This is a genomic window from Amycolatopsis stemonae (assembly GCF_054781455.1).
The window spans coordinates 342,392-398,098 of sequence record NZ_BAAGUJ010000003.1 but is presented as its reverse complement, the minus strand read 5'-3'; the positions used below and the strand labels follow the sequence as shown (position 1 = coordinate 398,098).

Sequence of the window (55,707 nt, the reverse complement as noted above, 5' to 3'; positions counted from 1 at the left end):
GCCCACGATGCCCTCGGCGGTCGCGGCCAGGTCGACGTCCGGGAAGACCAGCAAGGGCGCATTGCCGCCCAGCTCCAGGTGGGTGCGCTTGAGGTCGGCCGCCGCCACGGTCGCGACGTCGATGCCCGCGCGCGTCGAGCCGGTGATCGAGACGAGGTCCGTGATCGGGTGCTTGACCAGCGCGCGGCCGGTGTCGCGGTCGCCGGTCAGCACGGTGAACGCGCCCTCCGGCAGGAACTCCGCCGCGACCTCGGCCAGCAGCACGGCCGTGGACGGCGTCGTCTCGGCCGGCTTGAGCACCACGGTGTTGCCCGCCGCCAAGGCCGGCGCGATCTTCCAGACGGCCATCATCAGCGGGTAGTTCCACGGCGCGATCTGCGCGCAGACACCGACCGGCTCACGGCGGATCACCGACGTGTGGCCCGCCGTGTACTCCCCGGCCGCCGTGCCCTCCAGCTGTCGCGCGGCGCCCGCGAAGAACCGCAGAGCGCTGACGCACTCCGGGATTTCCTCCTCCAGGACGACTGCGCGGATCTTGCCGGTCTCGCGCACTTCCAGGTCGGCGAACTCGGCCGCCCGTGCTTCGAGCGCGTCGGCGATCTTCAGCAGGGCCAGCTGTCGCTGGGCGGGGGTGCTGCGCCGCCAGACGTCGAACGCCTTCGCGGCCGCTTCGAGCGCGGTGTCCACGTCGGCCTGCGAAGCGATTTCACTGGTGCCGAACACTTCGCCGGTCGAGGGGTCGGTCAGGTCGAGCGTGCGGGTCATGCCTTCTCCAGGTGGGTCGGCGCGAACAGCTTCAACAGGGCGGGCAGGACGACCACGGACGGGCCCGGCGTGCGCAGTGCTTCGGCGAGGTCCGCGCCTACCGTGTCCAAAGTGGACAAGACTGCGGGGACGCCGAATGAGGACGCCAAAGCCACGAAGTCGGGGCGAGTCAGCTCGGTCGCCGTCGTGTGGCCGAAGGCGTCGGTGAGGTACTCGCGCAGGACGCCGTAACCGCCGTCGTCGACGACCAGCCACGTGACGTCCAGGCCGTGCTGGACCGCGGTGGCCAGCTCGGCGACGCCGTACATCGCGCCACCGTCCCCCGACACGGCGAGCGTCGGCCGCCCGGCGACGGCGCCGCCGAGCGCGCCCGGCAGGCCGTAGCCCAGCCCGCCCGCGCCCTGCGCGGTGTGGATCGGCGCGCCCTCGGGGTTCCACGCCGACCAGGCCCAGTACGCCGCGATCGTCATGTCCCAGAACGTCTGCGTGCCCTCCGGCAGCGCCGCGCGGATGTCGTCGATCAGCTTCCGCTCGACGGCCAGGTCCTGACCGTCCAACCGCGACTCGACCGCCGCCAGAAGAGAAGAAACCGCGGCCTCGGCCCGCCCGTCGGACGCCCGCATCGGCACCCACTCCAGCAGCGCCTGCAGCGCGAGCTTGACGTCGGCGTGGATGCCCAGGCCCGGGTAGTTCGACTCCAGCTTGCCGAGGTCGGCCTCGACCTGGATCACCTGGCCGCGCGGCGCGAACTCGCGGTAGTTGCTGGACAGCTCGCCGAGCCCGGACCCGAGCACCAGCAGCACGTCGGCGTCCGCCAGGAACTCCGTCGTGTGCCAGTCCTCCATCCACGAGCGCCCGGACAGCTCGTGGTCCCAGCCGAAGACGCCCTTGCCGCCGAACGTCGAGATCACGGGTGCGCGCAGCGCCTCGGCCAGCGCCTTCAGCTCGGCGTGCGCGCCGGACCGCACCGCGCCGCCACCGGCCAGGATCACCGGGTTCGCCGCCGAGGCCAGCAGATCGGCCGCCGCGGTGACCAGCTCCGGCAACGGTTCCAGCACCGGGGGAGCGGCCGCCACCGACGTGATCGGCGGGACGCCGGCCGGGCCGAGCAGCACGTCCTGGGGGATCTCGACCCACACCGGGCCGTAGGGCGCGGTCGCCGCCGCCGTCCAGGCTTCCCGCAGCGCCGAAGGGATCTGGCTCGCGCGCCGCACGACGTGCACCGACTTGACGACGTCGCGGAAGCTCGCCTGCTGGTCGGGCAGCTCGTGCAGGTAGCCGTGGCGGCCGCCGCCGAGCCCGGGCACCGGGACCTGGCTGGAGATCCCGAGCACGGGCACCGACGCGGCGCGCGATTCCTGCAGGGAAGCCAAGGTGAGCAACGCACCCGGGCCGGTCGACACGACCAGGGGCGTCACCGGCACCGGGCCTTCGGGGTTCGCGGCGAGCCGCGCGCGGGCGTACCCGTCGGCGGCGAACGCGAGGTTGTTCTCGACGCGCCCGCTGATCACGCGCACGTCCCCGGCCCGCCGGAGCGCTTCGAACAGGCCCAGCGCGTGCTGGCCCGGCAGCCCGAACACCGTGTCGGCGCCGAGCGCCCGCAGGGTTTCGACGACGACGTCGCCGCCGATGCGGGTCATTCGCCCTTCCCCAAGGCCAGCAGGCTCACCAGGTCGTAGGCGACGTGGGAGGCCGCGATGGCCGTGATCTCGGCGTGATCGTAGGCCGGGGCGAGCTCGACGACGTCCGCGCCGATCAGGTTGAGGTCGCGCAGCCCGCGCAGGATCTCCAGCAGCTCGCGGCTGGTCATCCCGCCGGCCTCGGGTGTGCCGGTGCCGGGCGCGTGGGCCGGGTCGAGCACGTCGATGTCGACCGAGACGTACAGCGGCCGGTCGCCGATGCGCTGCCGCAGCGCGTCGACGGTCTCGGCGACGCCGCGGCGCAGGACGTCGCCCGAAGTCACGATGCCGAAGCCGAGCCGGCGGTCCTCTTCGAGGTCCCGCTTGCCGTACAGCGGGCCGCGGGTGCCGACGTGCGACAGCGCGCTCGTGTCGAGGATGCCCTCCTCGGACGCCCGCCGGAACGGCGTGCCGTGGGTGTACGGCTCGCCGAAGTAGGTGTCCCAGGTGTCGAGGTGCGCGTCGAAGTGCAGCAGTGCAACGGGTCCGTGCTTCTTCGCCGCCGCCCGCAGCAGCGGCAGCGCGATGGTGTGGTCGCCGCCGACGGTCACCAGCCGCGTGCCGTCTGCCTGCAGCGCTTCGGCTTCCTGCTGCAGCGTCTCGATGGCTTCGCCGATGTTGAACGGGTTTATCGCGATGTCCCCGGCGTCGACGACCTGCCGCTCCTCGAAGGGGGAGACGTCCAGCTCCGGGTGGTACGGCCGCAGCAGGCGGCTCGCCTCGCGCACGGCCGCCGGGCCGAACCGCGCGCCGGGCCGGTAGGACACGCCGGAGTCGAACGGGACCCCGACGACGGCGACGTCGGCGCGCTCGACCTGGTCGATCCGCGGTAGCCGCGCGAAGGTCGCGAAACCGGCGAACCGGGGAACGCGCGACGAGTCGAGGGGTCCGAGGTTAGGCACTGCTGGGCTCCTGTTCGCGGGTCGGGATTTCGGTGTCTTCGCCGTTGAGCCGGCGGGTCCAGGTGGACAGGATCGAGTCGGCCGTCCGCGGGGTCGCGAAGCTGACGGCCAGGTAGACGACCAGGCTCGCGCCGAGGCCCCAGTAGATCGGGGAGTTGGCGTCGACGCCGTCGATGATCATGAAGGCGACCACGGACACGGTGCCGGCGATCATCGACGCGTACGCGCCCTGCCGGGTGCCGCGCTTCCAGAACAGCGCGCCGACGATCGCGACCAGGAGGCCGCCGACCAGGATGTCGTAGGCGATGGTGAGCGCGTTGACGACGTCGTCGACGACCATCGCGATGCCGATCGCGACCAGGCCGAGCACGAGCGTGGTGATCCGGTTGCGGCGGACCTCGCCGCCCTTCTTCAGGCCGATCTTGGTCAGCAGGTCGGACGTCGTGGTGGTGGAGCAGGCGATGAGCGCGCCGCTCGCCGTCGACATCATCGCCGAGAGCGCGGCGGCCAGCACCAGGCCGCGGACGCCGGTCGGCAGCAGGCGTTCGACGATCGTCGCGAAGGCGTCCTGCGCGCTGGCGAGGTCCGGGTACAGGGCGTGCGCCGCGGTGCCGATCAGGGCCCCGGCCAGGCCGTAGACCAGGCAGTAGACGCCGGAGGTGATGCCGCCGGACGTCGCGATCCCCGGCGTGCGGGCGGTGAACACGCGCTGCCAGATGTCCTGGCCGATCAGCAGGCCGAAGGTGTAGATGACGAAGTACGTGATGATCGTGTCGGTGCCGATCGAGGTGAAGCTGAAGAAGCTCGCGTCGAGCTTTTGGCTCATCCCGGAGAAGCCGCCCGCCGAGGTGATCGCGACCGGCAGAAGGATCAGCAGGATGCCGATGGTCTTGATGACGAACTGGGCGATGTCGGTGAGCGTGATCGACCACATGCCGCCGAGCACCGAGTAGAGCACGACGATCGAGCCGCCGATCGCGATGCCGGCCCAGTTCGGCAGGTCGAACAGCACCTTGAAGATGGAGGCGAAGGCCAGCGTCGAGGTGACCGTGAGCATCAGGGTGTAGCCCCACATGACGACGCCGGACACCGCGCTGGTGCGGCCGCCGTAGCGCAGGTCGAGCATCTCGCCGACGGTGTAGACCTTCAGCCGGACCAGCCGCCGCGCGAACAGCGCGTGCAGCACCAGGATGCCGACGCCGATGGTGACGACCAGCCACATGCCGGAGATGCCGTAGGTGTAGCCGAGCTTCACCCCGCCCACGGTGGACGCGCCGCCGAGGACGACGGCCGACATCGTGCCGGAGTACATGAACCAGCCCAGCCGCCGCCCGGCGACGAGGTAGTCGGACTTGGTCTTGGCGAGCCGGAGGCCGTACCAGCCGACCCCGAGCATGCCCGCGATGTACAACGCGATCACGGCGTAGTCCCCGGTCACGGTGTCCTCCTCACGTCGTTTCGGGTCACCGTAGGTTCGGCCGCCACCCTTCCGGCATGGGATGATTCATCCCCAAGTCGACATGTTCGGGGATGTGATGACCCAAAACCTGGAATCGTTGTCCGCCGAAGTGAATGTCCCGTTACGGGACGTGGTCGGCAACCGGGAGCTCGCCCTGGAGGTCGTCCGCGAGACGCTGCGGCCGGGCGCGCTGGACCTGCCCGTGCGCTGGGCCCACGTCAGCGAGCTGCAGGACCCCGCGCCCTACCTGGTGGGTGGCGAGCTGATCCTCACCGCGGGGGTGAACCTCCCGGAGCGGATCGACCGGTACGTGCGCGGCCTGCGCGAAGCCGGGGTGACGGCGCTGGGGTTCGGGCTCACCCCGACGGTGTTCGAGACGCTGCCCGAGCCGTTGCGCCGGGCCTGCGCGCGGCACGGGCTGCCGTTGCTGGTGGTGCCCGCGCGGACGCCGTTCCTCGCGGTCAACCGGGCGGTGTCGGTCGCCCTGACCGAGGCCGGGCAGCGCGAGCAGCGGCGGATCACGGTGGCGCGGGAGGCGTTGACCCGCGCGGCCGGTGGCGGGCTGGGCGAGCTGACGTCGTCGCTGGCCGGGCAGCTGCGGTCGTGGGTCGCGCTGGTCGGGGCCGGAGACGTCCTGGCCTCGGCGCACGACGCGCCCACGCCGTTGCCGCCCGAGGTCCGCGAGCTGGTGGCGACCGTGCGGGCGGGCAGCGGCATCCGCAGCGCGACCACCGAGCTCGGTGCCGGGTTCGTGGTGGTCCAGCCGGTGTACCCGCAGGCGACGGCGTCGCACCTGGTGGTCGTCGGCCGGTCCCGGCGCTTCGACGGCGCCGAGCGGGCCATCCTCGCGGTCGGCGCGGCCCTGCTGGGCCTGGTGGGCCGGGCGGGGTCGGACGCGGCCGAGCTGGGCGCGGCGGCGACCGGGCTGCTGCTGGGCCGGGCGGCGCCCGGGGAGGTCGCCCGCGCGCTGGTCGGCTCGGACGTCGTCCGGCTGGTCGCCGGGGTGGCCCACCGGCGGGGACCGGACGAGGCGGCCCAGCGACCCGACTGGCTGCGCGCGCGGCTCGACACGCCGCTGGTCTCGGTCCGGTCCGGCCGGTTCGTGGCGATCGCGGGGTCCGCGCCGCCGCTCCCGGCGCTGGAGGACCTGCGCGCCCACGGCTGGCTGGCGGCGGTGGGTTCCCCGGCACCGGCCGCACGGCTGTCCGAGAGCGAGGTCGACTTGCTGCTGGCGCGGGCGCAGGCGCTCGGCCGTCCGGTGGTCGCGGGGGACTCGCCCCTGGACTTCGACGCTTTGGTCACCCCGGGCGCCGCGGCGGGGTTCGCGGCGAAGGCCCTGGAACCGCTGGTGGCCTTGGACGCGGCGGGGGACCGGTCCTTGGTGCGCACCTTGCGGACGTGGCTGGCCCACCACGGCGGCTGGGAGCCGACGGCCGCGGAACTGGGCGTGCACCGCAACAGCGTCCGGCACCGGATCGCGCAGGTGGAGAAGGCGCTGGGAGTGGATTTGGCGGATCCCGAGGCCCGGATGCGGCTGTGGTTCGCCCTCCGGTGGGCTTCACCGGATCCACAAAGTCCTTAAAGGGCACTCTCAGGAAAATATGGGATTGTGGGTTCGTGCGAGTTTTGGTAGTCGAGGACGAAGAACCCCTGGCCGATGCGATCGCGCGCGGGCTGCGCCGGGAGGGCATGGCCGTGGACGTCGCGCTCACCGGGGACGACGGGCACGAGAAGGCCGCCGTCACGCGGTACGACGTCGTGTTGCTGGACCGGGACCTGCCCGGGATGTCCGGGGACGAGCTGTGCCGGGAGATCGTCGCGTCCGGGGAGCTGACCCGGGTGCTCATGCTCACCGCGAGCAGTTCGGTGTCCGACCGCGTCGACGGGCTGTCGCTCGGCGCCGACGACTACCTCGCGAAACCCTTCGCCTTCCCCGAGCTCGTCGCGCGGGTGCGGGCGCTGGGCCGCCGTGCCACGCCGGCCGCGCCGCCGCTGCTCACCGCCGGCGACGTCGAGCTCGACCCCGCCAAGCGCACCGTGCGCCGGGCGAGCGGGCCCGTCGAGCTGACGCGCAAGGAGTTCGGCGTGCTCGAGGTCCTCCTGCAGGCCGCCGGGTCCGTGGTCAGCAGCGAGGAACTGCTCGAACGCGTCTGGGACGAGAACGCCGACCCGTTCACCACGACGGTCCGGGTCACCGTCATGACGCTGCGCAAGAAGCTCGGCGAGCCGGGGATCATCGAGACCGTCGTCGGCTCCGGGTACCGGGTGCCGGAGCCCGGCGTACAACGCGCGTGAACCTGCCGGGCACCCGCAGCCTCCGCGCCCGGATCACCCTGCTGGCGACCGTGCTGGTCGCCGCCGTCAGCCTGCTGCTGCTGTGGCTGGCCTGGACGCTGGTGCGGGACTCGCTCGACGCGGTCCCGCAGATGCCGCCCGGCAGCGTGGTGGTCGTCGACGGCGTCCAGGTCGACGCGTCGACGCTGGCCGAGCACCTGCGCGTGCACGCCCGCGACCGGATGCTGCTGTTCGGCTCGATCGCGTTCCTGCTGGTGGTGGCGGCCGCGGCGATCCTCGCCTGGACGTTCACCTCGCGCGTCCTGCTGCCGCTGCGCGAGATCACCGGCACCGCGCGGCGGCTGTCGGTCGAGTCGCTCGGGGAGCGGATCGGCGAGGTGCGGTCGCGTGACGAGCTGGCGGAGCTGGCGAGCACGTTCGACGACATGCTCGACCGCCTCCAGGCCGCGTTCGACGCGCAACGCCACTTCGTCGCGAACGCGAGCCACGAGCTGCGGACGCCGCTGTCGGTGATCCGCACCGAGCTGGACGTCACCCTGACCGACGACGCCGCCGACGAGGCCGAGCTGCGCCGGATGGGCGGCGTGGTCCGCGACGCCACCGAGCGCGCCGGGCAGCTGGTGAACTCGCTGCTGCTGCTGGCCCGCACCGACGGCGCCGGGCTCGGCGTCCGCGAGCCGGTCGACCTGGTGGTCGTCGTCGACCGGGCGTGGCACGCGGTGCGGCTCGAGGCCGAGAAGCGCGGCATCCGGGCGTCGTTCGCGATGGCGCCGGCGCCCGCGTTCGGCGACCCGGCGCTGCTGGAGCGGATCGCGGGCAACCTGCTGGAGAACGCCGTCCGCCACAACGTCGAGGGTGGCTGGCTGGAGGTCGCGACCCAGGCCGGGCCGCAGTGGTCGACGCTGCGGGTCCGGTCGTCGGGCGGGCTCGTCGACCCGGCGGCGGTGGCCGAGCTGTTCGAGCCGTTCCGCCGGGCCGGGGTGGCCCGCACGGCCCGGCACGGCGCCGGGCTCGGGCTGTCGATCGTCCGCGCGGCCGTGGCGGCCCACGGCGGAAGCGTGGCGGCAGAACCGATCGTGGGCGGCGGCCTCGGCGTGACGGTCCACCTGCCCGTGCGGTAGAAGTCTGCCGCGGCTGTCCCTCACGACCGGCTGAGTGCGAGGCCGGCGCGGAGGACTCCGGCCGCGTGGAGCATCGCCGCGCGGGCGTCCGGGTCTATGCCGACGCGGTTCGCGAAGCCGTGTAGCTGGCCTTCGTGACAGCGGTGGACCACGGGAACTCCGGCTGCGGCGAGGCGGCGAGCGTAGGCCTCGCCTTCGTCGCGGAGCAGGTCGAAGCCGCACGTTGCCACGTACGTCGGCGGGAGGCCGGCCAGGGCGTCGTCGTAGAGGACCGAGGCTCGGGGGTCTTGGTAGGAACCGGGGTCGCGCAGGTACTGCGAGCGGTACCAAGCCCATTCGTCCCGGTCGAGGCGGAAGCCGGAGCCGAACCGGCGGTGGGACTCCGACGAGCCGAGTGCGTCCGTCGCCGGGGTCAGCAGCAGGCTGAACGCCGGGCGTGGCAGCTCGCCGCGGGCCGCCGCGTGGGCGACCACCGCCGCGAGGTTGCCGCCGCTGCTGTCGCCGCCCACCGCGAGCCGGGCCGGGTCCACGCCGTAGTCCTGAAAATGGGACGACACGTGGGAAAACGCCGCCACGGCGTCCGAAGCCGCCGCTGGGAACGGGTGTTCCGGCGCCAGCCGGTAGCCGATCGACAGCACCCGCACGCCGGCCTCCTCGGCCAGCAGCCGGCACGCGCCTTCGTGCGTGTCGAGACTGCCGAGCACGATCCCGCCGCCGTGGAAGTACACGATCGCCGGACCCGGCGACGGCAGCCCGGCCGGTTCGTACAGCCGCAGCGGCAGCGGCCCGCCCGGCCCGGGCCACGACGAGTCGCGCGTCCGGACGCCCGGGCAGATCCCGGCGCCGGCCAGCGCGCCCGCCAGGTTCAGCTCCGCCCGGGCCCGCGCGAGGCTGCCGTTCTGGTGTGGCGCGTCGAAGGGCGCGAGCCGCGACACCCGCATCAGCACCCGGGCGGACAGCACCGGCGCCCGCCCGTCGACCACCACCGGGGGGCCGGCGACCACGCGCAGCACCGGCTCCGGCAGCCGCAGCAGGAGCCGCAGCCCGGTCATCACGGCCTGGACGAGCAGTCGTCTCACACCGAGTACATCGGACGGTCGACGCCGGGGGTTTCAGCGCACGTCGACGAAAACCGGGTTCGCGTACAGCCAGAGGTCCTCGAACGGGTTCGCCTGCCCGAGGACGTCCGGCGTCGGCTCGCCGGCACCGGACGTGCCGCGGACCCGCGTGTAGAACGGCGCCCGCACGTTCCGGAAGGTGTGCCGGTACACGACCTGCCGTCCGGGCGCCCACCGCGGCTCGAACGACTCGACGACCCGGGTGCCCGGTGCCGTCATCGTGTCGGGGTCGGCCACCGGGCCGGTGACGGGCCCCGCGACGACGTCCAACCGGGCCAGCCGCGGGATCGAGCCGCCGCCGTTCGGCCGGGACGCCAGCCGCGCGGACACCACGAGCGTGACGTCCGAACCGCGCCGCACCCGCAGCCGGCCGCCCAGCGTCGCCGACGAACCCCCGCCGTACACGCCGACCTGCAGGTCCTGCGCCAGACCGCCGTGCGTCAGCCAGATCCGCCCGGCCCGAAGGCCCTCGAGGACGCCTTCGAGGCTTCGCCGCGTGACGCCGACGTACGTGCGGCTGAACTCGCCGGGGTAGAAGTCGGCGTAAGGCGCGAGCAGCTGCGGCGAGCCGGTGTCGACCGGGTCCGGGAACTTCCCGTGCGTGTCGTACCAGTCGCCCGGCACGTCCGGCCGGACCAGCGTGTCGCCGCGGTTGTAGTGCGAGTCGGAGTTCGTGGTGATCCACCACGGCTTGCCCTCGGCGAGCATCGAGTCCCACAGGCCGCCGACCTTGGCCGTGGCCCAGTCCCAGCCGCCGAACGTCCGGTACGCCTCGGCCGGGAAGCCCGGCCACGAGTTCGGGCCCGGGCTGTTGGCGTAGCCGCCGCGGGCGCCGCCGTTGCCGAGCGGCTTCGGGAAGCCGTCGGCCTGCGCGCCGGGCGCGCCTTCCATGCCGATCACGATGTCCGGCGCGGCGTCGCGGTAGGCGCGCAGCTCGTGCGGCGCGACACGGCCGTTGCGCAGCGGGTGGTTGACCAGCACGACCGGCGCGTGGATCCGCCGCGCGCGTTCCTCGTCGGAGAGCCAGCGCAACGCGCGCAGCGCCAGGGCCTCGTTCGCCGGGCTCGACGCCTCGGAGTTCGTCAGCCGCCAGTCGAAGGTCCGCTCGAACTCGCGCAGCTTGGCCGCCTGTGCCGGACCGGCCTGGAAGAACACCGTGGCGTGCTCGGCGCCCGGGACGTTCCACTCCATGCCGTGCCACAGCAGCAGGTCCGGGTACTTGCGCCGCGCGGCGAGGAAGTCCGCCTCGGTCGGCTCGACCGACACCTTCTCGTGCTCGGCGTGGCCGTGGTCGGTGAAGACGATCCAGTCGGCGCCGTGCGCGCGCCCGCCGCGGGCGATCTGGTCGATCCGGTACATCGCGTCGTACGAGTACTGGCTGTGCGTGTGGTGGTCGCCGACCAGCCACTGATAACGGCCGCACAGCCGGTCGAGATCGAGGTTTTCGGAGGCGGGGAGCGGAATGCCCGCGGCGGCGGCCGCGAGCCCGGCGCCCTTGAGGAACCGGCGTCTGTCGGAGGTCACGGCGGGACGCTAAGCCGTGCCGGTGAACGAAGGGTGTCCCGGCGGCCAACGTGTGCTGTGATCTTGGACGTGGACGACAAGCCCCTGGCCCGCGTGCTCGCGCCGGTGATCGCGCTGGCCCTGGCCGCCGGCGTCGGGCTGGCGTTCTTCGTCGCCGCGCTGAAGCGCCCGCCGGACCTGCCGGTCGACACGAACCCGGCGCCCCTGGCGGGCCATTCGCTGTGCGCGGCGGTCGTCCTGGTCTTCCCGACGGACGACGAGATGCGGGCGACGGCGCGCTCCTTCCACGACGACCCGAAGGCGCGGCGGGTCTTCGTGGACCCGCCGTCGGTCTCGCTGCTCGCCGTCCCGGGCACCGACCTGAAGGCCTGGGCGCAGGAGCTGCACGCCCGCTTCCGGACCGCCGAGCGCGTCACGGTCATCGACGCGGACGCGACGGCGGCGCAGCTGAAGCTCAGTGCGCCGCCGCCGAAGTGCCCCCGCGAGGGCGAGTACTAGCTCGCCGGGACCGAAGCCACGCCCGGGGCGAGGAACGGCTTGCCGTTCACCCGCTCGGAGACGCCGGAGCGGTCCAGGTACGGCGTGATGCCGCCGTTCCAGAACGGCCAGCCCGCGCCGAGGATCAGGCACAGGTCGATGTCCTGCGCCTCCGCGACCACGCCCTCGTCGAGCATGATCCGGATCTCCTCGGCGATCGCCGCCAGGGCCCGCTCGCGCACCTGCTCCGAAGTGGACGGTTGGTCGCCCTGCGTCCACAGCTCGACGACCTCGGGGTCGGGGGACTGGTTGCCCTGGTCGTCCCAGACCCAGACGCCCTTCTTGCCCGCCTTGACGAACTTCGCGAGGTTCTCGGACACGGTGAACCGGTCCGGGAACGCCTCGTGCAGCGTCTCGCCGACGTGCAGCGCGATGGCCGGGCCGACGAGCTGCATCAGCGTCAGCGGCGACATCGGCAGGCCGAGCGGCTCGAGCGCGCCGTCGGCGACCTCGAACGGCGTGCCTTCGTCGACGGCCACCAGGACCTCGCCGAGGAAGCGCAGCAGCAGCCGGTTGACGACGAACGCCGACGCGTCCTTCACCAGCACGCTGGACTTCTTCAGCTGCTTGCCGACCGAGAACGCCGTCGCGAGCGACGCGTCGTCGGTCTTCTCACCGCGGACGATCTCCAGCAGCGGCAGCACGGCGACCGGGTTGAAGAAGTGGAAGCCGACGACCCGCTCGGGGTGCTGCAGCTTCGACGCCATCGCCGTGATCGACAGCGACGACGTGTTCGTCGCGAGGATCGCCTCGGGGGAGACGTGCTGCTCCAGCTCGGCGAACACCTGCTGCTTGACGCCCAGCTCCTCGAACACGGCCTCGATGACGAAGTCGGCGTCGGAGAACGCGGCCTTGTCGAGCGAGCCGGTCACCAGCGCCTTGAGCCGGTTCGCGCCGTCCGGCGAAAGCCGCTTCTTGGCCAGCAGCTTGTCGATCTCGGTGTGGACGTACCCGACACCCTTGTCGACGCGCTCCTGGTCGACGTCGGTCAGCACGACCGGCACCTTGAGGCGGCGCACGAACAGCAGCGCGAGCTGGCTGGCCATCAGGCCGGCGCCGACGATGCCGACCTTGTTCACCTTGCGGGCCAACGACTTGTCCGGCGCGCCGGCCGGGCGCTTGGCGCGCTTGTTGACCAGGTTGAACGAGTACAGCCCGGCACGCAGGACGTCGGACATGAGCAGCTCGGCGAGGCCGTCGGTCTCGGCCGCGTAACCGCGGTCGAGGTCGTTCTCGCGGGCCAGCTCCAGCAGTTCGACCGCCTTGGTCGCGCCCGGCGACGCGCCGTGCGTGCGACCGTCCACAAGGGACTTGGCGCGGGCGATGGCGGCGTCCCAGCCGGAGCCGCGGTCGATCTCGCGGCGGGCCGGGGTGATCTCGGCGTTGACCACCTTCGCCAGCCACAGCAGCGACTGCTCGAGGTAGTCGGCCGAGCCGAAGACCGCGTCGACGATGCCGAGCTCGGCCGTCTGCTTGACGTTCAGCATCTTGTTCTGCGCCAGGGCGTTCTCGATGATCACCGTGACGGCGGCGTCCGCGCCGATGAGGTTCGGCAGCAGCTGCGTGCCGCCCCAGCCCGGGAACAGGCCGAGGAAGACCTCGGGGAACGCGATGGCGGCGGTGTTCTCCGAGAGCGTCCGGTAGTGGCAGGACAGCGCCAGCTCCAGGCCGCCGCCCATGACCGCGCCGTTGATGAAGCCGAACGTCGGGATCTCGGTCTCGGTGAGGCGGCGGAAGACGTCGTGCCCGGTCTGGGCGATCTCGCGCGCCAGCTCCGGGTCGCTCACGGACTCGACGCCGGAGAGGTCGGCGCCGACGGCGAAGATGAACGGCTTGCCGGTGACCGCGATCGCGGCGGGCTCGGCCTCGAACGCCTTGTCCAACGCGGAGTTCAACGACACGAGACCCTGGGGGCCGAAGGTGTTCGGCCGGGTGTGGTCGTGGCCGTTGTCGAGCGTGATCAGCGCGACGGGCTTGGTGAGCCCGGGCACCTTCACCAGCCGCGTCACGGCGTGGGTGACGACCTCGTCCGGGAACGCGGCCTTCGCTTCTTCAGCGGTGAAAGTCATTACTTCGCCCCCTCGAACGCCGGGTTCTCCCAGATCACGGTGCCGCCCATGCCGATGCCGATGCACATCGTCGTCATGCCGTACCGCACGTCGGGCCGCTCCGCGAACTGGCGCGCCAGCTGCGTCATGAGCCGGACGCCGGAGGAAGCCAGCGGGTGGCCGCACGCGATGGCGCCACCCCACTGGTTCACGCGCGGGTCTTCGTCGTCGATGCCGAAGTGGTCGAGGAAGGCCAGCACCTGCACGGCGAAGGCCTCGTTGATCTCGAACAGGCCGATGTCGTCGATCGACAGGCCGGTGCGCTTGAACAGCTTCTCGGTGGCGGGCACCGGGCCGATGCCCATGACCTCCGGCTCGACGCCGGCGAAGGAGTAGCCGACCAGCCGCATCGCGACGGGCAGGCCCAGCTCGCGGGCGGTCTCCTCGTCGGCGAGGATCGACGCGGTGGCGCCGTCGTTGAGGCCCGCGGCGTTGCCCGCGGTGATCCGGCCGTGCGGGCGGAACGGCGTCTTCAGCCCGGCGAGCTGCTCGATCGTGGTGCCGGGGCGCGGCGGCTCGTCCTCGGTGGCCAGTCCCCAGCCGAGGTCCTTCGACCGGGTGGCGACGGGGACCAGCTCCGGGCCGATCTTGCCGGTCTTGACGGCTTCGGCGTAGCGCTCCTGGCTGCGCGCGGCGTAGGCGTCGGTGCGCTGCTTGGTGATCGCGGGGAAGCGGTCGTGCAGGTTCTCCGCGGTCTGGCCCATGACGAGCGCGGTCGGGTCGACGAGCTTGTCGGCGATGATCCGCGGGTTCGGGTCGACGCCCTCGCCCATCGGGTGGCGGCCCATGTGCTCGACGCCGCCGGCGATGGCGATGTCGTAGGCGCCGAAGCCGATGCCGGACGCGGCGGTCGTGACGGCGGTCATCGCGCCGGCGCACATGCGGTCGATCGCGAAGCCGGGCACCGACTTGGGCAGCCCGGCCAGCAGCGCGGCCGTGCGGCCGATGGTCAGGCCCTGGTCGCCGATCTGGGTGGTGGCGGCGATGGCCACCTCGTCGACGCGCTCGGGCGGCAGCTCCGGGTGCCGCCGCAGCAGCTCGCGGATGGCGTTGACGACGAGGTCGTCGGCGCGGGTCCCGGCGTAGATGCCCTTGTCGCCGGCCTTGCCGAAGGGGGTCCGTACCCCTTCGACGAAGGCGACGTTGCGCACGCCCCGCGCGTTCGGCGCGAGCGGCGTTGCTGGTGCGGCCACGAATGCTCCATTAGTAGACGTCTGCGTTCGTTCGGGGGTCCGGGTGGCGGAGCCCCCGGCCCGGGGCCAAGCCCCGGTTGTCACTGCCCGCACGATAGCCCTTGTTACCCGTCGGTAACCAGTGGTGTGGCCCGGTCGAGTGGGCTACGGCACACTCTTGGGCGTGAGCGTCCCGCCCTTGACGAGCCACGCGACGCCGAACGCCCACACCGCGGCGCTCTCCAGCCACAGGGCCGGGTGCATCTCGGGCACCAGCTGCAGCCGGCTCGTCACGGCGATGAGCACCAGGGCGGCGAGGATCACGACACCGCAGACGCGGTAGACGACGCCGACGCCGGGCGGCTGCTCGCCGTCGTGGGGGAACAGGCGCAGGCAGAAGTAGGCGAGGGAGAGGAAGAACACCGCGGCGAACACCAGGTGCAGCACGCCCGAAGTGCGGTCCCAGCCCGTCACGGTCCCGCCGGGCGTGGTCGGGAAGAGCGCGAGCCCGATCGCGCCGAGCCCGGCGACGGTGCTCGCGATGTTGTCGACGCGGTCGTGGCCGTAGTACGCGAGCAGGAACACCCCGGCCGCGCACATCGCGCCGACGAAGACGTCCCGCAGATCGCTGTAGTAGTAGCCGCTGAGGGACCCGATGAGGTCGCCGCCCTGCACGAGCTGCTTGCCGAAGATCAGGACGAACGGCAGCGCGAGGCCGATCAGCCCGATCGCCCGGCGCAGGTAGAGGTAGGAGTGGACGAGCGGGGTTTCGGTCGCCGTGGTCATGGCCGCCTCCGGGGAGTTGTTACCGGGTACATCGGCAGGCCCGGCGCGGTCGCTGAAGGCTCGTTACCGCGCCGGGCAGCTGATCGTTACCCGCCGAGGTGCGCCCGCCAACCGCCCTTGGCGGAAATGTCTTCCGCGCCCTCCGTCGCCGCCGGTTCGCACAGGAACCCGGACACCCTCGAGCCGTCCGCCAGTTCCACCTTCCCGATCGCCAGGGGCGCCGGGATCCGCGAGACGAACTCGCCGAACCCGCGGGCCGGCAGCTCCCAGACCTCGGCCGCGATCGGGACGCCGCCGGACGGGACGCGAACCAACCCCGGCTTCGGCGGGACCGTGTCCAGCGCGTACAGCCGGTACGACGCCGAAGTGGACACCTCCGAGACGAACCGGCCGCCCCTCGACGTCAGTTCGTGGTTCAGCGGCTGCCCGCGCAGGTGCGCGCCGACCACGACGATCGGGACCCGCTCGCCGCGCAGGCCCGCCAGCGCCGCCAGTTTCAGGTCGTCGTGCGGGGCGCCGACCAGCATCACGCCGAACGGGCGCCCGGCCACCGGGTCCGCCGGGACGGCGAGGGCGGACAGCCCGAACAGGTTGGTCGAGTTGGTGAACCGGCCCAGCCGCGCGTTGACCGCCACCGGGTCCGCGGCGACCTCGGCGATCGTGGGGTGCTCGGTCGTCGTGGGGACCAGCAGCGCGTCGACGCCGGCCAGCGTCGCCAGTGCTTCGGCGCGCAGTCCGGTCAGCTTCGCCTGGTCCGCGAACAGCCGGTGGGCCGGGATGTCCCGGGCGCCGGTGATGATGCCGTGCACGACCGGGTCGCAGTCGTCCGGGTGCGCGTCCAGGAACTCGCCGACCGCCGTGTACCGCTCGGCGACGAACGCGCCGCCGTACAGCAGTTGCGCGGCCTCGAGAAAAGCCGATATGTCCACAGTGGTCACTTCGGCGCCGGCCGCGGCGTAGTCCTCGACGACGGCCGCGAAGGCCGCCGCCCAGCCGTCCGCGAGGGGGCCGAGGTGGTCGGGCACGCCGAGGCGGAACCGTCCCGTGTGGACCTGCGCGGGTTCGGCCAGGCAGGTCAGGGCGAACGACGCCTCCTCGACCGTCCGCGCGAACAGGGACACGCAGTCGATGCTCGCGCACGCCGGGACGACGCCCTCGGTCGGCAGCAGGCCGGGTGTCGGCTTGAGCCCGACGATCCCGTTGTACGCCGCCGGGATCCGGCCGGACCCCGCGGTGTCCGTGCCCAGCGCCAGGTCCACGATGCCCAGCGCGACGGCCACCGCCGAGCCCGAGCTGGACCCGCCCGACACGTACGCCGGGTCGACGGCGTTGCGCACCGCGCCGTACGGGCTGCGCGTCCCGACCAGCCCGGTCGCGAACTGGTCCAGGTTCGTGGTGCCGAGCACCAGCGCCCCGGCGGCCCGCAGCCGCGCGACGACCGGCGCGTCCGCCTCCGGCTTGTACGCGTACGCCGGGCAGCCCGCCGTCGTCGGCAGGCCCGCGACGTCGATGTTGCCCTTGACCGCGACGAGCTTGCCGTGCAGCGGCAGCCCGCGTTCCCCCAGCGCCGCGGCTTCGGCCAGCACCTCGGCTTCGGGCCGCAGGTCGATCCAGATCTCCGGCCGGTCCACCTGCTCGATCCGGCGGTACGCGGCCCGGACGCGCTCGACGAGGCTCATCCGAGCACCACCAGGGGCGTGCCGGGGGCGACCTGGTCGCCGGGGGACACGAGCACTTCGACCACCTCACCGCCGGCCGGCGCGGGGATCCGCGCCTCCGTCTTCATCGCTTCCAGCGTCACCAGCGACTGGGCGTCTTCGACGCGCTCGCCCGCCGCGACGTCGACCCGCCACACCGTCGCCGCGAACGGCGCCTCGACGACGTGCCCGCCCGGCGGCGCCTCGACGCGCTTCGGCGGCCGCGTCACCGGTTCCGGTTTCGGGTCGAACTCGCCCGCCGCGGCCCACGCCCGCCGTTCGGCTTCGAACGCCGCCGACTGCGTCGCCCGGAATCCGGCGATGCTGCCGGCGTTGTCCGCCAGGAACTTCTGGTAGTCGGCCAGCTTGAACTCACCGTCGCGGGTGTCGAGCGCGAGCTGCCCGGACGAGCTTTGCGCGCGCAGCTCCAGCAGTTCGTCCGCGGACACCGGGTACCAGGAGATCCGGTCGAAGAACCGGAGGTTCCACGGCTGCTCGCCGCCGTGCCAGCTGTTCCACACCTGGACCGTCCGGCCGACGAACTGGTAGCCGCCCGGGCCCTCCATGCCGTAGATGCACAGGTACGCGCCGCCGATGCCGACGGAGTTCTCCGCGGTCCACGTGCGCGCCGGGTTGTACTTCGTCGTCACCAGGCGGTGGCGCGGGTCCAGCGGGGTTGCGACCGGCGCACCGAGGTAGACGTCGCCGAGCCCGAGCACGAGGTACTCCGCGTCGAACACCGTGCGGTAGACGTCGTCCACACTGGACAGTCCGTTGACGCGGCGGATGAACTCGATGTTCCACGGGCACCACGGCGCGTCGTCGCGCACGCCGGTCATGTACCGCTCGATCGCCTCGCGGGTCGCCGGGTCGTCCCACGACAGCGGCAGCCGGACGCTGCGGCTCGGCACCACCAGGTCCGCGGTCGGCGGCAGGTCCCGCTCCAGCTCGCGCACGAGCCCCAGCGCCTTGCCGACCGGCAGCGCGTCCGGGTCGACGTGCACCTGCAGCGACCGGATGCCCGGGGTCAGGTCGACGATCCCCGGCACGCCCTCTCCGGCCAGCCGCTCGGCGAGCGCGTGCACGCGCATCCGCAGGGCGAGGTCGAGCTTCATCTCGCCGTACTCGACGAGGAGGTTGTCGTCGCCGCTGCGGCGGTAGGTGACCGACGGCTCTTCGTCCGAAGAGGACTGCCGCCCGAGGACACCGCCGTCGTGCCGGCCGTCCCTGGTGGACGTCACGGCCGAAGCGGGCCGCCGCCGCAGCGCCGCCGCGTGGTCGGTGTCGATCGGCACGAACCGCACGGTGTCGCCCGGGCGCAGCTGCCCGAGCTTCCACCGCTCGCCGGTGGCGACCGTCGCCGGGCAGACGAACCCGCCCAGGCTGGGCCCGTCCGGGCCGAGCAGGATCGGCAGGTCGCCGGTGTAGTCGACGGCGCCGATCGCGTACGGCGTGTCGTGGATGTTCGACGGGTGCAGGCCCGCCTCGCCGCCGTCCGCGCGCGCCCACTTCGGCCGCGGCCCGACGAGCCGGACGCCGGTGCGCGCCGAGTTGAAGTGCACCTGCCAATCGGTGGCGTAGAACGTGTCGACGTCCTCGGGCGTGAAGAACTCGGGTGCCGCGTGCGGTCCCTCCAGGGCGCCGATCGTCCAGTGGGACGCGAACTCCGGGCGTTCGGCCACCGGGCCGACCACGGGGTCCGCGGGTTCCGGCCCGGGGTGGAGGACGTCGCCCGCGGCCAGCGCGCGGCCGCCGTGCCCGCCGAACCGGCCGAGGGTGAACGTCGCCGTGCTGCCGAGGAACCGCGGCACGTCGACCCCGCCGCGGACCAGGACGTAGCTGCGCAACCCGGCCGTGCACGCCCGGACGTCGAGCGTCGCGCCGGCGGGCACCTCGACCGGTGTCCACAGGGGAATCTCGACGCCGTCGACGAGCACGGTGGTCGGCGCCCCGGTGACGCACACCCGCGTGGCGTGCGAGAACCGCAGTGTCACCCCGTCCACAGTGCACTCGAGGCCGGGCGCGCCCTCGGGGTTGCCCAGCGCGAGGTTGCCCAGCCGCAGCGAAAGATCGTCCATCGGGCCGCTCGGCGGGACGCCGACGTGCCAGAACCCGGTGCGGCCCGGCCAGTCCTGCACGGTCGTCATCGTCCCGCCGCGCACGACGTCGATCCGCGGCTCGGCATCGTCGATGCCGTCCAAAGTGGACGTGTCGTGCGCGGCCGCCCCGAACGCCGCGTCGGCGGCCGCCGCGCGCAGCTGGCCGAGGTTGGTGCGCACGCCGTCGACGCGGGTCGCGGCGAGCGCTTCCCGCAGGTTCTCCAGGGCCCCGGCGCGGTCGGTGCCGGTGCAGATCACCTTGGCCAGCAACGGGTCGTAGTGCGTGGTGACGGTCGTACCCGGCTCGACCCAGGTGTCCACCCGCGCGTCCGCGGGGAACGCGACGTGCGTGACGAGGCCCGCGCTCGGCCGGTGCCCGGCGCTCGGGTCCTCGGCGTACACGCGCGCCTCGACGGCGTGCCCGCGCGCGACCGGCACCGCGCGGAACATCGCGCGGTCGCCCTGCGCGAGCCGCAGCATCCAGGCGACCAGGTCGACGCCGTACACGGCTTCGGTGACCGGGTGCTCGACCTGCAGCCGCGTGTTGACCTCGAGGAACGCCGCCTCGCCGCGTTCGGGGTCGTAGACGTACTCGACCGTGCCCGCCGAGCGGTACCGCACCGACGAGCACAGCGCGACGGCCGAGTCCACCAGCCGGCCGCGGACCGCGTCCGGCAGGTCCGGCGCCGGGCACTCCTCGACGACCTTCTGGTTGCGCCGCTGCAGCGAGCAGTCGCGCGTGCCCAGCGCCAGGACCTCGCCGAAGCCGTCACCGAACACCTGGACCTCGACGTGCCGGGCGTGGCGCACCAGCCGTTCGAGGAACACACCGGAGTTCGCGAAGCTCTTGGCCGCGATGCTCTGCACGGATTCCCAGGCCGCGCGCAGCTCGTCCGGCGTCGCGCAGGCGCGCATGCCGATCCCGCCCCCGCCGCCGGTCGCCTTGAGCATCACCGGGTAGCCGATGGCGTCCGCCCGCGCCAGCGCTTCGTCCACATCGGACAGGAGGCCGGTGCCGGTCAGCAGCGGCACGCCCGCCGCGACGGCCGCCTCGCGCGCGGTGTGCTTGCTGCCGAACACCTCCAGGTGCTCCGGGGCCGGCCCGGCGAACGCGAGCCCGGCGTCCTCGCAGGACCGCGCGAACGCCGCGTCCTCGGACAGGAACCCGTACCCGGGGTGCACGGCGTCGCAGCTGGTTTCGAGCGCGGCGGCCACGATCGCGTCGGCCCGCAGGTAGCTTTCCGCGGCCGGTGCCGGGCCGAGCCGCACGGCCCGGTCGGCGAGCCGGACGTGCGGGGCGAGACGGTCGGCGTCGGAGTGCACGGCGACGGTCTCGAGCCCGAGTTCCCGGGCCGTGCGCAGGATCCGGACGGCGATCTCGCCGCGGTTGGCGACGAGCAGCCTCACTCGCCGCCTCCGGGGGACGTCACGACCATGCGCACCGGCGTCGGGTCGAACCCGTTGCAGGGGTTGTTGATCTGCGGGCAGTTCGACACGAGCACGAGGACGTCGGTCTCGGCGCGCAGCCGGACTTCGAGGCCCGGCGCGGAGATCCCGTCGACGATGCCGAGCGTGCCGTCCGCCTCGACCGGCACGTTCATGTACCAGTTGACGTTGCTGACCAGGTCGCGCTTGCCCAGCCCCCACTTCGCGCCTTCGCTGAGGAAGTTCTCGACGCAGGCGTGCTGGAAGCGGGTGTGCTGGCCGTAGCGGAGGCTGTTGGACTCCTTGCTGCACGCGCCGCCGAGCGTGTCGTGGCGGCCGCAGGTGTCGGCGACGACGGTCAGCAGCGGTGCGCCCTCCTGGGTGCGCAGCACGCTGCCCGTGGTGAGGAAGATGTTCCCCTGCGCGGCGATCGTCGCCGCGGCGCTGTAGCGCTTCGCCGTGTCGTTCGCGTCGTAGCAGAGGAAGTCGACGGCCTGGTTGCCGCCGAGGTCGATGATCGCCAGCTCGCTGCCCTGCTTGAGCAGGGTGGAGAACGGCGCTCGCGCCGGGACGTCGAAGGTCAGCTCCAGCCGGGACTCGTATGCCGTGCTCATGCGATCCCCCGGGCGGTCAGGTAGTCGGCGGTGTTCTCGAACGCGCGCTGCGCCTCGGGCGTGTGCGTCCATTCGGGACTGTCCGGTGTGGACGGTGTGTCGCGCCAGGCGAGTATCTCGAGGTTCGTCGCGGTGTAGCCCGGCCGCGGGTCCACCGGGTGCGGCACGTTCGCGATCAGCACGACCGACGGGATTTCGATCCGCAGGTCGACGGCCTTCCCGGCCCCCGCGGAGCCGGTGAACTCGAGGCCGCCTTCGGGCTGGACCCGCACGCCCTGGAAGAACGACAGGCTGGGCGGGATGTCCCGCGGCCCGAGGCCGTTCTTGGCCGCGGCCAAGGTGAACAGCGGCAGCCCGGCGGGGGCGGGTCCCTGGGGCGCGCCGTCGCCGTAGCGCTCGGTGTTGCCGTCCACAGTGGACGTCCCGCACAGCGCGTCGTGGTGCCCGCTGGAGTCCGCGACGATCGTGGCCAGCACGCGCGCCTGGTCCGACAGCAGCGCCACCTTTTCGCCGAGGTAGGCGTTCCACTGCACCTTCACGGTGTCGGCGACGTTGAGCCGCTCCCACGGCTGGTCCGCGTTGAACAGCAGCACGTGCGCGCAGGCGTCGCCCTCGACGTCGGTCAGCCGCAGCCGTGTGCCGCGGGCCAGGACCTTGTGCGTGTAGCCGCCCCCGGCCACGGTCTCGGCCCAGGTCAGCGCCTCGGCGGCGACGCCGGGCGGCGACGGCCAGCTGCTCGCCGGGATCGACGGCATCGTTTCGACCACGGTGCCGGCCTGGGCCCGGGCGTGGTCGCGGGCGCCGTAGGTGGTGGCGGTGGTGCTCATGGACGTCCTCTCTCAGATCGCGGGTTCGAGGGCGGGAGCGGGGCGCAGCCGCAGCCAGCAGAGCCAGCCGATCACCAGTGCGCCGCCGACGAACTCTATCGGGAACAGGAGCATCCAGGGGGAGCCCGAACCGGACAGGTCGTAGATCTCCGGGCGCGGCCACGCGATGTCGACGATCATCGCGATCCCGTAGAGGACGGCTGCCCCGTTCACTGGAACACCCCACCGCCCCAGGGAGAACCGGCCGGGCTCGGCGGGGAACCGCCCGCGGAGCCGGTTCACGAGCAACGGGCCGGTGACCAGCAGGTACGCCAGGTAGACGACGACCACGGACGTCCCGGTGACGGTGCTGAACAGGGTCGGGTTGCCGACGTTGAGCAGCAGCAGCGCGATCGCGAGCCCGCCGGACAGCAGCGCGGGCGCGACCGGCGTCCCGGTGCGCGGATTCACCGACGAAAGTCGGGTGGACGCGGGGAGCGCGCCGTCGCGGGCCATGGCGTAGACCAGCCGGACGGTGCCGGTCTGGATGGTCAGCGTGCAGACCACGACGGCGATCGCGACGTCGGCGAGGAAGACGCGGCCCAGGGTGTCGCCGAAGACGGCCGTGATCACGTACGGCAGGCCGTGGCCGGCGAGCTGCCCGTCGGTCAGGCTCGGCGCGGCCATCAGCGCGGTGACGACCACGGCGAGCCCGCCGATCCCGGACACCAGCACGGCCCGCAGCACGGCGCGGGGAGCGGTGCGCCGCGGGTTCTTCGTCTCCTCCGCGACCGACGCGGCGGTGTCGAAGCCGTAGAGGACGTAGGCGGCCATGAGCGCCGAGGCGAGTACGCCGCCGACGCCGGCCCCCGTGCCCGGCGCGTCGTGCAGCACCACCTGCGGGCCCCGGACGGCGAACAGCCCGAGCCCGGTGATGAGCACGACGACCCCGAGCAGTTCGGCCGCGACCCCGACGTCGTTGATCCGCGCCATCAGCCGGACCCCGCCGGCGTTGACCGCGGTGGTGAAGAAGAGCAGGAGCGTGCCGAGGAGGACGGCGTTCGCCGCGCCGCTCGGGGTCGTCACCGACGGGTCGCCGCCGACGAGCTGGAAGCCGTCCCACACCGAAGGCAGGACCACCTGCAGCGCGATCGCCGCGGCCGCCAGGGCGACGACGCAGCCGAGCAGCATCATCCAGCCGGCGAGCCAGCCGAGGAAGCCGCGGGTGAGCTGTTTCGCCCACTGGTAGACGGATCCGGCGAGCGGGTAGCGCGCGGCGAGCTCGGCGAAGGTGAGGGCGACGAGCAGCTGGCCGGCGAGGACGGCCGGCCACGTCCAGAAGAAGAGCGGGCCGCCGAAGGTGTAGCCGAAGCCGAAGAGCTGGAAGACGGTCGTGAGGATCGAGACGAACGAGAAGCCGGCGGCGAAGGCGGAGAACCCGCCCAGCGACCGGCGGAGCTCCTGGCGGTAACCGAAGGCGGCGAGATCGTCGGGCATGCGCACTCCTTTTTTCGGTCGCTTGACAGAAATTAGGGCCGCGCCGGGACTGCCCGATCTCCGGCGCGTTAGGAGCTCGTTAACGGCCGGGCCGACCGGACGTCAACGGCGACATGTGGGGGTAACCGCACCGCGGAGTACGTGCCCGGGCCGCCGACCTGGCAAGATCACGGCCGTGGTGAAAGCGGGGGTCGGCAGGCCCAGAGCGAGTGGCGCGGCGGCCAACCGGCCGGACGCGCGCCAGGCCGTCCTCGACGCGGCGGGCGAGCTGTTCACGGGAGCCGGCTACGCGGCGACGACGACCCGCGCGATCGCCGAGCGCGCGGGCCTGCGGCAGGCGTCGCTCTACTACCACTTCCCGGCGAAGGAAGACATCCTCGCGGCGCTGCTGGCCGAGACGGTCCGCCCGTCCCTGGCCCTGGCGGCGCGCCTGGTGGCGGAATCGGCGCCGGTCGCGGTCCGCCTGTGGGCGCTGGCGTACGCGGACATCGGCCTCCTCGGCGGCGCGCGGCACAACCTGGGCGCGCTGTACCTGCTGCCGGAGGTGGCCTCCCCGAACCTGGCCCGCTTCCGCGCCGAGCGCGCCGACCTGAAGGCGGCTTACGGCCGCCTGGTGGCGGCTTCCGGCGTCGAGCCGTCGTCGGTCCCGATCCGCACGGACCTGGTGTTCGGCCTGGTGGAGAGCATCGCGGTGATCCGCCGCGACGACCCGGAGCTGGACGTTGAGGCCCACGTCCGCGAGGGCGCGGACGGCGTGGTCCGGCTGGTCGGGCTGCCGGAGCCGACGGACGGCCTGCGGGCCGAGGCCCACACCCTGCTGGCGACGCTCACCGGGGCATGACGACGCCGGCGCAGCTGCGCGAGGAGGTCAAGCGGCTGCGCGCGAAGCTGGCACGGCAGCGCCGCGGGGACAGCACGGCCGCACTGGACCTGCGGCGCCGGATCGGGGACCGGCTCGCCGCGTTGCGGGACCAGGGCGCGGAGGCGTGGTTGCGCGAGCTCGCCGCCGACCAGGCCCGCGTGCTGGGCCCGCGGCACGGCACGACGCTGGAGTCCTGGTACCTCGTCGCCACCTGCTGCTCGGCGGCCGGCCGGGTGGACGAGGCGCTGGCCCTGTTCGCCGAGGTGCGCGCCGCCCTGGTCTACGTCAGGGGCGCGGACCACGACTCGGTGGCCCGCTGTGATGCGGGCGCGGCGGCCGCCCTGCTGCGCGCGGGCCGCTACGCGGCGGCGATCGAGGTCTACCGCACGCTCGGCGACGGGTTCCGGATCGCGATCGCCCAGCTTCTGGTGCAGCTGGGCCGGTTCGACGAGGCGGAGCAGCTGCTGCGGCAGCTGCCGGACGGGCAGCCGGCCGATTTCGTCCGCAAGACGATCCAGGCGGAGCTGGGTGCGCCCGGCCCGCTGCTCAGAGCCGCGCACGAGCTGGTCGACGCGGCCGGCGACGGCGGTGCCGGATCCGCGGGACAGGCGTGGGTGGCCTACGCGTTCCTGCTCTCCGGCCGGCTGGAGGAAGCGGTGTCGGCGGCGGAAAAGCTGCTGGCCGCCCGCCTGGCGCACCCCGGCCCGGAGGACCCGGCGACGTGGGACGCCCGGCTGCTGCTCGCCCGCGCCCTGGTGGAGACCGACCGGACGGCGGATGCGGACCACTACGCGCGGGCCGCGCTGGCGTCGGCGCCTTGGCCGCCGGGGCATCCGCAGCTGGTGCGCGCCCTGGCCACGGTGGCGCGGGTCCACTTCCGCCGCGGGGAGTGGGCGGATGCGGTGCAGGCCTACGAATACGCGGTCGAGGGGTTCGAAGAGGTGCTGGGAGCGGAGCACCCGGAGACGCGCAAGGCGGTGGCCGGGCTTGGCTCGGCCCGGGAAGCGGCGCGAGGCTGAGCGCCCGGCCGTTCAGGAAGCCGTGCTCTGCAGGGCCTTGCTCAACGCCGTGGCGGTCAGCTCGATCTGCCACGGCCGCGCGCCTCCGGCACGCAGCACCGCGGCCACCGAGTCCTCGTCGGTCTCCGCCGGGGGGCGCCAGCACGTGCGGCGGACCAGGTCCGGCAGCAGCAGGTTCTCCACCGGCAGCCGGCGGTCCTCGGCGATCGCCGCCAGCGCCGCGCGCGCCGCCGAGAGGCGGGCGGCCGCGTCCGGGTCCTTGTCCGCCCAGCGGTTCACCGGGGGCGGGCCGTCCGTCGGCTGGGATGCGGCCGGCAGTTCGGAAGACGGCAGCGCCCGGGCCGCCTGGAGGTGGCGGAGCCAGCTCGCCGTGTACTTGCGCTGGACCCGGCCGCTGAACACCGGGAGCGCCTGGAGCTCCTCGACCGTCTTCGGGTCGGCCGTCACCGCGTTGATGATCGCGCTGTCCGGCAGGATCCGGCTCGGTGCGCGGTCGCGTTTGCGGGCCAGCTCGTCGCGGGCCTGCCACAGCTCGCGGACCGCCGCCAGGCCGCGGGGGCTGCGGATCTTGTGCACACCCGACGTCCGGCGCCACGGCTCGGCCCGCGGGGCGGGCGGCGGCGCCAGCCGGACGTTCTCGAACTCCTGCTGCGCCCACTCCAGCTTGCCCTGGGCGCCCAGCTCCGCTTCCAGCTTTTCGCGCAGCTGGACGAGCAGCTCGACGTCGAGGGCCGCGTAGTTGAGCCAGTCGACCGGCAGCGGCCGCTTCGACCAGTCCGCCGCGGAGTGCCCCTTCTCGAGGGTGTAGCCCAGCAGCAGCTCGACGAGCGTCCCGAGCGCGACGCGTTCGTAGCCCGCCAGCCGGCCGGCCAGCTCGGTGTCGAACAGCGCCGCCGGGTGCAGGCCCAGCTCGGCGAGGCAGGGGAGGTCCTGGGAGGCGGCGTGCAGCACCCACTCCAGGGAGTTGAGGACTTCGCGCAGCGGGGCGAGGTCGTCGGCCAGCGCGATCGGGTCGATCAGCACCGTGCCGGAACCCTCGCGGCGCAGCTGCACGAGGTAGGCCTTGGGCCAGTAGCGGTAGCCGGACGCGCGTTCGGTGTCGACGGCGACCGCGCCGCTGCCGGCGGCCAGCCGCGCACAGGCTTCCGCCAGCGCGACCGGATCGGCGACCACCGGGGGCGTGCCCTCGGCGGGTTCGCGTAGCAGCACAGGGCCGCCCGTGGACTCGATCTCCATCCCGGTGTCCTCGGCCTCTGCACTTCCCATAGCTGACGACCCTACGGGACGGGCGTACCGCGCCTGGTCCGCCCGCCCCGCAGGGAGGTTCGCCTTTGTCAGCGGATCACGCCGGCCCGCATGGCCAGCGCCACCATCTGCGCCCGGTCACCCGTGCCGAGCTTGCGCCCGATCCGGGAGAGGTGGGACTTGACGGTGAGGGCGGAGAGCGAAAGCTCCTCGCCGATCTCCTTGTTGGACTGCCCGTCGGCGACCAGCTGGAGCACCTCCACCTCACGAGCGGACAGCTCGCGCGGGGTGTTGTCGGTGCCCGCGACGCGGGTCCCGGTGGCCAGCACCGGAGCCACGCTCGGGTCGGCGTACACGCCGCCCTCGAGCACGCGCCGCACGCCGTCGGTCACGACGACCGGCGACGCGGACTTCAGCAGGTACGCCTGGGCGCCGGCCTGGAAGGCCGACCGCACCGCGTACGGATCGTCCGAGGACGCGAGGACCACCACGCGCGGCCAGCCGTGGCTACGGAGTTCCGTAACCAGCTCGATGCCGCTGCCGTCGGGCAGCCCGAGATCGAGGATCGCCAGGTCACAAGGCCCGGTGGCCTGTGCTCGCGCCCTCGCCTCGGCCACCGTGGCGGCCTCGTGGACGGTGCCCGCACCCATCTGTGCGAGTCTTGCTGCGATTGCCTCCCTCAACAGCGGGTGGTCGTCGACCACCAATACCGAAAAGAGCTCTTCCCGCGGGTGCGGAACCATGCTCGCCGGCAACGCGCCGGCTGGCGTGGATCGGACGGCCTGAGAAATGCCGACGGTAGCCACGTCACTACCTCCCTGGAGTCGGTCGTGCCCCCCGACCGGCACCGGGACCTTCGGCCGTTCAGCCGCGCCAGCTTTAGACCGAAAGTGGTGTCGTCGAAGGCACTGTAGCCGCCCGGAGCCCTTCGCGGGGGGATCGAATGGGTATCTATCTCAAACGAACAGTCACGCAGGGCTGTCGGAGTAACACGATCGGGCTAGTACACGGCCGGTTGCTAACGGATAGCCCAGCGAACACGATGCAAAGAAGTTACCGGCGCCCAAATGGCCGTGCAGATGAGCCGTGCAGCTTCCGGTGCGCGTAGTGACGAGGGGCCGGATGGGGGTCTCCGCGGGGTGGAATGTGGCTCCGGCCGGGGCATGATCAACTTTGCGGCGGGGTGCTCGCGCGGGCTCCGGACGCGCGGAATCGTGACTGTCCGTGTCGTCCGGCGGTGATCTCCGGAGCCGTCACGGCAAGTTGATCTTGTTGCGGTGTGTGACTGCGCTGCGTCACGAACGGGGCACTCTCGCGGACGTGAAACGGCCTCAGGAACGCCGGAGGCGGCTCGCCGGGGTCGCCCGTCGTCCGGGCGGTCCGGCGGGCGTGGAGCGGCGCTCAGCGACCGACCGGGGGTTCCCGATGGGTTGGACGGCGTTCAGCGGACGTGAGAATTGCTCACATTCCAACAAGGTGCCCCGGTGAGCGACGCGGCCGGTCGGCCGCCGTTGCCGATTCGTTGCCGACGATCGCCCGAACGCCACCGCCCCGACCACTCACGACAGCCGGGGAGTCAGGAACTCTGGCGCTGCCCGAAGAGGGTCACGCCGACCGGCGGCAGGCCCACGACGCTGGCCATGACCTGGCAGAACGCCTGCCCGTGCGGCAGCAGGCCGGCGTCCGTCGGGGTCCAGGACGCCCGCAGCTCCAGGTCGTCCGTCCGCGCCGGGCCGGAGATGTCGCCGAAGCGGGCCGAAGACGTCTCGGTGACCGTGCCGCCCAGGGCCGTCCAGCTCGCTCCGGACACTTCGAGGGCGTCGGTGAGCCACGACCAGCCGACCGCCGGCAGGAACGGGTCGGTCGCCAGTTCGCGGTCCAGCTCCGCGCGCACGTACATGACCAGCCGCAGGACGCCGTCCCAGCCTTCCTGGCCGTCCGGGTCGTGCAGCAGGACCAGCCGGCCCGAAGCCAGCACGTCCGCGGGCCCGGAGACCTCGCAGCTGACCGCGTACGACCACGGCGCGAGCCGCTGCGGTGCGCGCATCGGCTCCAGCAGCACCTCCCGGCGGGGCCGGACGGACTGCAGCGCCGAAACTGCTTCGCGGAAGAGTTCGGGCACTGGCGTCATCGCGGTCACGCATCGACTTTAGGGCGGGCACGCCCCGTTGCGGGCGCAGGCGCGCCGAGGGAAGGGCCCTCCCGGGCACGTGGCACGATTGACGGCGATGTCACCGACCACGCCCCTGCCGCAGCAAGCCGCCCCGTCCGGCCGCCGCGAGCTGCCCGAAGCCCCGTTCCTGGCCGCCGCGCGCGGCGAACGCCCGGCCCGCACGCCGGTCTGGTTCATGCGCCAGGCCGGGCGTTCCCTGCCCGAGTACCGCGCGCTGCGCGAGGGCGTGCCGATGCTCGACGCCTGCTTCGACCCCGAGATGCTCGCCGAGATCACGCTGCAGCCCGTCCGCCGCCACGGCGTCGACGCGGCGATCCTGTTCAGCGACATCGTCGTGCCGCTCAAGGCCGCGGGGGTGGACATCGACATCGTCCCCGGCACCGGCCCGGTGGTCGCGACGCCGGTGCGCGACCCGGCCGCCGTGAAGGCGCTGCCCGAGCTGGCCGCCGAGCAGGTCTCGAAGGTCGCCGAGGGCGTCGGGCTCCTGGTCGAGCGGCTCGGCGAGACGCCGCTGATCGGCTTCGCCGGCGCGCCGTTCACCCTGGCCAGCTACCTCATCGAGGGCGGGCCGAGCCGCAACCACGAGCACACCAAGGCCCTGATGCACTCGGAGCCGGCGCTCTGGCACGAGCTGGCCGGGAAGCTCGCGGACACCGCGCTGACCTTCCTGCGTGCCCAGCTCGACGCGGGTGTCGACGCCGTCCAGCTGTTCGACTCCTGGGCCGGCGCGCTGTCCGAGCGGGACTACCGCGAGTTCGTCCTGCCGCACTCGGCGAAGGTCCTGGCGGGTGTCGCGGAGTACGGCGTGCCGCGGATCCACTTCGGCGTCGGCACCGGCGAGCTGCTGGCCGCGATGCGCGACGCGGGCGCGGACGTCGTCGGCGTCGACTGGCGCATCCCCCTCGACGAAGCCGTGCGCCGCCTGGGCGGCCACGCGGTCGTCCAGGGCAACCTCGACCCGGCGCTGCTCCACGCGTCGTGGCCGGTGCTCGAGGCCGAGGTCCGCCGGATCGTCGACGAAGGCAAAGCGGCCGACGGCCACATCTTCAACCTGGGCCACGGCGTGCTGCCGGGCGTCGAACCCGAGGTGCTGACCCGCGTGGTCGGGCTGGTGCACGGGCTGTGACGCGCGTCGCGGTCGTCGGCGGCGGTCTCTCCGGGCTGACCGCGGCGTACCGGCTGCGGCGCCTGCTCGGCCCCGGCGCCGAGATCGTCGTGTTCGAGAAGACCAAGACCCCCGGCGGCAAGCTGCGGACGGCCGAGCTGGCCGGCGTGCCCTACGACGTCGGCGCGGAGGCGTTCCTCGTCCGCCGTCCCGAGATGCTCGGGCTGGTCCGCGAGCTGGGCCTCGACGTCGTGCACCCGACCCAGGCCCGCGCCAAGATCCACGCCGGCGGCGGTGTCACCGGGCTGCCACCGGGCACCGTGATGGGCGTCCCGGCCTCGGCCGAATCGGTGGCCGGGGTGCTGTCGGAGGCGGGACGGCGGGCCGTCGAGGCCGAGCCGTCGCTGCCCGAGCTGCGGCTGCCGGGCGGCGACCTGCCGCTGGGGGCGCTGCTGCGCGAACGCTTCGGCGACGAGCTGGTCGACCGGCTCGTCGACCCGCTGCTCGGCGGCGTCTACGCGGGGGGCGCGGACGGCCTCGGCCTGCGCGCGACCATGCCGGGCCTGGCCGCGGCGGTGGCCGCGGGAGCCGGTTCGCTGACGGCGGCGGCCGCGGCGCAGCTGCCCGCGAACCCGTCGACGGCACCCGTGTTCGGCACCGTTCCGGGCGGCCTGGGCACGGTGATCGACCGGCTCACCGAGCGGTCCGGCGCCGACCTGCGCACCGGGCTGCCGGTCTGCGACGTCGAACGCCTCGGCGCCGGCTGGCGGCTGCGCATCGGCGCGGCGCCGACCGCGCACGCGCCCGCGGACAACACGATCGAGGCCGACGCGGTCGTGCTCGCGGTGCCGGCGCCCTCGGCCCGGCGGCTGCTCGCCGAGCTGGTGCCCGCCGCGTCGGTGGCGTTCGGCGAGGTCGAGCTGGCCTCGATGGCCGTGGTCGCGCTGGCGCTCCCGCCCGGCACGCGGCTGCCGGAGGCGTCCGGGATCCTGATCGGCCACGGCGAACGCGACGCTTCGGGCAAGCCGTACGCGGCGAAGGCGTTCACGTTCTCCTCGCGCAAGTGGGCCCACTTCGGGACGGGCCCGGTGCTCGTCCGCGGCTCGGTCGGGCGCTTCGGCGAGCTGGGCGCGTTGCAGGCCGACGACGTCGAGCTGGTCCGGGTGGTCCGCGACGACCTCGCCCGGCTGACCGGGATCACCGCGGCGCCGATCGAGACGCTGGTGACGCGCTGGGGCGGCGGGCTGCCGCAGTACGGCACCGGGCACCTGGAGCGCGTCGAGCGGATCGAGAAAGCCGTCTCGGAAGTGCCCGGGCTGGCCGTCGCCGGGGCGACTCTGCACGGCGTCGGGCTGCCCGCCTGCGTCGCGACGGCGGAGGCCGCCGCGCACCGGATCGCGGCGCACCTCGCTTCGTGAGTGCTCTCACGTGCCCCGTGGCGGCGACGCCGCGGGCGCGGTGACAGGATGGATGCATGGCGCGGGTCAACCACAAAGAGCTCAACGACACCATCCGCTACACCACCTGGTCGGTCTTCCGGATCGAGCCCGGCCGGCTGGGTGAGGACCGCGGGGCCGCGGGCCGCGAGACGACCGAGTTCTTCGACGGTCTCGAGGCCAAGGGTGTCGTCGTCCGGGGTGTCTACGACGTCTCCGCGCTGCGTGCCGACGCCGACTTCATGATCTGGTGGCACGCCGAGGAGATCGAGCAGGTCCAGGCCGCCTACTCCGCCTTCCGCCGCACCCCGCTCGGCCGCGCGGCGACGCCGGTCTGGAGCCAGACCGCCCTGCACCGGCCCGCCGAGTTCAACAAGAGCCACATCCCGGCGTTCCTCGCCGGGGAAGAGGCCCGCAAGTACGTCTGCGTCTACCCGTTCGTGCGCTCCTACGAGTGGTACCTGCTGCCGGACGACGAGCGCCGCAAGATGCTCGCCGACCACGGCAAGGAAGCCCGCGACTACCCGGACGTGCGCGCGAACACCGTCGCGTCGTTCGCGCTGGGCGACTACGAGTGGATCCTCGCCTTCGAAGCCGACGAGCTGCACCGGATCGTCGACCTGATGCGCCACCTGCGCGGCACCGAAGCGCGCCGGCACGTGCGCGAGGAGATCCCGTTCTACACCGGCACCCGGGTGCCGCCCGCCGAGCTCGTCGCGGCCCTCCCGTAGTGCGCGAGGCAGTCGAGGGCGTCTGGACCGCCCTCACCGGTTCGCACCCGGGGCCGTTCGAGCTGACCGGAACCGAAGACGTCCTGCCCGGGCCGTACCGGGTGGCCGCGGCGGCTTCCGCGTCGATCGCGGTGGCCACCCTGGCCGCCGCGGAAATGCTGAAGCTGCGCGACATCGACCCCGGCGTCGTCACGGCGGACACCCGCCACGCGGCGGCGGCGTTCCACAGCGAGCAGCTGCTGCGGGTGGACGGCGTCGGTGCCGAGTCGATGTGGGCGCCGCTGTCGGGCAACTACCGCGCGGCCGACGGCTGGGTCCGCCTGCACTGCAACTACCCGCGTCACGAAGCGGCGGTCTGCTGGGGCCTCGGCGTGCCGGGGAGCCGGGAAGCGGTCGCGAAGGCCGTCGCCGGACGCAGTGCGCGGGAGGTCGAGCACGCCGTCGTCTCCGCGGGGGGAGCGGCCGCCGAGCTGCGCTCGCCCGAGGACTGGGCCGCCCACCCGCAGGGCGCCGCCGTGGCTTCGCTGCCGCTGGTGGACCTCGCGCCGGTCGGTGCGGCGCCGAAGCGGACGTTGTTCTACTCGGACCGTCCCCTGGGTGGGGTCCGGGTGCTGGAGCTGACACACGTGCTCGCCGGGCCGGTCGCCGGCCGGGTGCTGGCCGCGCACGGCGCCGACGTCCTGCACGTCGGCGCGGCGCACCTGCCGCGCGTCGAGGCGCTGGTGCGCGACACCGGCCAGGGCAAGCGTTCGGCGTTCGTCGCGCTGGACACCGAGGGCGGCCGCGCGCGGCTGAAGAAGCTGATCAGCCGGGCGGACGTGCTGGTGCAGTCGTTCCGGCCGGGCGCTCTCGAGCGGATCGGCTTCGGCGCGGAGGAGCTGGCCGAGCTGCGGCCGGGCTTGGTGATCGCGGACCTGAGCGCGTACGGCTGGGCAGGCCCGTGGGCGCGGCGCCGCGGGTTCGACAGCCTGGTCCAGATGTCCGACGGCATCGCGTTTTCCCCGGACGGACCATCGCCCCTGCCGGTCCAGGCGCTGGACCACGCGACGGGCTGGCTCGCGGCGGCGGCGATCATGACGGCCCTGCGCCACCAGGTCACCGACGGCGGCACCTGGCGCGCCCGGCTGTCCCTGGCGGGCACCGGCCGGTGGCTGGATTCACTGGGGCGCAAGGATCCCACGGCGTCCGAAGTGGACTACAGCGACCTGCTGGAGGAGGCGGACAGCGGCTACGGCCGGCTGACGCGGGTCCGGATGGCCGGCGGGCTGCCGGGCGCCGAGCCGCACTGGGACTTCGGGACCCGGCTGCCGGGTGTCGACAAGCCGACCTGGAACCCCTGACGCAGCCCCCGCCACTCCCAGAGAGGTGCCCCTATGCGGTTGTCCAGCCGCAGCAGGGGCCTTGTCGGTCGCGGGTGCCGTTTCGGAGCACGGCGTCGAGGACGTCGCAGCGGTGGCGGCCCAGGCAGATGAGGGCGGCGTTGTGTTCCTTGCCCTCGGCGCGTGTGCGGTCGTAGTAGGCCCTGCTGATCGGGTCGGGACGGGGCTCGCGGCCCTCGGTGCCACCAGACCCAGTGACAACCACCCCGGATCATGGGTTCGACCGGGGCGGCCGACAGAACGCCTCATCCGAGCCTGGTTGTCCACAAGGCGGCGCAGTTGTGGACTAACGGCGGCGGAGGCGGGAAACCAGGCTCCGCCGCGGCTTCGGCAGGTGCCCGCGCGCGACCAGCCACGTCACGAACTCGTCCGCGTAGGCCCCGGACCGCTCGGTGTCGCGCTTCGGCCGGGCCGCGTTGAACGCCGTGAACAGCGGCCCGAACCGCTCGCCGAGGGCCTCAGCCAGCTCGGGGCGCTGGTAGGCCAGCACCTTCCCGTGCTTGCGGCGCAACACGTTCGCCTCCACGCGCAGCCGCGACGCGTCGAAGCCGGCCGGCGCCGGGCCGTCCGCCAGCAGCGCCTGCAGCAGCTCCGCCTGCCGGCGGGCCAGCTCCTCGCGGCTCACCCCGTCACCGCCGCCCGCAGGGCCGCCAGCTCCGCGGCCAGCTCGTCGTCGGTCGGGTAGTCGTCGTCGCGCTCCAGGAGCACGCCCGGCGGGTCCGTGCGGCGCCGCAGTTCCGCCAGCAGCGCCAGGACTTCCGGCAGCACCGGGTGGGCGTGCGTGTCGTGGTAGACGCCGTCACGCTCGATGCCGCCCGCCATGTGCACGTACGCCAGCCGTTCCCACGGGATGCCGTCGAGGAACGCCACCGGGTCGGTGCCGATGTTGCGGGCGTTGGCGTACAGGTTGGCGACGTCGATGATCAGCCGGCAGTCCGTGCGTTCGGTGAGCTCGGTCAGGAACTGCTCCTCGGTGAGCTCGGCGTCCGGCCAGTCCAGCACCGCGGCGATGTTCTCCAGCGCCAGCGGGACGTCCACGATGGACTGGGCCAGCCGGACGTTCGCCACCAGCACGTCCAGGGCGTCGCGGGTGCGGGGGAGCGGCATCAGGTGCCCGGAGTCGAGCCCGCCCGCGCGGACGAAGCACACGTGGTCGCTGACCAGCGGCGCGTCCAGCGCCCGCGCCACTTCGGCGAGGTGCTGGACGCGCCCGGTGTCGAGGGGTTCGGCCCCGCCGAGCGACAGCGAGACGGCGTGCGGCAGCACCGGCAGGCCGCGCTTCCGCAGCGCCACGAGCGTCTCCGGCAGGTGGTCGGCGTGCAGGTTCTCGGCGACGACCTCGACCCAGTCGACGCCCGGCAGCCGCGCGATGGACAGGTCCAGCTCGTGCCGCCAGCCGATGCCGATGCCGAGCTCACCCACCGCAGCCCCCTCCACCGCAGCCGCCGCCACCGCACGAAGAGCCGCTGCTGCACGACGAGCTGCTGCAGGACGACCCGCCCGACGACCCGCCGCCGCCGAAGGACGTCACCGGCGGCATCAGGGCCGCGCTCAGCTCCTCGTCCGGGTACATCGCCCAGCCGCCCAGGGCGACCGCGGCCGCGGCCCCGCCGAGGAGCACGCCGCCCGCCAGCATCCCGGCCGGCACCGGCCCGCTCGCCGCGGACCTCGCCTGGCCGAGCAGGCGGTGCCCCGCCGCCGACGGCTGCCGGGCCCCGGTCTTCGACCGCCGGACCGCGGCCACGAGCGTCAGCACGGCCGCGACCACCACCAGGAACACCAGGATCCCGACGGGACGGCCCAGCGAGATGCCGTTGGCCAGCCGGACCACGCCGAGAACCAGCACGGCCAGCTGCAGGACGAGCCCGAACGTCCGCGCCTGCCGCTTCGGGGCCGCCGAGGCCAGCAGCCCCCGCTGCTCGAGGCCGTCCTCCAGGGCACGCATGGTCGCGGAGCCGCGAACCTGCGCGCGGATCGCCGAAGTCGTCTTCAGCTGCGCGACGTCGAAGACCGCCTGCTCCAGCGGCTCGGACGGCCGCGTCCCCGCCTGGCTGATCTGCTTGTAGCTGTTGACGCGCAGCTGCCCGCGGTCCACCAGCGCGGCGATCGCCGTGTCGACGGCCCGGTCGGGGCCGCCGGCGAGGAACGCGAGCTGGTAGACGGTCGGCTGCGGGCCGGGCAGCGCGGAGTCCGCGCGGGCCGCACGGCTGGTCGCGACGCCCGAGACGACGACGCGGACCAGCAGCACGGCGATGAGCAATGCGATGTAGAGGACCACGAAATCCGGTCCGGAGATGCCCCACGGGTCGTCCATCGCCCGTCTCCCCTCAGTGAGTTGCCGTTACCGTAGCTGTGAGACGCACGCGCTCGCGTCGGCGTTTCAACCGCCGCACCCCCCGCCGCCACCGCCTCCGCAGCCGCCGCCCCCGCCACCGCAGGAGCTGCCGCCACCGCCGCACGAGCTGCCGCCGTAGTAGCCGACGGCTGCCCCGCCCCCGGCTCCGGCGAAGCGACTGCGCGGACGGTGGGCGTAGGCCCGCGCCGCCTGCTGCGTGGCCCGGTCGACGGCCAGCCGGACGTCCTTCTCGGGGTGCGCTTCGAAGCCGCCCGCCGCGACCGCGCCGGCCGGCCCCGCGACGAGCGTGCCGGCGCGGCGCGCCTCTTCGGCGGCCGCCCGGCCGGCCGCGGTGGCCTTGGCGGGCGGGGAGTTCCGGGCCTTGACGGTCACGGCGACGGCCACCACGACGCCGACCGCGAGCAGGCCGAGCAGGTACCCCACCGGGTGCCCGGTGCTCGCCCCGGCGATCAGCCGGACCACGCCGAAGACCACCAGCAGCCAGTACGCCACCGCGGTGCTCACCCGGGTCGAGCGGACCTTCCGCGCGTCGGCGAGCAACCCCCGGCCGGTCAGCGCGGTCTCCAGCTCCCGCAGCGCCGGGTGGTCGGCGACGGTCGCGCGCACCCGCTCGACCGAGGAGCCGTGCTTGCCGACCTTGAGCACCGCCGCGCGGCCCAGGTCGTCGGAGGCCGAGCCCTTGACGCGGGAAAGCCGGCCGGTGCCGTCGATCCGGACGGTCTGCTGGTCCAGCAGCCGCGCGATGACGACCTCTCCGGCACGCGTGCGGCCGCCGGTCAGCATCGCGAGCTCTTCGGCCGACTGCGGCGAGACGCCCCGGCGGCCGCGCCGCAGGACGAGCGTGCGCAGCGCGGCGTACAGCGCCGGCAGCACCAGCAGGCCCAGGTAGAGGCCCGCGAAAACCGGTCCGGGAATGCCCCAGGTGTCGGTCATGACTCCGCCCTCCCTCGTCCGTGTGCGGAGACTACGTTCGAGGAAGGGCGGTGGTTGTCGGCTTGAGGTGGATTTAGGCTGCTGGTGTTCTTACGCCTCGGGTACCAGTTTCAGCGAGATCGAGTTGATGCAGTAGCGCTGGTCGGTCGGGGTCGCGTACCCCTCGCCCTCGAAGACGTGCCCGAGGTGGCTGTGGCAGGAGCCGCAGAGCACCTCGATCCGCTTCATGCCCATCGTGCGGTCTTCGCGCAGCAGCACGGCGTCGGAGTCGGCCGGGTCGTAGAACGACGGCCAGCCGCAGTGGCTCTCGAACTTCGTGTCGCTGCGGAACAGCTCGGCACCGCACGCACGGCACTCGTAGACGCCGGTGGTCTTGGTGTCGGTGTACTCACCGGTGAACGGCCGTTCGGTCCCCGCCTGGCGGAGGACGGCGTACTCGTCGGGACTCAGCTGCGTCCGCCACTCCTGCTCGGACTTCACGACGCGCGGGGTCGCGCCGACAACGGGTTTCATACCTTTCACCCGATCCACGTTACGCCGCGAGCCACGCGAGGGCGTGCACCACGATGTCCCATGCGGCGACTATCACCCCGAGCACGATGAGCACCACGATCAGGGCCGACACCCAGTAGCGCAGCCCGCCGAGCCGGTTGCTGGAGTCGGCGAAATCGGCCACGCCGTCCAGCGCGGCCTCGATCGTGTAGTTGGGTCCGCAGCGCTCGATCCGGTCCAGGTGCTCGGCGAACGCCCGTGCTTCGGGGTCGTAGGGGTCCAGGCCGACCAGGTCCTCGTGGAAGCGAGGATTCTGGCCCGGCAGCGAAGCTCCGTCTCCGGCCATGCCTCCACGGTAAGCCATCGGTGGCCCCCAGCCCACCAGCGGCGCGTTAAGTCTCAGAGGCCGGTGTCGGGGTTCGCGTCGAGCTTGGTGTTGCTGTCGATCATCAGCTGCCCGTTCATCAGCACGATGTGGTACGCCCGGCGGGTGCCGTTCAGCTCCATCGTCAGGTTGAGCGAGCCGTCGGCGCCGCTGCCCGCCGCCTTGGCCTGTTTCCAGCCGCTGAGCTCGCCCTTGTGGTCGTTCCAGTAAGCCGTGTACTCGGCCTGCGAGCCGTAGACCGCCTGCGCGGCCGGCGTCAGCATGCTCCAGCCCGCGCCCGGGTTCGGGTAGTAGCTGTCGGTGAGCAGGCGGCCGGCCTGGCCGTAGTCGGTGATCTTGCCTTCGGACGGCGTCTGGCCCAGCTTGGCCGACGCCGGTGCGTCGTCCGAACCAGTGGACTTCGGGGGCGTCTGCCCGGCCGTGGACTGGTTCGGCGACTGCGCGTTCGTGGTGCCGCCGGTGCCGCCGCTGCTCGAGTTGAGCACCAGGAACACGATGACCGCGACCACCACGACCGCGGCACCCGCGCCGGCGAAGATCGCGTACTTGCGCTTGTTGTCCGGCTTCGAAGCGTTCGACGAGTACTGCGGGGCCCTGGCCGACGGCGCGGCCGCGGGCATCGGTCTCGGCGGGGTGTTCGGCGGCGCGGCCGGGGACCGCATCGGCATGAACGCCGCGGTCGGGCGCGGCGGGTTCGACGGCGCCTTGCCCGCGGGCACCGGCGTGCCGACCGGCGGTGACGAGGGGGCGGGCTGGTCGGTGCGCTGCCACGGCGGGCGGTCGCCGCCGTCGGCGGGGGGCTCGGCGGGCTTGCGGCCCCCGACACCCCCGGCCAGCAGCGGCGGCGACGCCGAAGCGCCACCGGGCTCGGTGCGGGCCAGCGCGGCCAGCCGCTCGCGGGCCTCGGCCATCGACGGCCGCTCGCCCGGCTCGCTGCGCAGCAGGCTCATCAGCAGCGCGGTGGCGCCGCCCGCCTGCACCGGCGGGTTGATCTGCCCGTTCGCCGCCGCGTAGAGCAGCGCGAGCTGGTTGGTGGTGTTGCCGTACGGCGTGGTGCCCTCGATCGCCTGGTAGAGGGTCGCGCCGAGGGCGAAGACGTCGGAACTGGGCACCGGGTCGGCGCCGCGCGCCAGCTCGGGCGCCAGGTACGCCGGGGTGCCGCCGATCAGGCCGGTGGCCGTCAGCGTCATGTCGCCGGCCGCGCGCGAGATGCCGAAGTCGGTGATCTTCGCGGTGCCGGTCTCGTCGATGAGGATGTTGCCCGGCTTGACGTCGCGGTGCACGATCCCGGCGCGGTGCGCGGCGACCAGCGCGGAGGCGACCTGCTCGCCGATCCGGGCGACGCGCCCGAGGGGGAGCGTGCCCTCCTCGGCCAGGATGGTCGAGAGGCTCGGCCCGTTCAGGTACTCCATGACCAGGCACGGGTCGCCGTTGTGCTCGGCGATGTCGAACACCACGATCGCGTTCGGGTGCTGGAACCGCGCCGCGTTCTTCGCCTCGCGCATCGCGCGCTGGCGCATGTTGTCGCGTTCGGTCTCGGAGACGCCCGGCTGGGGGAGGATCTGCTTGATCGCGACGGTGCGCTCGAGGCGCACGTCGGTGGCGCGCCACACGACTCCCATGGCACCGCTACCAATGTGCTCGACGAGGCGGTAGTGCCCCGCGATCAGCTGACCGGTGTCGATGGCGACTGCTCCTGACGAAATTCCCGGTGATTGGTGGCCCTGCTCAGCGCGTTTCCGCTTCGCGCACCCGATCGAGTGTAGCGGTCGGCCGTGTGCTGTTCGCGTCAGCCAGCCGGTCGGGCGGGCTCCGGTTCGGGGACCGGTGCCGCCGGTGCCCGTTTCTTGAACACCTTGACCAGCCCGATCGCTCCGGCCAGCGCGAACACGCCGTAACAGACGAGCAGCGCGGGCGGCGTGTCGCCGGTGAGCGCGTCGCCGAGGACGACCACGGCGACGGTGCCGGGCACGCTGCCCAGCAGCGTACCGGCCAGGTACGGGCCGAGCCGCACCGAGGACACCCCGCAGAGGTAGCTGAACGGCGCGAACGGCACGACCGGGATCAGCCGCAGCGAGGTGACCGCCAGGACACCGCCGCCGGAGAGGCGGTCGTTGACCGTCTTCACGGCCGAGCGGTGCAGGTGCCGGGTGACCAGGTCGCGGCCGAGCAGGCGCGCCAGGCCGAACGACAGGCCGGCCGCGATGGTGGTGGCGACCAGGCCGATGGCGATCCCGGCCGCGGTGCCGACCAGCAGGCCGGCGGCCAGGTTGAACACCGTGCGCGGGATCGGCGCGACGGTGAGGAGGGAGTACGCGACGAGCAGCACGAGCGGGGTGGCCGGGCCGGTGGCCGCCGCCCACGCGCGCAGGTCGGCCGGACCGGGGATCGGCAGGAGCACCGCGGCCGCCACGAAGAGGGCGAGCACGGCGAGCGCGACGATCAGCTTGGTGCGGCCGGACACCCGCTCCAGCCTACAGACGACGGCACGTCGCCGGACGACGGCGGGCGCGATCGCCGCTAGGTTGGCCGCATGCCCAAGCACGGTGACCCGGTCGAGTACGAGGTGGGCGGGCGCACGGTCCGCGTCTCGAGCCCGGACAAGGTGTACTTCCCCCAGCGCGGCATCACGAAGCGGCAGGTCGTCGAGCACTACATCACCGTCGGCGGACCGCTGCTGCGCGCGATCGGCGAGCGGCCGACGACGCTGAAGCGCTACGTCGACGGCGTCGAAGGGGAGTGGTTCTACGCCAAGCGCGTGCCGAAGGGCGCGCCGGACTGGCTCGAGACCGCCGAGATCACGTTCCCGTCGGGCCGCAAGGCCGCCGAAGTCTGCCCGACCGAGCCCGCCGTGTTCGCGTGGGCGGCGAACCTGGGCACGTTCGACTTCCACCCGTGGCCGGTCCGCCGCGCGGACGTGGACCACCCGGACGAGCTCCGCATCGACGTCGACCCGCCGGACCGCGCCGGGTTCGCCGACGCGGTCGAGGTCGCCCTGGTGGTCCGCGAAGTGCTGGCGGACGCCGGCCTGACGGGCTACCCGAAGACGTCCGGGGGCCGCGGGGTGCACGTGCTGGTGCGGCTCCGGCCGGAGTGGGACTTCGTCGACGTCCGCCACGCGGTGATCGCGCTCGGCCGCGAGGTCGAGCGGCGCGTCCCGGACAAGGCGACGATCGCGTGGTGGAAGGAGGAGCGCGGCGGCCGCGTCTTCCTGGACTACAACCAGGCGGCCCGCGACCGGACGGTGGCCTCGAGCTGGTCGGTCCGCGGCACCCCGCGCGCGACGGTGTCGACGCCGCTGACGTGGGACCTGCTGCCCGAGGTCGACGCGGACGACTTCGACGTGCTGACGATCCCGGAGTTCCTCGCCGAGCACGGCGACCTGCACGCCCCGATGGACGCGGAGGCGTTCGGCCTGGAGAAGGCGCTGGAGTGGTACGACCGCGACCTGCGCGACCACGGGCTCGGGGACATGCCGTACCCGCCGGACTACCCGAAGATGCCGGGCGAGCCCAAGCGGGTCCAGCCGAGCAAGGCCCGCAACGACTGAAACGGACCGCGTCACTCAGCGGCACCGGAATGCCCGTGATCGACACGAGCTGTAATGGACGCCACAGCCGTGCCGAGCGTCACCGGCCGGTCCGAAAACGCCCGAATACGCGCTCGTGCAATGCGCGGCGTAAACCCGGAGTGAGCGATCAAGCGCGTGCTGTCGCCTTTCGGGTCACGAATGCCGCACGGCCGCCGCCGGGATCACGATCTTCGGCTTCGAGCGCGTAACGTGCGGTCCCGAATCGACGACTCCCCGGGGACATGTCCCGGGGGCGAGTCCGAGGGAGGCCGTGCGTGGACGACCTGATCGCATTCCTCGCCGCGCGGGTGGGTGCCCGGCAGGCGATGATCATGCAGGCCGTCAACAAGTCGAAGGCCGGCGACGCGATGAACCGCGGCGAGACGAAGGTCGCCGTGGAACAGAAGATCCGCGGGCTGACCGACCTCGACCTCGACGCGGTCAACCAGATGATCAACGAGATCGAGGCGACGCGGCGGATCCTGCTCGCGCACCGCACCACGGTGTCGGAGAAGGTGCCCGGTTTTCCGCTCTACGGCAGCGAATACTGGTGTGAGACCTGCCACGTGCCCGCCGACGAGGCCGGCTCCAACTGGTGCCTCACGCTGCGCCTGCTGGCCCTGCCCTACACCGACCACCCGGACTACAGCGAGCGCTGGCGCCCCTGACGGGAATCCCGTCCCGCGCCGGGCGTTGCACCCGGGGTGAGGTTCTCCGTGCTCGACCGTTCGCCCGTGCGGCGCGGCGGCGGGACCGCGCAGGCGCTGCGGGACACCGTCGGCTTCGCCGCCGATGTCGAACGGCTGGGCTACCGCCGGTTCTGGGTGTCCGAGCACCACGGCGTGCCCGGCGTCGCCGGGTCCGCGCCGACCGTGCTGGCCGCCGCCGTCGCGAGTGCGACGTCGCGGATCCGCGTCGGCACCGGCGGGGTGATGTTGCCGAACCACCGCCCGCTGGTCGTCGCGGAGCAGTTCGGTGTCCTGGAAGCCCTGTACCCGGGCCGGATCGACGTGGGGCTGGGACGGTCGGTCGGCTTCACCGCGGGCGTCCGCGAAGCACTCGGCCACGGCAAGGAAGCCGCCGACGACTTCGGCGCGCAGATCCGGGAGCTGCTCGGGTTCTTCACCGGCTCGTCCCCGTACCCCGGGGTGCACGCCTACCCGGCCGAAGGGCTGCGCGTGCCGCCGTTCCTGCTGGCCACCGGGTCCGGCGCGGACCTCGCCGCGGAGCTCGGGCTGCCGCTGGTGATCGCGCCGGTGCGCGGCGAACGCGCGCTGGCCGAAGCCGTGACGCGCTACCGCGACGGCTTCCGGCCTTCGGAGTGGGCGAGCGAGCCGTACGTCGTGGTGTCGTCGGCGATCGCCGTGGCGGACTCGGCGGCCGACGCGCGCCGGCTCCTCGTTTCCGAGGCGTGGGCGACGGTCTACTCGCGCTCCCACGGCGTCTTCCCGCCCCTGGACCCGCCCGCGGAAGTCTTGGCGCGGCCGATGACCGACCGCGAGCGCCGCCGGCTCGACGAGACCCTGGCCGGTCAGATCTCCGGCACGCCGTCCGAAGTGGAGGGCCGGCTCGGGACGCTCGTCGAGGCCGCGGGGGCCGACGAAGTCCTCGTGACGACCGCGGCGTACGACCAATCCGCGCGCCTCGATTCTTTCGCGGCGCTCGCCGATCTCGCAGGGCTTCGCGTCCCCATTTCGTGATTCGACACCGAATTGCCGACCTACCCGGTGGGAATATTACGGTGCACATTTCCCCGGCCGCCGGGTACGGTTTCCGGGTGACTGCCGGGTCGGCCTCGAGCCGTGAGCAGACGGGGTACCCGGCCGAGCCGTGACCTCCGGGCGGGCCCGTGGCCCGCCGCCTCCGCACGTACTTCCGTCATCGGGACGTGCGCGGGAAGGAGGTGAATCGCATGTCCGATTTCTCGGAGTTCGTCGCGGCCCACGCCGAGGGCGGGGTGCTCGACGGCGTCGTGGCGCGGGTGCTGCCCTTCGGCGCGTTCGTCGAAGTCGCCCCCGGCGTCCACGGGCTGCTGGTGACCGAAGCCGCCCCGGAGCCGGGAACCCGGCTGAGCGTCCGCATCGACCGCGTCGACGTGGAACGCCGCCGGTTCAGCCTGGTCAGGGCGTGAGGTGAGCCGGGTGAGGCAGGGCGCCCTGCCTCACCCGAGCACCGCCGCGGCGATCTCCGCCGCCACTTCGGCGGCCGGCTTCTCGTGCGTGTCGACCACGGTCGCGGACCGGCGCAGCCACGGCAGGGCCTCGCCGTAGCGCTCGATGTGGTCGAGCCGCCATTGCCGGGCCACGGTGTCTTCGGAGCCGTCGATCCGGCGGCGCAGCTCGTCAGGCGAGGCGTGCAGGACGAAGTGCTTCACGGCGATGCCGCGCGTGGCCAGGCCGTCGAAGATCTCGCTCGCGTACGCCTCGACGAGGACGGTCTGCGGGATCACCAGGGTGCCCGCGTGCTCGTGGATCCGCGCGGTGTTCTCGACGACCAGCTGCCGCCACAGCGGCAGGTGCTGGAAGTCGCCGGCGGGCTCGGGGAACGCCGTGCGCAGCAGGTAGCCGACGAACTCCGTGTCGAACGTGCGGGCGGCCAGCAACGCCGCCAGTGCGCGCGCGGTCGTCGTCTTGCCCGCGCCGAACGTGCCGTTCAGCCAGACGATCACCCGAGCACGAACGGCAGCCGTGCGGCCAGGTCGCCCAAAGCCTCGCGCTCGTCGTCCGTGGGAGCACGACGGCCCGTCGCGACCAGCAGTGCGTCCGTGTCCGAGAACGACTCCGGGAACGCCTGGCCCGCGATCTTCTCCAGCGTCTCCCGGGTCCGCGCGAGTCCCTCCGCGGGCGGACCCGGCACCGACGTCACGTGCGCCACCAGGTCCAGGTGGTGCAGCGTCCACTCCAGCACGTACGCCGCCAGGTAGTCGCCCGCCGTGAGGACCATGTCCTGCGTCGACACCCGCGTGGCCGGGTCGGCCAGGTCCGCCGCCCGGCCCGCCGCCGCGCCGACGTCGTCCAGGTGGAACTTCAGCAGCGCCGGATCCTCGTAGGCCGCCGCGAGCCGGACGATCAGGGCGTCCAGGGGGTCTTCGCCCGAGGGGAGCGTGTCGGCGAGGGCCCAGTACGTCACCGAGTCGTGCGTCACGGCCGAAGAAGCCGGCGTGACCAGCGTGATCAGGACGTCCTGCGCGTCGATCACCAGGTGGCACACCAGATCCCGGACCAGCCAGCCCCGGCAGCCCGACGGCTTGGCGAACTCCGGGGAAGGCAAGGACGCGACCGCGGCGCGCAACGCCGCCCACGTGCGCGAAAAGAGATCCACCACGGCGAAGCTAGCAGGGTCAGAGCCTCAGCTGCAGCTGAGTGAGGATGCGCTGCGCGGGGTCGTCGAAGTCCACACCGGACACTTCGGCGGCCCGCCGGACGCGGTAGCGCACGGTGTTGGGGTGGATGTTCAGCGCGCGGGCCGCCGCCCGGACGTCGCCGAACGCGTCCAGCCAGGCCAGCACCGCCGGCACCAGGATGCCGCCGTGCTCGGCGTCGTGCTCGGTCAGGGCCGTCAGCCGCGGGTCGCGGATGCGCGGCTGCCCGCCCAGGAACGCCAGGACCTCCGAGAGCAGCACCTCCGCGCGGACGTCGGCCAGGGACGCGACGTCGGCGGGCCAGTGCCCGCGGGCCATCGCGGCCAGGACGCGGTCGGCGTCCCCGCGGGAGGCGGCCGCGTCCGACAGCCGGGGCACGACGCCGCCGAGGGCCGCCCGCACCGGGACGTCCAGGTGCCGCCGGGCCGTGCCGGCGATCTCGCGGGCCAGGGCCAGCACCGCCGCGTCCGAATGCTCGGGCAGGTCCGGCAGCAGCGCGTAGACGCGGCCGCCGACCACGCTCACCAGCGCGCTGCGCCGGTAGGCCGCGGTGTGGACGGCGATCAGGTGCACCAGCTCGGCCCGCCGCAGCTGCCGGTTGTCCGGGCGGTCCAGGGAAAACGCCAGCACCTGCGCCGGCCGGGACGGGTCCGCGCCGATGTCGTCGGCGACGCTCTCGGCGTCCAGCCGCCCTTCGAGCAGGCTCGCCAGGAGGTCTTCGCGCAGCCGCAGCTCGGGACTGGGCAGCGTGCGCGCGCGGATCAGCTGGGGTGCCAGGGCTCGGCTCGCGCCCAGCAGGGCCGTCTCGGCGCGTTCGGTGAGCGGCTGGGTGCCCTCCTGGACCCAGATCGTGCCGAGCGGCTGCTTGCCCGCGTGGATGCCCGCCGCGATGCGCCGGCGGATGCCCAGCTCGGGCCGCTCGTCGATGCGCACGATCCCCTCGCCGGCGCGAAGCCGCTGGTAGACGCCCCATTCGCGCAACATCGCGAGGTAGCGTTCCGGGCCTTCGCGGCCGAGGATCGACAGCCGGCGCAGCTCGTCGACCTCGTCGCCCGCGCGCGAGTAGGCCAGCACGCGGTTGGCCGTGTCCTCGATGCTGACCAGGCCGCCGGTGAGCGTCGCGATGGTCTGGGCCAGGGCGAACAGGTCGCCGAGGACCTCGCCGCTGGCGGCCTCGCCGCCCGCGCGGGCCGCCTCGACGACGCCGCGGGCCAACGACTCGACCTGCTCCCAGCGGGCCTCCGCGCCGACGGTCAGCAGCGCGACACCCGCGTCCGCGGCGACGTCCGCGCCCGTCGCGCCCTTGACCGCCACCGCGGCCGCCCCGCCGCGCCCGGCCGCCCGGATCGCGGGCGCCGCCGCCCGGCCGCGGGCGCCGATCACCAGCACCAGGTCGCCGGGAGAGGCTTCGAGGGGGTCTTCGGGGTCGAGGATGACGACGTCGTCGACCGGGACGCCGAGGCCGTGCGGGGCCACGACGACCTCCACCAAGGGCTCGCCGAGCGTCGCCAGCACGTGCCGCAGCGAGGTCATCGTCGAGTTATCCGATCGGCCAAGATCATACGGGCGATTTTAGCCGCTCGAACAAGCCGCTGGGCGGTGTCCGGAGTTACCGTTCGGGCATCCAGCCGGAAAGCAGAGGAGCCGCCGTGGACGCCGTGACCCAGACCCCCGCCCCGAAGAACGAGCCGGTGCTGACGTACGCGCCGGGCAGCGCCGAGCGCGCCGAACTCGAGGGTGCGCTCAAGCGGCTGGGCCAGGCGGAACCGATCGACCTGACCGTCACCGTCGGCGGCGAGCAGCGCCCCGGTGGCGGCGAGAAGATCGACGTCGTCCAGCCGCACAACCACCAGCACGTGCTGGGCACCATCCACAGCGCCACGCAGCAGGACGCCACCGACGCCATCGCGGCGGCCGCGAAGGCCGCGCCGGAGTGGCGCGCGCTGTCCTACGACGACCGCGCCGCCATCCTGCTGCGCGCCGCCGACCTGCTCACCGGCAAGTGGCGCGCCACGCTCAACGCCGCCACCATGCTCGGCCAGTCCAAGACCGCGACCCAGGCCGAGATCGACTCCGCCTGCGAGCTCGCCGACTTCTGGCGCTTCAACGTCGAGTTCGGCCGCCGCGTCCTCACCGAGCAGCCGATCAGCTCGCCCGGCGTGTGGAACCGGATGGAGCACCGCCCGCTGGAGGGCTTCGTCTACGCGATCACGCCGTTCAACTTCACCGCGATCGCCGGCAACCTGCCGACCGCGCCCGCGCTGATGGGCAACACGGTGCTGTGGAAGCCGTCGCCGACGCAGTCGTTCGCCGCGCACCTGACGATGCGGCTGCTGGAAGAGGCGGGCATGCCGCCGGGCGTCATCAACCTGCTGCCGGGTGACGGCAAGGCCGTCTCCGAGGTCGCCCTGACCCACCGCGACCTGGCCGGCATCCACTTCACCGGCTCGACCGCGACGTTCCAGCACCTGTGGAGCACGGTCGGCGCGAACATCGCGGGCTACCGCTCCTACCCGCGGCTGGTCGGCGAGACCGGCGGCAAGGACTTCGTCCTGGCGCACCCGTCGGCCGACCTCGACGTCCTGCGCACCGCGCTCGTCCGCGGCGCTTTCGAGTACCAGGGCCAGAAGTGCTCCGCCGCTTCGCGCGCGTACGTCCCGCGCAGCCTGTGGAACCAGCTTAAGGACGGCCTGGTCGCCGAGACCGAGGCGCTGTCCTACGGCGACGTCACCGACCTGTCGCACTTCGGCGGCGCGGTGATCGACGCGCGTGCGTTCGCCAAGCACACCGCGCTGTTCGAGCGCGTCGCGTCCGACGACTCGGTCGAGGTGCTCACCGGCGGCACGGCCGACGACAGCGTCGGCTACTTCGTCAAGCCGACGATCCTGGTGTCGGACAACCCGAAGCACGAGATCTTCTCGACCGAGTACTTCGGCCCGATCCTCTCGATCCACGTCTACGACGATGCCGACTTCGACGCCGTGCTCAAGCTCGTCGACGAGACGGCCGCGTACGCGCTGACCGGCGCGGTCATCGCCAACGACCGCGCGGCCGTGGCGAAGGCGTCCGAGGCGCTGCGGTTCGCCGCGGGCAACTTCTACGTCAACGACAAGCCGACCGGTGCCGTCGTCGGCCAGCAGCCCTTCGGTGGCGCGCGGGCCTCGGGCACCAACGACAAGGCGGGCTCGATCTTCAACCTGCAGCGCTGGACCAGCCCGCGCTCGGTGAAGGAGACGTTCGTGCCGCCGACCTCCGTGCGCTACCCGCACCAGGGCTGAGAGGGAGACCGTCATGTTGCGTGCCCCGCTGCTCGCCGCCGCCCGGTCGCGGCGCATCCGAGCGCTCGTGGAAGCCGTGCCCGCCACGCGATCCGTGGTGCGCCGGTTCGTCGCCGGGTCCGAGACCGCCGACGCCGTCCGTGTCGCCCGGGAACTGGCCGCGGACGGCCGCCGGATCACCCTCGACCACCTGGGCGAGGACACCACGGACGCCGCGCAGGCCGCGTCGACCGTCGCGGCCTACGAAGCCGTGCTGTCGGCGCTGGCGGCCGAAGGGCTGGCCGAGGGCGCGGACGTCTCGGTGAAGCTGTCGGCGGTCGGGCAGTTCCTGCCGTCGAACGGCGAGGACGTCGCCTTGGAGAACGCGCGGAAGATCTGCGCGGCGGCCGAGGCGGTCGGCGCGACCGTGACGCTCGACATGGAGGACCACACCACCACGGACTCGACGCTCGGCATCCTGCGCGAGCTGCGCGGCGAGTACCCGTGGGCCGGCGCGGTGCTGCAGGCGTACCTGCACCGGACCGAGGCGGACTGCCGCGCGTTGGCGGGCCCGGGCTCCCGGGTCCGGCTGTGCAAGGGCGCGTACGCCGAGCCGGAGTCGGTGGCGTTCCAGGAGAAGTCCGAAGTGGACAAGTCGTACGTCCGCTGCCTGCGCGTCCTGATGGCGGGCCAGGGCTACCCGATGGTGGCTTCGCACGACCCGCGGATGATCGAGATCGCCGGCGCGCTGGCGATCGAGAACGGGCGCAAGGACGACGACCACGAGTTCCAGATGCTCTACGGCATCCGGCCGGAGGAGCAGGCGCGGATCGCGGGTGCGGGCTCGCGCATGCGCGTCTACGTGCCCTACGGCGACGAGTGGTACGGCTACTTCATGCGGCGGCTGGCCGAGCGTCCGGCGAACCTCGCGTTCTTCCTGCGCGGACTCGCGACCCGGTCCTGAACCACGACGAAGGCCGCCCCGGTTGCCCGGGGCGGCCTTCGCTGCTTCGTGGTGGGAAGTCGTCAGGCCTGTTCGGCGGCCTCGGCCTCGGCGGCCTTGCGCTTGACCTCGTCCATGTCGACCTCGCGAGCCTGCTTGATGAGCTCTTCGAGGGCGGGCTCGGGCAGCGCGCCCGGCTGGGCGTAGATCAGCGTCCTGTCGCGGATGATGGCCAGCGTCGGGATGGAGCGGACGTCGAAGGCGGCGGCGAGCTGCTGCTGCGCTTCGGTGTCGACGCTCGCGAACACGAGGTCGTCGTGCTTCTCGGACGCCTTTTCGTACACCGGCGCGAACTGGCGGCACGGCCCGCACCAGCTCGCCCAGAAGTCGATCAGGACGAACTCGTTGTCGTTCACGGTCTGGTCGAAGTTCTCGGCGGTCAGCTCCACGGTGCTCATGCCCAGGTCAACGACGCGGGCGCGGCGGGAATTCCCGGGGCCGGGGTAGCGTCTGCACGAGCACAACCGGCACGAGGAGGAAACGATGGCCGACGGCGAGATCCTGGGCCGCATCGACGAGCTGATCGCGGAGGAGCACGAACTCCGGTCGCGCTCGGTGGGCGTGGGCCTGAACGGCGGCGACAAGGATCGCCTCACCGCGGTCGAGCAGCAGCTCGACCAGTGCTGGGACCTGCTCCGGCAGCGGCGCGCGAAAACGGAGTTCCACGAGAACCCGGACGACGCGGCGGCCCGCCCGGTCTCCGAGGTGGAGTCCTACCGCCAGTAAGGCGTGCGCCAAGAGGCATCACGCGTGTCTGGAGAGGCATCACGCGTGATTGGACGGGCATCGGCGTGATGCCCCTTCAATCACACGTGATGCCTCCTCAAGCACGTGTGATGCCTCTCTGATCACGTGTGATGCCCCCTCAGGCGGGGCAGAGGGTGCCGTCGGCGGGGATTTTGCCGTCGATCAGGAAGGCGCGGGCCGCGTCGGTGACGCAGGGTGACGTGCCGACTGCGCCGTGGCCTGCGCCCTGCCACGTGATCGTGACGGCCGAGGGCATCTGGTCGGCCGCGCGGGTGCTGCCGACCTGCGGGGTCACCGGGTCGGTCGCGGTGGCCGCGACCAGGATCGGCGGGACGCCCTGCGCGCCCGGCGCCGGCAGCGGCTCGGTCCGCACCGGCCACGGCCCGCACCACGCCAGCTGCTGCGCGACGACCGCGCCGAACTGGGGGTACTTCGCCCGCATCCCGGCCGCGACCTGGTCGAGCTGGTCGGCCGAGAGCCGCGTCTGGCTGTCGTTGCAGCGGGTCGCGATGGCGGCGTCGAGCCGTGACGGCTGGGCGCGCGTGTCGTGCAGCACCGGCGCGGCGAACGCGGCCAGCGGCGCGATGTCCCCCGACCGGGCCGCCGCGATCGCGTCCGCCAGCTCCGGCCAGCGCGAACGCTGCGTGAGTCCCGAGTAGACGGCGAACATCGCGACGCCCGGGCCGAACACGACGCCGTCGTCGGTCGTCGGCGGCGTGCTCCGCAGCCGGTCGGCGAGCGCCGCCAGGGCCGCCTTCGGGTCGCCGAGGGCGCAGCCGCGGGCCGCGCAGTCGGAGCCGAAGGCGTCCAACGTGGACTGCGCGCCGGCGGCGACCGCGTCGAGCACCGCCGCGGTGTCGGCGCCCGGGTCGGGGACGCCGTCGAGGACCAGCCGGCCGACCTGGCCGGGGAAGCGGACGGCGTACTCGGAGAGCACCTTCGAGCCGTCGCCGCGGCCGAGCGCGTCGAGCTTCTCCATGCCCAGTGCCTTGCGCAGCTCGTCGAGGTCGCCCGCGGTCCGCCAGCTGTCGAGCGCGGTCTGGGAGTCGTCCAGCTCGATCGCGCACTGCTGACCGGCCTTGCGCGCCGCGTCGAGGACGCCCTGCAGGTCGCCCTGCGCCGGGTCGGCTTCGATCAGGTCCGGCCGGATCTCGGGGGGCACGCACTGGACGGCGCCCGAGAGCCCGGTGCCCCGCCGGTCGAGGCCGATCAGCGAGAACTTCTCCAGGAACGCCGGCGGCAGCGTGGCGGCCAGCCGCGCGGCGTAGACCGTGCCCGGTTCGCCGTCGACGTCGTTGACCACGACCAGCGGCACCGGCCCGGTCCCGACCTTCACCGCCAGCAGCCGCACCACCGACCGGCGGGCCTCGCCGGGCGCGTCGAGCGCCGCGGTGACCCGGGCGCAGGTGAAGTGCAGGGTGTCCGGGACGCCGGGGGTGCCGATGCGCTGCCGGGTGTCGTCGTCGCAGTCGGCCCACTTCAGCGACGGCGACTGCGGTTCGCCCAGCGGCGGCAGCGGCACCGACGGCGTTCCGGTCGGGGTGGCGGCCGTCGACTTGCCGTCGTTCTCGACCAGGGCCGGCCGGACCGACGGCCCCGCGGCGCAGCCCGCGGTGGAGGCCAGGGCGAGCAGCGCGACCAGGAGACGGGTACGGCGGCGGCGCACGGGCGAGGTCCTCACGTCGATCAAGGGCAGCAGCACGGTCGAGCTTCGCACGGCCGGTGTGGGACGCGGGTTAGCGGGTCCGCACCACTTGGCCGCGGAACACGGCGTCGAGGTCGTAGCGGGCCGGCTCGTCGAGCTGGCTGTAGTCGCACGACGCGGGCTCGCGGTCGGGCCGCCAGCGCTTGAACCGCGCGTTGTGCCGGAACCGCGACGGCATCCCGCCTTCGGTGTTCTCGTAGGCCACTTCGACGACGCGCTCGGGCCGCAGCGGCACCCATTCGTGCTCGGTGGCGCGCCAGCGCGTGATGCCGCCCGGGATGCGCTGGCCCTCGCCCTTCGCGAGGCCGCCCCACGGGTGGTCCTCGCCGTCGGTGATGAGCGGCGCCAGCTCTTCGGCGAGCTCGCGGCGGCGCTCCTTCGGGAACGACCCGACGGTCCCGACGTGGTGCAGCACGCCGTCCTCGTCGTGCAGGCCGAGCAGGAACGAGCCGACGAGGTCGCCCGGGCCGCCGTCGACGTGCCAGCGCAGCCCGGCCAGCACGCAGTCGGCCGTGCGGACGTGCTTGTACTTGAGCATCACGCGCTTGCCGGGCGTGTACGGCTCGTCGAGGGGCTTGCCGATGACGCCGTCGAGGCCCGCGCCCTCGAACAGCTCGAACCAGTGCCGCGCGGTGTCCGGTTCGGTGGTGGCCGGGGTCAGCGCGAAGCGGTCGCCGGCCAGTTCGGCGAGCCGCTCGCGGCGCACCGTCGTCGGCAGGTCGAGCACCGACTCGTCGCCGAGGGCCAGCAGGTCGAAGGCGACGAACTCGGCGGGCTGTTCGGCCGCCAGCAGCGTGATGCGGCTTTCGGCGGGGTGGATCCGCTCGGTGAGCGCGTCGAAGTCGAGCCGGCCGCCGCGCGCGACGACGAGCTCGCCGTCCAGCACGACCCGCGGCGGCAGCGTCTCCAGCAGCCGGGAGACGGCCTCGGGGAAGTACCGGTTGAGCGGCTTTTCCGCGCGGGACTGCAGGTACAGCTCGTCGCCGTCGCGGAAGACGATGCAGCGGAAGCCGTCCCACTTCGGCTCGAACAGCAGGCCGCCGGAGTCCGGGATGGCCTTCGCGGGCTTGGCGAGCATCGGCTTCAGCGGCGGCTGCAGCGGTAGGGGCATGCCCGCATTCTGCGGAACCCGGCCGCTCAGCGCACGCGTTTCGGCCGGGTCGTGTCGAGCTCGAGGCGGACGGCGGTGGGCAGGACGTCCAGGCCGAGCGCCTCGCGGGCCCTGGTCAGCACGCGGCCGTCGAGGTCCGCCCAGACGCTCTTGAGGTCGGTGCCCTCGTGCAGCCACAGCGTGATGCGCAAGGCGGGAGACGTCCGCGAGCCGACCGCGCGCACCCGGGCCCGGCTGACGCCGGCGAGCTGCTCCGCGTCGGCCTGGACCGCGCCCGAGATCGCGGCGGCGGTGACGACCAGCTCGGCGCCTTCTTCGCGGTCGAGGTCCAGGTCGGGCCGCGGTTCCGGGCGCAGCGCGCGGACCGTGCCCCGCAGGCCGAGCACGAGCAGCAGGACGCCGAGCACGATCGCGGCGATCCGCGCGGGCGTGGCGTGCGCGCCGAGCCACTCGACGGCCAGCGGGTCGAGCAGCGGACGGCGGCCGCGGAACTCGCCGAGCACGCCGAAGCCGACCACCAGGGCCATGGCCCCGCCGAGCAGGGCGAGCAGCCCGACGAGGAACGTCAGCGTGCGTTCGCCCGCGTACGACCGGGAAAGCGCCTTCGCGGCGACGGTCCTGCTCATCGGCGGTCCTTGGGGGAGTCGACGACGACCGAGACCTTCGGCCGCCGCACCAGCGGGACGTCGTCGAGCAGCGCCGACACGGTTTCGAGCAGCCGCGGCCGCAGCTCGCCCTCGGTCTCGAGGGTGCTCTTGGCGCGGACGCGGATCTTGCGGGCGCTCGCGGTGACCGTAGCGCCGGCGACGTTGTCCTGCGCGCGGACGGTGAGCCCGACCAGCCGGGCCAGCGACCGCGGCGACGTCGAGACGCTCACTTCGGCGGCCGGGTCGGTGAGCCGGATGGCGCGGTTCCCGGCGGTGAGCGCGCACAGCAGCAGCACCAGGCCCGCGGCGGCGAGCACCCCGGCGCCGAGGCGCACCGCGTAGGCGTCCCAGCCCAGTGACGCGAGTTCGGCCTGCCAGCGCGGCCACGGCACCAGCAGCGGCCCCGAGCCCGGGCGCCACCAGTGCCAGCCGACTTCGAGGGCGAGCACCGCCCCGGCGGCCGCGAAAGCCAGGGCCAGCAGGGTGGCCAGGAGGCGGACGAAGAGGCGCACGGCTACCGCACCCTCGGCGGCACGTCCGGCAGCAGCGCGGACACCGTCACGGCCAGGGTGCGCACGTGGTAGCCCGTGAGCTGCTCGACTTCTTCGGTGACCTTCTCCCGCACGACGCCGACGACGGTGCGCACCGGCACGGGGTACTGCAGGGCCAGGTCCAGCGCGAGGTCGACGTCGTTGTCGACGCCGCCGACCTTCGCCTTCGCGCCGTTCTTGGCGGCGTGCGAGGTGCCCGGGACCTGGTCGGCGGCGTGCTGCGCGACCTTGCGCACCACCGCGTGCCCGACGGTGAGCGTGCCGCGCTCGGCCGGTTCGGCGAGCTCGCGCGGCACGTCCAGGACGCGGCTCACTTGTCGCGGCCCTTGCCGAAGAGCTCGCCGAGGTCGAGCTCGCCGTCGAGGACCCGGCCGGCGACCAGGCCGATGATGCCGACGGCCAGGGTCACCAGGAACGCCGTGAACCCCTGGGTCGCGGCCAGGCCGAGGATCAGCCCGGCCAGGAGCCCGGTCTGCGTTGCGTTCACATGTCCTCCTTGGACGGTACGGAAAGGTGCGGTCACCGCACCCGGGGTGCGCGGCGGCGGAAGCGGGCGAAGAAGCGGCGGCGCCGCCGGCGGGCGACGAAGGTGATCGGAGCGTCGAAGCGGGAGTCCACATCGGACCCGGCGCGGAACCGGGCCATGCCTTCGGCGAACACGTCCGGGTCGCCGCCGACGTCCGGGTGGTGCGCGCGCACGAACGCCCGGAAGGCCGCGCGGCCTTCCGGGTCGTCGCGCCCGGTCACTCCACCCGCGTCGATTCCGGTTCCTCCTCGCCCGGCAGGTGGATGTCGTTCACGGCGATGTTGACCTCGATCACCTCGAGGCCGGTGATCTGCTCGACCGCGGTGATCACGTTGCGCCGCACCGCGCGGGCGACGTCGGCGATGCGGGCGCCGTACTCGACGATCACGTCGAGGTCGATCGCGGTCTGCTTCTCGCCGACCTCCACCGCCACGCCGGTGGTGCTGACCGTGCCGGAGCCGGGGATCCGCTCGCGCAGCGCGCCGATCGCGCGGGACACCCCGCCGCCGCCCAGCGCGTGCACGCCGGCGACCTCGCGGGTGGCCAGGCCGGCCACCTTCTGCACGACCAGCGACGAGATCGTGGTGCGGCCGGCGGCGCCTTCCTCGTTGAGCGGGGTCACGGTGCCGGGGCTCTCGGTCCGTTCCGGGTGCATGCGTGCGGGCTCCTCTCGCGGGGGTCTCTCGCCCTTACGATGCCCGGGAGGACGGAACCCTCACGCAACCTCACCCGATCGGGGGAGTGGTCAGCCGGGGTGGACGTCGATGACGTGCACGTTCACCGTCGTCGCGGTCCCGAGCTGACGGGACAGCTCGCCGGTGATCTCCCGCCGCAGCCCCTCGGCGGCCGCGTCGGCGGCGACGCCGAACCGGACCGACACCAGCACCTGCACGGCGTCGTCCTCGAGGGCGACGGCCGAAACCCGCACCCCGTCGGGTGCCCGCTCGGCGGCGATCGCCGACGCGAGCCGCACGACGACGTTTTCGGTCACGCTCAGGCGGCCTTCCCCGCCGGGCACCTCGACCGCCGTCCGGCGGCCGCGCGCGACGGCCCGCAGCACGCGTTCGACCAGGCCGGGCGGCGTCGGCACCCGGCGGCGGGCGGCCGCGCGCACGGCGTCCCAGCGGGGGTCCCGCTCCGGGTCCTGTTCCGGTGCCATCACCGCTCCCTCAACTCGGCGAGCAGGGCCACCCTGGCGCGGTGCAGCCGGGAGCGCAAGGCGCCGACGTTCACGTCGAGCACTTCCGCGACCTCTTCGTAGCTCAAACCCTCCAGTTCGCGCAGCACCAGCGGCACCCGCTGGGACACCTCCAGACGGCCGATCGCGCGCAGCACGGCGTCGACCTCCTCGGCCCGCACGACCCGGCCTTCGGGGCCGGGGACCGCCGCGGCGAGCAGTGCGGTGTCCACAGTGGACCGGTCGGCCGGCTCGTCGAGGGAGACCGTGGGCCGTCGCCGCCGCAGCAGCGCCAGCGCGCTGTTGGTGACCACGCGATAGAGCCAGGTCG

General features: G+C 73.3%; 56 protein-coding genes (2 of these 56 only partly in view). 17 read left to right on the top strand and 39 right to left on the bottom strand.

Translation table 11 applies throughout. The annotated features are described in order from the left end of the window. The 4 genes in view from ACYVLJ_RS13685 to ACYVLJ_RS13670 are tightly spaced (each overlapping or abutting the next) and all read right to left on the bottom strand, a layout consistent with a single transcriptional unit that may run on beyond the window. Positions 1 to 765, bottom strand: the 5' portion of a protein-coding gene (locus tag ACYVLJ_RS13685; protein WP_460438886.1) for an aldehyde dehydrogenase family protein. It extends 594 nt beyond the left edge of the window; the window shows 765 of its 1,359 coding nt (coding positions 1-765); it begins with the start codon at positions 763 to 765; its stop codon lies off the left edge, out of view. Further along, the gene (locus ACYVLJ_RS13680; protein WP_460438885.1) at positions 762 to 2,405 is read right to left on the bottom strand and encodes a thiamine pyrophosphate-binding protein; all 1,644 of its coding nucleotides are present in this window, start codon (positions 2,403 to 2,405) and stop codon (positions 762 to 764) included. The genes ACYVLJ_RS13685 and ACYVLJ_RS13680 overlap by 4 nt, the downstream gene beginning before the upstream one ends. Beyond that, complete coding sequence (gene speB, locus ACYVLJ_RS13675; protein WP_460438884.1) at positions 2,402 to 3,346, bottom strand: agmatinase; 945 nt, start codon at positions 3,344 to 3,346, stop codon at positions 2,402 to 2,404. The genes ACYVLJ_RS13680 and speB overlap by 4 nt, the downstream gene beginning before the upstream one ends. Then, positions 3,339 to 4,784 (bottom strand): sodium:solute symporter family protein, encoded by a 1,446-nt coding sequence (locus ACYVLJ_RS13670; protein ID WP_451973409.1) that lies wholly within the window; start codon positions 4,782 to 4,784, stop codon positions 3,339 to 3,341. The genes speB and ACYVLJ_RS13670 overlap by 8 nt, the downstream gene beginning before the upstream one ends. 118 nt (positions 4,785 to 4,902) lie before the next feature. Between ACYVLJ_RS13670 and ACYVLJ_RS13665 the strand changes: the two genes are divergently transcribed. From ACYVLJ_RS13665 to ACYVLJ_RS13655, 3 genes are read left to right on the top strand one after another with little or no spacing between them, the layout of a single operon-like run. Then, complete coding sequence (locus ACYVLJ_RS13665) at positions 4,903 to 6,387, top strand: PucR family transcriptional regulator (protein ID WP_460438883.1); 1,485 nt, start codon at positions 4,903 to 4,905, stop codon at positions 6,385 to 6,387. Positions 6,388 to 6,422: 35 nt separating this feature from the next. Next, complete coding sequence (locus ACYVLJ_RS13660; protein ID WP_451973405.1) at positions 6,423 to 7,100, top strand: response regulator transcription factor; 678 nt, start codon at positions 6,423 to 6,425, stop codon at positions 7,098 to 7,100. Beyond that, positions 7,097 to 8,221: a sensor histidine kinase gene (locus ACYVLJ_RS13655; RefSeq protein WP_460438882.1), complete on the top strand. Its 1,125-nt coding sequence runs from the start codon at positions 7,097 to 7,099 to the stop codon at positions 8,219 to 8,221. The genes ACYVLJ_RS13660 and ACYVLJ_RS13655 overlap by 4 nt, the downstream gene beginning before the upstream one ends. A gap of 20 nt (positions 8,222 to 8,241) precedes the next feature. On the opposite strand, the gene ACYVLJ_RS13650 is transcribed toward ACYVLJ_RS13655, so the two are convergent. Both ACYVLJ_RS13650 and ACYVLJ_RS13645 read right to left on the bottom strand, forming a co-directional pair. Further along, entirely contained in the window at positions 8,242 to 9,300 is a 1,059-nt protein-coding gene (locus ACYVLJ_RS13650; protein WP_460438881.1) for an alpha/beta hydrolase, read from the bottom strand. 33 nt (positions 9,301 to 9,333) lie between these two features. Next, positions 9,334 to 10,863 (bottom strand): CehA/McbA family metallohydrolase domain-containing protein, encoded by a 1,530-nt coding sequence (locus ACYVLJ_RS13645; protein ID WP_460438880.1) that lies wholly within the window; start codon positions 10,861 to 10,863, stop codon positions 9,334 to 9,336. 69 nt (positions 10,864 to 10,932) lie between these two features. On the opposite strand from ACYVLJ_RS13645, the gene ACYVLJ_RS13640 reads away from it, so the two are divergent. Beyond that, positions 10,933 to 11,361, top strand: a complete 429-nt coding sequence (locus ACYVLJ_RS13640; protein ID WP_460438879.1) for a hypothetical protein — start codon at positions 10,933 to 10,935, stop codon at positions 11,359 to 11,361. Here the strand turns inward: ACYVLJ_RS13640 and ACYVLJ_RS13635 are convergent. The 8 genes from ACYVLJ_RS13635 to ACYVLJ_RS13600 all read right to left on the bottom strand — a co-directional run bounded on the left by ACYVLJ_RS13635 (position 11,358) and on the right by ACYVLJ_RS13600 (position 23,610). Continuing rightward, positions 11,358 to 13,469 (bottom strand): fatty acid beta-oxidation multifunctional protein, encoded by a 2,112-nt coding sequence (locus tag ACYVLJ_RS13635; protein ID WP_460438878.1) that lies wholly within the window; start codon positions 13,467 to 13,469, stop codon positions 11,358 to 11,360. The genes ACYVLJ_RS13640 and ACYVLJ_RS13635 overlap by 4 nt on opposite strands. Then, positions 13,469 to 14,659 (bottom strand): thiolase family protein, encoded by a 1,191-nt coding sequence (locus tag ACYVLJ_RS13630; protein WP_451974277.1) that lies wholly within the window; start codon positions 14,657 to 14,659, stop codon positions 13,469 to 13,471. The genes ACYVLJ_RS13635 and ACYVLJ_RS13630 overlap by 1 nt, the downstream gene beginning before the upstream one ends. A gap of 186 nt (positions 14,660 to 14,845) precedes the next feature. After that, positions 14,846 to 15,466: a DUF998 domain-containing protein gene (locus tag ACYVLJ_RS13625; RefSeq protein WP_451973393.1), complete on the bottom strand. Its 621-nt coding sequence runs from the start codon at positions 15,464 to 15,466 to the stop codon at positions 14,846 to 14,848. 86 nt (positions 15,467 to 15,552) lie between these two features. Continuing rightward, the gene (locus tag ACYVLJ_RS13620; RefSeq protein ID WP_451973391.1) at positions 15,553 to 17,145 is read right to left on the bottom strand and encodes an allophanate hydrolase; all 1,593 of its coding nucleotides are present in this window, start codon (positions 17,143 to 17,145) and stop codon (positions 15,553 to 15,555) included. Next, the gene (uca, locus tag ACYVLJ_RS13615; protein ID WP_460438877.1) at positions 17,142 to 20,669 is read right to left on the bottom strand and encodes an acetyl-CoA carboxylase biotin carboxylase subunit family protein; all 3,528 of its coding nucleotides are present in this window, start codon (positions 20,667 to 20,669) and stop codon (positions 17,142 to 17,144) included. The genes ACYVLJ_RS13620 and uca overlap by 4 nt, the downstream gene beginning before the upstream one ends. Then, positions 20,666 to 21,301, bottom strand: a complete 636-nt coding sequence (locus ACYVLJ_RS13610) for an urea amidolyase associated protein UAAP2 (RefSeq protein ID WP_451973387.1) — start codon at positions 21,299 to 21,301, stop codon at positions 20,666 to 20,668. Before ACYVLJ_RS13610 ends, uca begins: the two co-directional genes overlap by 4 nt. Then, complete coding sequence (locus ACYVLJ_RS13605) at positions 21,298 to 22,128, bottom strand: urea carboxylase-associated family protein (RefSeq protein WP_460438876.1); 831 nt, start codon at positions 22,126 to 22,128, stop codon at positions 21,298 to 21,300. The genes ACYVLJ_RS13610 and ACYVLJ_RS13605 overlap by 4 nt, the downstream gene beginning before the upstream one ends. Positions 22,129 to 22,140: 12 nt before the next feature. Continuing rightward, a complete protein-coding gene (locus ACYVLJ_RS13600; RefSeq protein WP_451973383.1) occupies positions 22,141 to 23,610 on the bottom strand; it encodes an amino acid permease in 1,470 nt (489 codons plus the stop codon). A gap of 169 nt (positions 23,611 to 23,779) precedes the next feature. On the opposite strand from ACYVLJ_RS13600, the gene ACYVLJ_RS13595 reads away from it, so the two are divergent. Together ACYVLJ_RS13595 and ACYVLJ_RS13590 are read left to right on the top strand one after the other, a co-directional pair. Beyond that, on the top strand, positions 23,780 to 24,445 hold the full coding sequence (locus ACYVLJ_RS13595; protein WP_460438875.1) for a TetR/AcrR family transcriptional regulator: 666 nt from the start codon (positions 23,780 to 23,782) through the stop codon (positions 24,443 to 24,445). After that, positions 24,442 to 25,485: a tetratricopeptide repeat protein gene (locus tag ACYVLJ_RS13590; RefSeq protein WP_460438874.1), complete on the top strand. Its 1,044-nt coding sequence runs from the start codon at positions 24,442 to 24,444 to the stop codon at positions 25,483 to 25,485. Before ACYVLJ_RS13595 ends, ACYVLJ_RS13590 begins: the two co-directional genes overlap by 4 nt. Positions 25,486 to 25,497: 12 nt before the next feature. On the opposite strand, the gene ACYVLJ_RS13585 is transcribed toward ACYVLJ_RS13590, so the two are convergent. From ACYVLJ_RS13585 to ACYVLJ_RS13575, 3 genes are all read right to left on the bottom strand, one after another. Next, on the bottom strand, positions 25,498 to 26,721 hold the full coding sequence (locus tag ACYVLJ_RS13585) for an HRDC domain-containing protein (RefSeq protein ID WP_460439132.1): 1,224 nt from the start codon (positions 26,719 to 26,721) through the stop codon (positions 25,498 to 25,500). A 98-nt stretch (positions 26,722 to 26,819) separates the two neighbouring features. Beyond that, complete coding sequence (locus ACYVLJ_RS13580) at positions 26,820 to 27,536, bottom strand: response regulator (RefSeq protein ID WP_033261886.1); 717 nt, start codon at positions 27,534 to 27,536, stop codon at positions 26,820 to 26,822. A 770-nt stretch (positions 27,537 to 28,306) separates the two neighbouring features. Beyond that, on the bottom strand, positions 28,307 to 28,870 hold the full coding sequence (locus tag ACYVLJ_RS13575; protein ID WP_451973377.1) for a DUF3000 domain-containing protein: 564 nt from the start codon (positions 28,868 to 28,870) through the stop codon (positions 28,307 to 28,309). 88 nt (positions 28,871 to 28,958) lie between these two features. On the opposite strand from ACYVLJ_RS13575, the gene hemE reads away from it, so the two are divergent. The 4 genes from hemE to ACYVLJ_RS13555 are packed head-to-tail and all read left to right on the top strand — an operon-like array spanning position 28,959 to position 33,515. Then, a complete protein-coding gene (gene hemE, locus ACYVLJ_RS13570) occupies positions 28,959 to 30,029 on the top strand; it encodes a uroporphyrinogen decarboxylase (protein WP_460438873.1) in 1,071 nt (356 codons plus the stop codon). Continuing rightward, positions 30,026 to 31,426 carry a protoporphyrinogen oxidase gene (gene hemG / locus ACYVLJ_RS13565; protein ID WP_460438872.1) on the top strand — a complete coding sequence of 467 codons (1,401 nt, stop codon included), beginning with the start codon at positions 30,026 to 30,028 and terminating at the stop codon, positions 31,424 to 31,426. The genes hemE and hemG overlap by 4 nt, the downstream gene beginning before the upstream one ends. Before the next feature lie 56 nt (positions 31,427 to 31,482). Next, positions 31,483 to 32,175: a hydrogen peroxide-dependent heme synthase gene (hemQ, locus tag ACYVLJ_RS13560; RefSeq protein ID WP_451973371.1), complete on the top strand. Its 693-nt coding sequence runs from the start codon at positions 31,483 to 31,485 to the stop codon at positions 32,173 to 32,175. Continuing rightward, positions 32,175 to 33,515 carry a CoA-transferase family III protein gene (locus ACYVLJ_RS13555; protein ID WP_460438871.1) on the top strand — a complete coding sequence of 447 codons (1,341 nt, stop codon included), beginning with the start codon at positions 32,175 to 32,177 and terminating at the stop codon, positions 33,513 to 33,515. The genes hemQ and ACYVLJ_RS13555 overlap by 1 nt, the downstream gene beginning before the upstream one ends. A gap of 325 nt (positions 33,516 to 33,840) precedes the next feature. Here ACYVLJ_RS13555 and ACYVLJ_RS13550 read toward each other — a convergent pair whose 3' ends face one another. The 8 genes from ACYVLJ_RS13550 to ACYVLJ_RS13515 form a co-directional block, all read right to left on the bottom strand. Beyond that, positions 33,841 to 34,179 carry a hypothetical protein gene (locus ACYVLJ_RS13550; RefSeq protein ID WP_460438870.1) on the bottom strand — a complete coding sequence of 113 codons (339 nt, stop codon included), beginning with the start codon at positions 34,177 to 34,179 and terminating at the stop codon, positions 33,841 to 33,843. Next, entirely contained in the window at positions 34,176 to 34,976 is an 801-nt protein-coding gene (locus ACYVLJ_RS13545) for an MbnB/TglH/ChrH family RiPP precursor modification enzyme (RefSeq protein WP_460438869.1), read from the bottom strand. The genes ACYVLJ_RS13550 and ACYVLJ_RS13545 overlap by 4 nt, the downstream gene beginning before the upstream one ends. Continuing rightward, a complete protein-coding gene (locus ACYVLJ_RS13540) occupies positions 34,969 to 35,868 on the bottom strand; it encodes a TIGR04222 domain-containing membrane protein (RefSeq protein WP_460438868.1) in 900 nt (299 codons plus the stop codon). Before ACYVLJ_RS13540 ends, ACYVLJ_RS13545 begins: the two co-directional genes overlap by 8 nt. 66 nt (positions 35,869 to 35,934) lie before the next feature. Next, positions 35,935 to 36,843: a TIGR04222 domain-containing membrane protein gene (locus tag ACYVLJ_RS13535; RefSeq protein WP_460438867.1), complete on the bottom strand. Its 909-nt coding sequence runs from the start codon at positions 36,841 to 36,843 to the stop codon at positions 35,935 to 35,937. A 90-nt stretch (positions 36,844 to 36,933) separates the two neighbouring features. Beyond that, entirely contained in the window at positions 36,934 to 37,356 is a 423-nt protein-coding gene (gene msrB, locus ACYVLJ_RS13530; protein WP_451973359.1) for a peptide-methionine (R)-S-oxide reductase MsrB, read from the bottom strand. 19 nt (positions 37,357 to 37,375) lie between these two features. Next, positions 37,376 to 37,681, bottom strand: a complete 306-nt coding sequence (locus tag ACYVLJ_RS13525; protein ID WP_451973357.1) for a hypothetical protein — start codon at positions 37,679 to 37,681, stop codon at positions 37,376 to 37,378. A gap of 53 nt (positions 37,682 to 37,734) precedes the next feature. Then, positions 37,735 to 39,342 carry a serine/threonine-protein kinase gene (locus ACYVLJ_RS13520; RefSeq protein WP_460438866.1) on the bottom strand — a complete coding sequence of 536 codons (1,608 nt, stop codon included), beginning with the start codon at positions 39,340 to 39,342 and terminating at the stop codon, positions 37,735 to 37,737. 167 nt (positions 39,343 to 39,509) lie between these two features. Then, entirely contained in the window at positions 39,510 to 40,184 is a 675-nt protein-coding gene (locus tag ACYVLJ_RS13515; RefSeq protein WP_451973353.1) for a TVP38/TMEM64 family protein, read from the bottom strand. Positions 40,185 to 40,253: 69 nt separating this feature from the next. Between ACYVLJ_RS13515 and ACYVLJ_RS13510 the strand changes: the two genes are divergently transcribed. The 4 genes from ACYVLJ_RS13510 (at position 40,254) to ACYVLJ_RS13495 (ending at position 43,422) form a co-directional block, all read left to right on the top strand. Next, entirely contained in the window at positions 40,254 to 41,270 is a 1,017-nt protein-coding gene (locus tag ACYVLJ_RS13510; protein WP_460438865.1) for a DNA polymerase domain-containing protein, read from the top strand. Positions 41,271 to 41,566: 296 nt separating this feature from the next. Continuing rightward, complete coding sequence (locus ACYVLJ_RS13505) at positions 41,567 to 41,959, top strand: DUF6221 family protein (RefSeq protein WP_451973349.1); 393 nt, start codon at positions 41,567 to 41,569, stop codon at positions 41,957 to 41,959. 48 nt (positions 41,960 to 42,007) lie between these two features. Continuing rightward, the gene (locus tag ACYVLJ_RS13500; RefSeq protein ID WP_460438864.1) at positions 42,008 to 42,991 is read left to right on the top strand and encodes an LLM class flavin-dependent oxidoreductase; all 984 of its coding nucleotides are present in this window, start codon (positions 42,008 to 42,010) and stop codon (positions 42,989 to 42,991) included. Positions 42,992 to 43,203: 212 nt separating this feature from the next. After that, positions 43,204 to 43,422, top strand: a complete 219-nt coding sequence (locus tag ACYVLJ_RS13495; protein ID WP_451973345.1) for a S1 RNA-binding domain-containing protein — start codon at positions 43,204 to 43,206, stop codon at positions 43,420 to 43,422. 30 nt (positions 43,423 to 43,452) lie between these two features. Here ACYVLJ_RS13495 and ACYVLJ_RS13490 read toward each other — a convergent pair whose 3' ends face one another. From ACYVLJ_RS13490 to ACYVLJ_RS13480, 3 genes are read right to left on the bottom strand one after another with little or no spacing between them, the layout of a single operon-like run. Then, complete coding sequence (locus ACYVLJ_RS13490) at positions 43,453 to 43,959, bottom strand: AAA family ATPase (RefSeq protein WP_460438863.1); 507 nt, start codon at positions 43,957 to 43,959, stop codon at positions 43,453 to 43,455. Further along, positions 43,956 to 44,612, bottom strand: a complete 657-nt coding sequence (locus ACYVLJ_RS13485; protein ID WP_460438862.1) for a maleylpyruvate isomerase N-terminal domain-containing protein — start codon at positions 44,610 to 44,612, stop codon at positions 43,956 to 43,958. The genes ACYVLJ_RS13490 and ACYVLJ_RS13485 overlap by 4 nt, the downstream gene beginning before the upstream one ends. Before the next feature lie 19 nt (positions 44,613 to 44,631). After that, complete coding sequence (locus ACYVLJ_RS13480; protein ID WP_460438861.1) at positions 44,632 to 46,185, bottom strand: PucR family transcriptional regulator; 1,554 nt, start codon at positions 46,183 to 46,185, stop codon at positions 44,632 to 44,634. A gap of 116 nt (positions 46,186 to 46,301) precedes the next feature. Between ACYVLJ_RS13480 and pruA the strand changes: the two genes are divergently transcribed. After that, a complete protein-coding gene (pruA, locus tag ACYVLJ_RS13475; RefSeq protein WP_451973335.1) occupies positions 46,302 to 47,930 on the top strand; it encodes an L-glutamate gamma-semialdehyde dehydrogenase in 1,629 nt (542 codons plus the stop codon). A gap of 13 nt (positions 47,931 to 47,943) precedes the next feature. Then, entirely contained in the window at positions 47,944 to 48,873 is a 930-nt protein-coding gene (locus ACYVLJ_RS13470) for a proline dehydrogenase family protein (RefSeq protein WP_451973333.1), read from the top strand. 62 nt (positions 48,874 to 48,935) lie between these two features. Here ACYVLJ_RS13470 and ACYVLJ_RS13465 read toward each other — a convergent pair whose 3' ends face one another. Beyond that, entirely contained in the window at positions 48,936 to 49,310 is a 375-nt protein-coding gene (locus ACYVLJ_RS13465) for a thioredoxin family protein (RefSeq protein WP_451973331.1), read from the bottom strand. Positions 49,311 to 49,395: 85 nt separating this feature from the next. Between ACYVLJ_RS13465 and ACYVLJ_RS13460 the strand changes: the two genes are divergently transcribed. Further along, on the top strand, positions 49,396 to 49,638 hold the full coding sequence (locus ACYVLJ_RS13460; RefSeq protein WP_329049452.1) for a DUF2630 family protein: 243 nt from the start codon (positions 49,396 to 49,398) through the stop codon (positions 49,636 to 49,638). Positions 49,639 to 49,777: 139 nt separating this feature from the next. Here ACYVLJ_RS13460 and ACYVLJ_RS13455 read toward each other — a convergent pair whose 3' ends face one another. From ACYVLJ_RS13455 to ACYVLJ_RS13410, 10 genes are all read right to left on the bottom strand, one after another. Beyond that, positions 49,778 to 51,325: an alpha/beta hydrolase gene (locus ACYVLJ_RS13455; protein WP_460438860.1), complete on the bottom strand. Its 1,548-nt coding sequence runs from the start codon at positions 51,323 to 51,325 to the stop codon at positions 49,778 to 49,780. 70 nt (positions 51,326 to 51,395) lie between these two features. Further along, positions 51,396 to 52,475 carry an ATP-dependent DNA ligase gene (locus ACYVLJ_RS13450; protein ID WP_451975241.1) on the bottom strand — a complete coding sequence of 360 codons (1,080 nt, stop codon included), beginning with the start codon at positions 52,473 to 52,475 and terminating at the stop codon, positions 51,396 to 51,398. 26 nt (positions 52,476 to 52,501) lie between these two features. Continuing rightward, entirely contained in the window at positions 52,502 to 53,101 is a 600-nt protein-coding gene (locus tag ACYVLJ_RS13445) for an alkaline shock response membrane anchor protein AmaP (protein WP_460438859.1), read from the bottom strand. Further along, complete coding sequence (locus tag ACYVLJ_RS13440) at positions 53,098 to 53,634, bottom strand: Asp23/Gls24 family envelope stress response protein (protein ID WP_460438858.1); 537 nt, start codon at positions 53,632 to 53,634, stop codon at positions 53,098 to 53,100. Before ACYVLJ_RS13440 ends, ACYVLJ_RS13445 begins: the two co-directional genes overlap by 4 nt. A 2-nt stretch (positions 53,635 to 53,636) precedes the next feature. Beyond that, on the bottom strand, positions 53,637 to 53,987 hold the full coding sequence (locus ACYVLJ_RS13435) for an Asp23/Gls24 family envelope stress response protein (RefSeq protein ID WP_460438857.1): 351 nt from the start codon (positions 53,985 to 53,987) through the stop codon (positions 53,637 to 53,639). Then, positions 53,984 to 54,160: a hypothetical protein gene (locus ACYVLJ_RS13430; protein WP_013224542.1), complete on the bottom strand. Its 177-nt coding sequence runs from the start codon at positions 54,158 to 54,160 to the stop codon at positions 53,984 to 53,986. Before ACYVLJ_RS13430 ends, ACYVLJ_RS13435 begins: the two co-directional genes overlap by 4 nt. A gap of 32 nt (positions 54,161 to 54,192) precedes the next feature. Continuing rightward, complete coding sequence (locus ACYVLJ_RS13425; protein ID WP_460438856.1) at positions 54,193 to 54,420, bottom strand: hypothetical protein; 228 nt, start codon at positions 54,418 to 54,420, stop codon at positions 54,193 to 54,195. Continuing rightward, the gene (locus ACYVLJ_RS13420) at positions 54,417 to 54,854 is read right to left on the bottom strand and encodes an Asp23/Gls24 family envelope stress response protein (RefSeq protein WP_451975255.1); all 438 of its coding nucleotides are present in this window, start codon (positions 54,852 to 54,854) and stop codon (positions 54,417 to 54,419) included. Before ACYVLJ_RS13420 ends, ACYVLJ_RS13425 begins: the two co-directional genes overlap by 4 nt. Positions 54,855 to 54,944: 90 nt before the next feature. Further along, entirely contained in the window at positions 54,945 to 55,358 is a 414-nt protein-coding gene (locus ACYVLJ_RS13415; protein WP_460438855.1) for an Asp23/Gls24 family envelope stress response protein, read from the bottom strand. After that, a protein-coding gene (locus ACYVLJ_RS13410; protein WP_460438854.1) for an RNA polymerase sigma factor crosses the window boundary here: on the bottom strand, positions 55,358 to 55,707 show its 3' portion. The gene runs 205 nt beyond the window's last position; only the last 350 of its 555 coding nucleotides appear in the window; its start codon lies beyond the right edge, outside the window — the gene reads right to left on this strand; it ends in the stop codon at positions 55,358 to 55,360. Before ACYVLJ_RS13410 ends, ACYVLJ_RS13415 begins: the two co-directional genes overlap by 1 nt.

Excerpts from the sequence above, each read along its gene's own strand:
- ACYVLJ_RS13680 (WP_460438885.1), bottom strand. The coding sequence starts at position 2,405 with ATGACCCGCATCGGCGGCGACGTCGTCGTCGAAACCCTGCGGGCGCTC.
- ACYVLJ_RS13635 (WP_460438878.1), bottom strand. The coding sequence starts at position 13,469 with ATGACTTTCACCGCTGAAGAAGCGAAGGCCGCGTTCCCGGACGAGGTC.
- ACYVLJ_RS13625 (WP_451973393.1), bottom strand. The coding sequence starts at position 15,466 with ATGACCACGGCGACCGAAACCCCGCTCGTCCACTCCTACCTCTACCTG.
- ACYVLJ_RS13620 (WP_451973391.1), bottom strand. The coding sequence starts at position 17,145 with ATGAGCCTCGTCGAGCGCGTCCGGGCCGCGTACCGCCGGATCGAGCAG.
- ACYVLJ_RS13610 (WP_451973387.1), bottom strand. The coding sequence starts at position 21,301 with ATGAGCACGGCATACGAGTCCCGGCTGGAGCTGACCTTCGACGTCCCG.
- ACYVLJ_RS13605 (WP_460438876.1), bottom strand. The coding sequence starts at position 22,128 with ATGAGCACCACCGCCACCACCTACGGCGCCCGCGACCACGCCCGGGCC.
- ACYVLJ_RS13590 (WP_460438874.1), top strand. The coding sequence starts at position 24,442 with ATGACGACGCCGGCGCAGCTGCGCGAGGAGGTCAAGCGGCTGCGCGCG.
- ACYVLJ_RS13585 (WP_460439132.1), bottom strand. The coding sequence starts at position 26,721 with ATGGAGATCGAGTCCACGGGCGGCCCTGTGCTGCTACGCGAACCCGCC.
- hemE (WP_460438873.1), top strand. The coding sequence starts at position 28,959 with ATGTCACCGACCACGCCCCTGCCGCAGCAAGCCGCCCCGTCCGGCCGC.
- hemQ (WP_451973371.1), top strand. The coding sequence starts at position 31,483 with ATGGCGCGGGTCAACCACAAAGAGCTCAACGACACCATCCGCTACACC.
- ACYVLJ_RS13540 (WP_460438868.1), bottom strand. The coding sequence starts at position 35,868 with ATGGACGACCCGTGGGGCATCTCCGGACCGGATTTCGTGGTCCTCTAC.
- ACYVLJ_RS13535 (WP_460438867.1), bottom strand. The coding sequence starts at position 36,843 with ATGACCGACACCTGGGGCATTCCCGGACCGGTTTTCGCGGGCCTCTAC.
- msrB (WP_451973359.1), bottom strand. The coding sequence starts at position 37,356 with ATGAAACCCGTTGTCGGCGCGACCCCGCGCGTCGTGAAGTCCGAGCAG.
- ACYVLJ_RS13525 (WP_451973357.1), bottom strand. The coding sequence starts at position 37,681 with ATGGCCGGAGACGGAGCTTCGCTGCCGGGCCAGAATCCTCGCTTCCAC.
- ACYVLJ_RS13520 (WP_460438866.1), bottom strand. The coding sequence starts at position 39,342 with ATGGGAGTCGTGTGGCGCGCCACCGACGTGCGCCTCGAGCGCACCGTC.
- ACYVLJ_RS13510 (WP_460438865.1), top strand. The coding sequence starts at position 40,254 with ATGCCCAAGCACGGTGACCCGGTCGAGTACGAGGTGGGCGGGCGCACG.
- ACYVLJ_RS13495 (WP_451973345.1), top strand. The coding sequence starts at position 43,204 with ATGTCCGATTTCTCGGAGTTCGTCGCGGCCCACGCCGAGGGCGGGGTG.
- ACYVLJ_RS13480 (WP_460438861.1), bottom strand. The coding sequence starts at position 46,185 with ATGACCTCGCTGCGGCACGTGCTGGCGACGCTCGGCGAGCCCTTGGTG.
- ACYVLJ_RS13470 (WP_451973333.1), top strand. The coding sequence starts at position 47,944 with ATGTTGCGTGCCCCGCTGCTCGCCGCCGCCCGGTCGCGGCGCATCCGA.
- ACYVLJ_RS13465 (WP_451973331.1), bottom strand. The coding sequence starts at position 49,310 with ATGAGCACCGTGGAGCTGACCGCCGAGAACTTCGACCAGACCGTGAAC.
- ACYVLJ_RS13460 (WP_329049452.1), top strand. The coding sequence starts at position 49,396 with ATGGCCGACGGCGAGATCCTGGGCCGCATCGACGAGCTGATCGCGGAG.
- ACYVLJ_RS13450 (WP_451975241.1), bottom strand. The coding sequence starts at position 52,475 with ATGCCCCTACCGCTGCAGCCGCCGCTGAAGCCGATGCTCGCCAAGCCC.
- ACYVLJ_RS13445 (WP_460438859.1), bottom strand. The coding sequence starts at position 53,101 with ATGAGCAGGACCGTCGCCGCGAAGGCGCTTTCCCGGTCGTACGCGGGC.
- ACYVLJ_RS13420 (WP_451975255.1), bottom strand. The coding sequence starts at position 54,854 with ATGCACCCGGAACGGACCGAGAGCCCCGGCACCGTGACCCCGCTCAAC.
- ACYVLJ_RS13415 (WP_460438855.1), bottom strand. The coding sequence starts at position 55,358 with ATGGCACCGGAACAGGACCCGGAGCGGGACCCCCGCTGGGACGCCGTG.